At 74.1% G+C, this 55,314-nt stretch carries 54 protein-coding genes and 1 pseudogene (2 of these 55 only partly in view); 27 read left to right on the top strand and 28 right to left on the bottom strand.

The window, feature by feature from the left end:
* The 4 genes from ABZ858_RS14875 to ABZ858_RS14860 all read right to left on the bottom strand — a co-directional run.
* Window positions 1-1,796, bottom strand: the 5' portion of a protein-coding gene (locus tag ABZ858_RS14875; RefSeq protein ID WP_361376915.1) for a DUF4157 domain-containing protein. Its footprint begins 325 nt before the window's first position; 1,796 of the gene's 2,121 nt are visible here — the first part of the coding sequence; its start codon is at window positions 1,794-1,796; its stop codon lies off the left edge, out of view.
* Window positions 1,797-1,961: 165 nt separating this feature from the next.
* The gene (locus tag ABZ858_RS14870; protein ID WP_361376912.1) at window positions 1,962-2,741 is read right to left on the bottom strand and encodes an endonuclease/exonuclease/phosphatase family protein; all 780 of its coding nucleotides are present in this window, start codon (window positions 2,739-2,741) and stop codon (window positions 1,962-1,964) included.
* A gap of 65 nt (window positions 2,742-2,806) precedes the next feature.
* Window positions 2,807-3,142 (bottom strand): family 20 glycosylhydrolase, encoded by a 336-nt coding sequence (locus ABZ858_RS14865; protein ID WP_361376909.1) that lies wholly within the window; start codon window positions 3,140-3,142, stop codon window positions 2,807-2,809.
* Window positions 3,143-3,341: 199 nt separating this feature from the next.
* Window positions 3,342-4,604, bottom strand: a complete 1,263-nt coding sequence (locus ABZ858_RS14860; RefSeq protein WP_361376906.1) for a Gfo/Idh/MocA family oxidoreductase — start codon at window positions 4,602-4,604, stop codon at window positions 3,342-3,344.
* 263 nt (window positions 4,605-4,867) lie between these two features.
* On the opposite strand from ABZ858_RS14860, the gene ABZ858_RS14855 reads away from it, so the two are divergent.
* Window positions 4,868-6,061 (top strand): ROK family transcriptional regulator, encoded by a 1,194-nt coding sequence (locus ABZ858_RS14855; protein ID WP_361376903.1) that lies wholly within the window; start codon window positions 4,868-4,870, stop codon window positions 6,059-6,061.
* A 53-nt stretch (window positions 6,062-6,114) separates the two neighbouring features.
* Here the strand turns inward: ABZ858_RS14855 and ABZ858_RS14850 are convergent, their stop codons facing one another.
* Window positions 6,115-6,780: a maleylpyruvate isomerase N-terminal domain-containing protein gene (locus ABZ858_RS14850; RefSeq protein ID WP_361376900.1), complete on the bottom strand. Its 666-nt coding sequence runs from the start codon at window positions 6,778-6,780 to the stop codon at window positions 6,115-6,117.
* 251 nt (window positions 6,781-7,031) lie between these two features.
* Here ABZ858_RS14850 and ABZ858_RS14845 point away from each other — a divergent pair, with 251 nt between their 5' ends.
* From ABZ858_RS14845 to ABZ858_RS14815, 7 genes are all read left to right on the top strand, one after another.
* On the top strand, window positions 7,032-7,202 hold the full coding sequence (locus ABZ858_RS14845) for a hypothetical protein (RefSeq protein ID WP_361376897.1): 171 nt from the start codon (window positions 7,032-7,034) through the stop codon (window positions 7,200-7,202).
* The gene (locus ABZ858_RS14840) at window positions 7,199-7,474 is read left to right on the top strand and encodes a DUF4190 domain-containing protein (RefSeq protein WP_361376894.1); all 276 of its coding nucleotides are present in this window, start codon (window positions 7,199-7,201) and stop codon (window positions 7,472-7,474) included. The genes ABZ858_RS14845 and ABZ858_RS14840 overlap by 4 nt, the downstream gene beginning before the upstream one ends.
* 1,133 nt (window positions 7,475-8,607) lie before the next feature.
* Complete coding sequence (locus tag ABZ858_RS14835; protein WP_361376891.1) at window positions 8,608-9,585, top strand: ketoacyl-ACP synthase III; 978 nt, start codon at window positions 8,608-8,610, stop codon at window positions 9,583-9,585.
* Window positions 9,586-9,700: 115 nt separating this feature from the next.
* Window positions 9,701-10,978: an aminotransferase class III-fold pyridoxal phosphate-dependent enzyme gene (locus ABZ858_RS14830; protein WP_361376888.1), complete on the top strand. Its 1,278-nt coding sequence runs from the start codon at window positions 9,701-9,703 to the stop codon at window positions 10,976-10,978.
* An 81-nt stretch (window positions 10,979-11,059) separates the two neighbouring features.
* On the top strand, window positions 11,060-12,205 hold the full coding sequence (locus ABZ858_RS14825; RefSeq protein ID WP_361376885.1) for an acyl-CoA dehydrogenase family protein: 1,146 nt from the start codon (window positions 11,060-11,062) through the stop codon (window positions 12,203-12,205).
* 23 nt (window positions 12,206-12,228) lie between these two features.
* Window positions 12,229-12,648, top strand: a complete 420-nt coding sequence (locus tag ABZ858_RS14820) for a hypothetical protein (RefSeq protein ID WP_361376882.1) — start codon at window positions 12,229-12,231, stop codon at window positions 12,646-12,648.
* Between the two features lie 97 nt (window positions 12,649-12,745).
* Window positions 12,746-14,095 (top strand): hypothetical protein, encoded by a 1,350-nt coding sequence (locus tag ABZ858_RS14815; RefSeq protein ID WP_361376879.1) that lies wholly within the window; start codon window positions 12,746-12,748, stop codon window positions 14,093-14,095.
* A gap of 82 nt (window positions 14,096-14,177) precedes the next feature.
* Here the strand turns inward: ABZ858_RS14815 and ABZ858_RS14810 are convergent, their stop codons facing one another.
* Window positions 14,178-14,738, bottom strand: coding sequence for a CGNR zinc finger domain-containing protein (locus tag ABZ858_RS14810; RefSeq protein WP_361376876.1), 561 nt, complete (start codon window positions 14,736-14,738; stop codon window positions 14,178-14,180).
* 62 nt (window positions 14,739-14,800) lie between these two features.
* Here ABZ858_RS14810 and ABZ858_RS14805 point away from each other — a divergent pair, with 62 nt between their 5' ends.
* The gene (locus ABZ858_RS14805; protein ID WP_361376873.1) at window positions 14,801-16,066 is read left to right on the top strand and encodes an MFS transporter; all 1,266 of its coding nucleotides are present in this window, start codon (window positions 14,801-14,803) and stop codon (window positions 16,064-16,066) included.
* A gap of 1 nt (window position 16,067) precedes the next feature.
* Here ABZ858_RS14805 and ABZ858_RS14800 read toward each other — a convergent pair whose 3' ends face one another.
* The gene (locus ABZ858_RS14800) at window positions 16,068-17,282 is read right to left on the bottom strand and encodes an MFS transporter (RefSeq protein ID WP_361376870.1); all 1,215 of its coding nucleotides are present in this window, start codon (window positions 17,280-17,282) and stop codon (window positions 16,068-16,070) included.
* Window positions 17,283-17,517: 235 nt separating this feature from the next.
* Here ABZ858_RS14800 and ABZ858_RS14795 point away from each other — a divergent pair, with 235 nt between their 5' ends.
* Both ABZ858_RS14795 and ABZ858_RS14790 read left to right on the top strand, forming a co-directional pair.
* A complete protein-coding gene (locus ABZ858_RS14795) occupies window positions 17,518-18,102 on the top strand; it encodes a TetR/AcrR family transcriptional regulator (RefSeq protein ID WP_361376867.1) in 585 nt (194 codons plus the stop codon).
* A 174-nt stretch (window positions 18,103-18,276) separates the two neighbouring features.
* Entirely contained in the window at window positions 18,277-18,921 is a 645-nt protein-coding gene (locus ABZ858_RS14790) for a class I SAM-dependent methyltransferase (RefSeq protein WP_361376864.1), read from the top strand.
* A gap of 4 nt (window positions 18,922-18,925) precedes the next feature.
* Here ABZ858_RS14790 and ABZ858_RS14785 read toward each other — a convergent pair whose 3' ends face one another.
* Window positions 18,926-19,318 carry a nuclear transport factor 2 family protein gene (locus tag ABZ858_RS14785; RefSeq protein ID WP_361376861.1) on the bottom strand — a complete coding sequence of 131 codons (393 nt, stop codon included), beginning with the start codon at window positions 19,316-19,318 and terminating at the stop codon, window positions 18,926-18,928.
* Between the two features lie 100 nt (window positions 19,319-19,418).
* Here ABZ858_RS14785 and ABZ858_RS14780 point away from each other — a divergent pair, with 100 nt between their 5' ends.
* The gene (locus ABZ858_RS14780; RefSeq protein ID WP_361376858.1) at window positions 19,419-19,865 is read left to right on the top strand and encodes a MarR family transcriptional regulator; all 447 of its coding nucleotides are present in this window, start codon (window positions 19,419-19,421) and stop codon (window positions 19,863-19,865) included.
* A 6-nt stretch (window positions 19,866-19,871) separates the two neighbouring features.
* Here ABZ858_RS14780 and ABZ858_RS14775 read toward each other — a convergent pair whose 3' ends face one another.
* The gene (locus tag ABZ858_RS14775) at window positions 19,872-21,680 is read right to left on the bottom strand and encodes an acyl-CoA dehydrogenase (RefSeq protein WP_361376855.1); all 1,809 of its coding nucleotides are present in this window, start codon (window positions 21,678-21,680) and stop codon (window positions 19,872-19,874) included.
* A 569-nt stretch (window positions 21,681-22,249) separates the two neighbouring features.
* Between ABZ858_RS14775 and ABZ858_RS14770 the strand changes: the two genes are divergently transcribed.
* Window positions 22,250-22,588, top strand: coding sequence for an SAV_915 family protein (locus ABZ858_RS14770; RefSeq protein ID WP_361376852.1), 339 nt, complete (start codon window positions 22,250-22,252; stop codon window positions 22,586-22,588).
* 13 nt (window positions 22,589-22,601) lie between these two features.
* Window positions 22,602-23,936, top strand: coding sequence for a diaminopimelate decarboxylase (lysA, locus tag ABZ858_RS14765; protein WP_361376849.1), 1,335 nt, complete (start codon window positions 22,602-22,604; stop codon window positions 23,934-23,936).
* Between the two features lie 97 nt (window positions 23,937-24,033).
* Here the strand turns inward: lysA and ABZ858_RS14760 are convergent, their stop codons facing one another.
* The 4 genes from ABZ858_RS14760 to ABZ858_RS14745 all read right to left on the bottom strand — a co-directional run bounded on the left by ABZ858_RS14760 (window position 24,034) and on the right by ABZ858_RS14745 (window position 27,364).
* Window positions 24,034-25,443 (bottom strand): SMI1/KNR4 family protein, encoded by a 1,410-nt coding sequence (locus ABZ858_RS14760; RefSeq protein ID WP_361376846.1) that lies wholly within the window; start codon window positions 25,441-25,443, stop codon window positions 24,034-24,036.
* 76 nt (window positions 25,444-25,519) lie between these two features.
* Entirely contained in the window at window positions 25,520-26,263 is a 744-nt protein-coding gene (locus tag ABZ858_RS14755) for a hypothetical protein (RefSeq protein ID WP_361376843.1), read from the bottom strand.
* 121 nt (window positions 26,264-26,384) lie between these two features.
* Window positions 26,385-26,624 (bottom strand): DUF4287 domain-containing protein, encoded by a 240-nt coding sequence (locus ABZ858_RS14750; protein WP_361376840.1) that lies wholly within the window; start codon window positions 26,622-26,624, stop codon window positions 26,385-26,387.
* Window positions 26,625-26,683: 59 nt separating this feature from the next.
* Entirely contained in the window at window positions 26,684-27,364 is a 681-nt protein-coding gene (locus ABZ858_RS14745) for a DUF998 domain-containing protein (protein WP_361376837.1), read from the bottom strand.
* A 133-nt stretch (window positions 27,365-27,497) separates the two neighbouring features.
* Here ABZ858_RS14745 and ABZ858_RS14740 point away from each other — a divergent pair, with 133 nt between their 5' ends.
* From ABZ858_RS14740 to ABZ858_RS14710, 7 genes are all read left to right on the top strand, one after another.
* Complete coding sequence (locus ABZ858_RS14740) at window positions 27,498-28,133, top strand: TetR/AcrR family transcriptional regulator (protein WP_361377198.1); 636 nt, start codon at window positions 27,498-27,500, stop codon at window positions 28,131-28,133.
* 68 nt (window positions 28,134-28,201) lie between these two features.
* Window positions 28,202-28,759 (top strand): pyridoxamine 5'-phosphate oxidase family protein, encoded by a 558-nt coding sequence (locus ABZ858_RS14735; RefSeq protein ID WP_361376834.1) that lies wholly within the window; start codon window positions 28,202-28,204, stop codon window positions 28,757-28,759.
* A 63-nt stretch (window positions 28,760-28,822) separates the two neighbouring features.
* On the top strand, window positions 28,823-29,770 hold the full coding sequence (locus tag ABZ858_RS14730) for a DUF1648 domain-containing protein (protein WP_361376831.1): 948 nt from the start codon (window positions 28,823-28,825) through the stop codon (window positions 29,768-29,770).
* Window positions 29,771-29,772: 2 nt separating this feature from the next.
* On the top strand, window positions 29,773-30,156 hold the full coding sequence (locus ABZ858_RS14725) for a GntR family transcriptional regulator (protein WP_361376828.1): 384 nt from the start codon (window positions 29,773-29,775) through the stop codon (window positions 30,154-30,156).
* A 54-nt stretch (window positions 30,157-30,210) separates the two neighbouring features.
* A complete protein-coding gene (locus ABZ858_RS14720) occupies window positions 30,211-31,029 on the top strand; it encodes an SAM-dependent methyltransferase (RefSeq protein WP_361376825.1) in 819 nt (272 codons plus the stop codon).
* A gap of 215 nt (window positions 31,030-31,244) precedes the next feature.
* The gene (locus ABZ858_RS14715; protein ID WP_361376822.1) at window positions 31,245-33,077 is read left to right on the top strand and encodes an SDR family oxidoreductase; all 1,833 of its coding nucleotides are present in this window, start codon (window positions 31,245-31,247) and stop codon (window positions 33,075-33,077) included.
* A 4-nt stretch (window positions 33,078-33,081) separates the two neighbouring features.
* A complete protein-coding gene (locus ABZ858_RS14710) occupies window positions 33,082-34,458 on the top strand; it encodes a deoxyribodipyrimidine photo-lyase (protein WP_361376819.1) in 1,377 nt (458 codons plus the stop codon).
* A 72-nt stretch (window positions 34,459-34,530) separates the two neighbouring features.
* On the opposite strand, the gene ABZ858_RS14705 is transcribed toward ABZ858_RS14710, so the two are convergent.
* Window positions 34,531-35,577: a MerR family transcriptional regulator gene (locus tag ABZ858_RS14705; RefSeq protein WP_361376816.1), complete on the bottom strand. Its 1,047-nt coding sequence runs from the start codon at window positions 35,575-35,577 to the stop codon at window positions 34,531-34,533.
* A 113-nt stretch (window positions 35,578-35,690) separates the two neighbouring features.
* Here ABZ858_RS14705 and ABZ858_RS14700 point away from each other — a divergent pair, with 113 nt between their 5' ends.
* Complete coding sequence (locus ABZ858_RS14700) at window positions 35,691-36,218, top strand: sigma-70 family RNA polymerase sigma factor (protein ID WP_361376813.1); 528 nt, start codon at window positions 35,691-35,693, stop codon at window positions 36,216-36,218.
* A gap of 394 nt (window positions 36,219-36,612) precedes the next feature.
* Here ABZ858_RS14700 and ABZ858_RS14695 read toward each other — a convergent pair whose 3' ends face one another.
* The 7 genes from ABZ858_RS14695 to ABZ858_RS14665 form a co-directional block, all read right to left on the bottom strand.
* Window positions 36,613-37,560, bottom strand: coding sequence for an NAD(P)-dependent oxidoreductase (locus tag ABZ858_RS14695; protein ID WP_361376810.1), 948 nt, complete (start codon window positions 37,558-37,560; stop codon window positions 36,613-36,615).
* Entirely contained in the window at window positions 37,557-38,678 is a 1,122-nt protein-coding gene (locus ABZ858_RS14690; RefSeq protein WP_361376807.1) for a cytochrome P450, read from the bottom strand. Before ABZ858_RS14690 ends, ABZ858_RS14695 begins: the two co-directional genes overlap by 4 nt.
* Window positions 38,675-39,457, bottom strand: coding sequence for a glycosyltransferase (locus tag ABZ858_RS14685; RefSeq protein ID WP_361376804.1), 783 nt, complete (start codon window positions 39,455-39,457; stop codon window positions 38,675-38,677). The genes ABZ858_RS14690 and ABZ858_RS14685 overlap by 4 nt, the downstream gene beginning before the upstream one ends.
* Complete coding sequence (locus ABZ858_RS14680) at window positions 39,454-40,932, bottom strand: class I adenylate-forming enzyme family protein (protein WP_361376801.1); 1,479 nt, start codon at window positions 40,930-40,932, stop codon at window positions 39,454-39,456. Before ABZ858_RS14680 ends, ABZ858_RS14685 begins: the two co-directional genes overlap by 4 nt.
* Window positions 40,932-41,672, bottom strand: coding sequence for a glycosyltransferase (locus tag ABZ858_RS14675; RefSeq protein WP_361376798.1), 741 nt, complete (start codon window positions 41,670-41,672; stop codon window positions 40,932-40,934). The genes ABZ858_RS14680 and ABZ858_RS14675 overlap by 1 nt, the downstream gene beginning before the upstream one ends.
* Window positions 41,669-42,697 carry a ketoacyl-ACP synthase III gene (locus ABZ858_RS14670; RefSeq protein WP_361376795.1) on the bottom strand — a complete coding sequence of 343 codons (1,029 nt, stop codon included), beginning with the start codon at window positions 42,695-42,697 and terminating at the stop codon, window positions 41,669-41,671. Before ABZ858_RS14670 ends, ABZ858_RS14675 begins: the two co-directional genes overlap by 4 nt.
* A 132-nt stretch (window positions 42,698-42,829) precedes the next feature.
* A complete protein-coding gene (locus ABZ858_RS14665) occupies window positions 42,830-43,675 on the bottom strand; it encodes an alpha/beta fold hydrolase (RefSeq protein WP_361376792.1) in 846 nt (281 codons plus the stop codon).
* Window positions 43,676-43,775: 100 nt separating this feature from the next.
* On the opposite strand from ABZ858_RS14665, the gene ABZ858_RS14660 reads away from it, so the two are divergent.
* Window positions 43,776-44,720, top strand: a complete 945-nt coding sequence (locus tag ABZ858_RS14660) for a LysR family transcriptional regulator (RefSeq protein ID WP_361376789.1) — start codon at window positions 43,776-43,778, stop codon at window positions 44,718-44,720.
* 102 nt (window positions 44,721-44,822) lie between these two features.
* Here the strand turns inward: ABZ858_RS14660 and ABZ858_RS14655 are convergent, their stop codons facing one another.
* From ABZ858_RS14655 to ABZ858_RS14630, 6 genes are read right to left on the bottom strand one after another with little or no spacing between them, the layout of a single operon-like run.
* Window positions 44,823-46,445 carry a fused response regulator/phosphatase gene (locus ABZ858_RS14655; RefSeq protein WP_361376786.1) on the bottom strand — a complete coding sequence of 541 codons (1,623 nt, stop codon included), beginning with the start codon at window positions 46,443-46,445 and terminating at the stop codon, window positions 44,823-44,825.
* Window positions 46,442-48,331, bottom strand: coding sequence for an ATP-binding protein (locus tag ABZ858_RS14650; protein ID WP_361376783.1), 1,890 nt, complete (start codon window positions 48,329-48,331; stop codon window positions 46,442-46,444). Before ABZ858_RS14650 ends, ABZ858_RS14655 begins: the two co-directional genes overlap by 4 nt.
* Window positions 48,332-48,354: 23 nt before the next feature.
* Entirely contained in the window at window positions 48,355-49,401 is a 1,047-nt protein-coding gene (locus ABZ858_RS14645) for an ATP-binding protein (RefSeq protein WP_361376780.1), read from the bottom strand.
* Window positions 49,389-49,808: an anti-sigma regulatory factor gene (locus tag ABZ858_RS14640; RefSeq protein WP_361376777.1), complete on the bottom strand. Its 420-nt coding sequence runs from the start codon at window positions 49,806-49,808 to the stop codon at window positions 49,389-49,391. Before ABZ858_RS14640 ends, ABZ858_RS14645 begins: the two co-directional genes overlap by 13 nt.
* A complete protein-coding gene (locus tag ABZ858_RS14635) occupies window positions 49,805-50,173 on the bottom strand; it encodes an STAS domain-containing protein (RefSeq protein WP_361376774.1) in 369 nt (122 codons plus the stop codon). The genes ABZ858_RS14640 and ABZ858_RS14635 overlap by 4 nt, the downstream gene beginning before the upstream one ends.
* Window positions 50,170-51,018 carry an STAS domain-containing protein gene (locus ABZ858_RS14630; RefSeq protein WP_361376771.1) on the bottom strand — a complete coding sequence of 283 codons (849 nt, stop codon included), beginning with the start codon at window positions 51,016-51,018 and terminating at the stop codon, window positions 50,170-50,172. The genes ABZ858_RS14635 and ABZ858_RS14630 overlap by 4 nt, the downstream gene beginning before the upstream one ends.
* A gap of 379 nt (window positions 51,019-51,397) precedes the next feature.
* Here ABZ858_RS14630 and ABZ858_RS14625 point away from each other — a divergent pair, with 379 nt between their 5' ends.
* The 4 genes from ABZ858_RS14625 (at window position 51,398) to ABZ858_RS14610 (ending at window position 55,163) form a co-directional block, all read left to right on the top strand.
* The gene (locus tag ABZ858_RS14625) at window positions 51,398-52,981 is read left to right on the top strand and encodes a PP2C family protein-serine/threonine phosphatase (RefSeq protein ID WP_361377195.1); all 1,584 of its coding nucleotides are present in this window, start codon (window positions 51,398-51,400) and stop codon (window positions 52,979-52,981) included.
* A 101-nt stretch (window positions 52,982-53,082) separates the two neighbouring features.
* Entirely contained in the window at window positions 53,083-54,204 is a 1,122-nt protein-coding gene (locus ABZ858_RS14620; RefSeq protein ID WP_361377192.1) for a B12-binding domain-containing protein, read from the top strand.
* Window positions 54,201-54,554: an STAS domain-containing protein gene (locus ABZ858_RS14615; RefSeq protein ID WP_361376768.1), complete on the top strand. Its 354-nt coding sequence runs from the start codon at window positions 54,201-54,203 to the stop codon at window positions 54,552-54,554. The genes ABZ858_RS14620 and ABZ858_RS14615 overlap by 4 nt, the downstream gene beginning before the upstream one ends.
* Window positions 54,555-54,653: 99 nt before the next feature.
* Complete coding sequence (locus ABZ858_RS14610) at window positions 54,654-55,163, top strand: DUF4232 domain-containing protein (RefSeq protein WP_361377189.1); 510 nt, start codon at window positions 54,654-54,656, stop codon at window positions 55,161-55,163.
* 134 nt (window positions 55,164-55,297) lie between these two features.
* Here the strand turns inward: ABZ858_RS14610 and ABZ858_RS14605 are convergent.
* A pseudogene (locus ABZ858_RS14605) lies at window positions 55,298-55,314 on the bottom strand (NAD-binding lipoprotein); its annotated part runs 556 nt beyond the window's last position; the annotation flags it as partial.

Below are 55,314 nucleotides of genomic sequence, written 5' to 3'. Positions count from 1 at the left end.
TGCCGTTCCTCCGTGTTCTCGATGTGGCCGAAGGCGGTGAGCGACTCCATGAGCTGGTCTTCGCTCAGCATGCCCCGCTCGAACTTGCGGGAGACCTCGGAGGCGCCGTCGCTCTGCGCGGAGCCCGTCACCTGATCCGGTTTGTCCTTGGCGGTGAGGATATCGGGGTAGTCACGCTGCACGAAGTCGCTCAGCATGATCCAGCCCCGGGTGAGCAGGCCGGACTCCGCCAGCCCGAGTTCGATACGGGCCTTGCCCTCGCCTTCACCCTCCTTGCCCTCACCGAAGCGGGACTTGCGGCCCTTCAGGCCCGCGGGCTCGATGTAGAAGAACACGAAACCGTCGTTGGCGAGCATGTACGTGTCGACGTTCATGGTGTTGTGCTTGTCGCCGACGCTCTGCCGGTCGAGTTCCGTCTTCGACTTCAGGCTCTTGTCGGCCGACTTCTCGATCGCGTCGAAGCGGGCCCGCGGGGTGTAGTGGGCGACCACACTCTGCTCCAGCGCGTTCGACAGCTTCGCACGGACGCCCCGCACCCAGGCGTCCTCGCTCCGGCCGCCGATCTCCCTGCGCTGGTCGGCCCGGTTCATCTCCGACAGCTCACGGACGTAACTGGCGCCCTCCATACCCAGGTTGAGGGTCCCGTTCCGGAACTCCGGGTCCTTCCACAGCGTGCCGCGATCGGTCATGTCCTTGTACGGGGTGCGGGCGGCGGCGGGCATCTGCTGATCGCGGTCGACCTGACCGCCCAGCACCTCCATCTCGGCCCGGATGACCCGCAGCGCCTCCTCCAGGTAAGCGCGCTCGGCGGCCTTCTGCGCCTCCTCCATGAGGATGTACGCCTGCTGCTGGATGTCGGCCAGTTGCCCCATGCAGTGGTTCGGGTCGCGCTGGGGGGAGTCGTCGTAGGCCTGGATCGCGTCCCGGACCGGCGCCGTGACCCGGCTCTGGGGGTCGGGCTTCTTGATCCAGGACATGAGGGAGCCGCCCGTGGACTGCTGGGGCTTGATCTGCTCCTTGAGCTTCTCGTGGCCCTTGCGCTGCACCGCCACGGCGGGGCCGTGGGCAGCGGCGGGCGCCCGCTGCACGGAGGCGGAGTGCCCGGCGTCGCCGGGCAGCGTGAGGTCGGGGGCCTGGCCCTGGGAGAGCCGGCGGCCGTTGGCGGCGGAGCTCCGCTCGAAGGCGTCGTTCTCGCTGGACACATTGGCGCCCGCACCGTTGGAGGTCCCCGCCACCGGCCCCATGGCCTGCTGGTAGACATGGTCGACCTCATGGAACAGCGTCTCGTCGTCCAGGTTCGGCTCCTGGCTGACGATGTCCGAACCTGTGGTGTAGGCGAGCGCGCCCAGCTCCGCCGCCGACCGCTGCGCGACCGGCCCGGAGTGCATCAGGACATGATCGAAACTCATCCCGTACGCCTGCTTCGCCTTGTTGCGGATACGCGGCTCCAGCGGGGTGCCCGGTGAGGCCAGCGCCTCCCCCAGCGACACCCGGCGCTGAACGGCGGCCTGCCCTCCGGCGGGCGTCTCCGGGTGTTCGCAGCCGGGCCCGTGCGCCTCACCCAGCGACACCCGGCGCTGAACGGCGGCCTGCCCTCCGGCGGGCGCCGTCTCCGGGTGCCCGCAGCCGGGCCCGTGCGCGTGCCGCTCCTCCTCCACGGCCCGCGACACGGCCGCGTTCCCCGCGAGGCGCTGCAGATTCAGCAGCCGTCCGGCCGCCGCGTTCGGCGCGGGCACGGAGCCACGTTTGACCTGCGCACCAGTCTGCTGGGCGTCCTGATTCTCATGTGCGCGCACGGAGCTCCCTTTTCGCGCGAACGGCTGGCCCCCCAGCCTTACCCGAACCACGCGGTACGGTCCAGGGCTACGGGGGCAGTGATGAGGGCACAGCGGGGTGCCCCCACGGCCGCACAGCGAGATGCCGGCGCGTCGACAGACGTGCTGACGGCGACGCCGCCACGCTCAGGGACCGGCAGCAAGCGTGAGCTCGACCCGTACCGGGCGGTGGTCCGAAGCCGTGGTGGGCAGGACCTGGGCGTGGTGGGCGTGGAGGGTGGGGGAGGCCAGGACGTAGTCGATGCGGGCCGTGGGGGTGCGGGCTTCGTGGGTGAAGCCGGAGCCGTGTCCGGCCAGGGGCCAGGTGTCCCGCAAGCGGCGGGTCAGGGTGGTGATCTCCTCGCTGTCCGGGGTGGTGTTGAGGTCGCCCACCAGGACCGTGGGGCGGCGGGAGGCGTCCACGAGGTCATTGATCGCGGCCACCTGCGCCAGCCGCTCGCCCCGGGAGAGGAACTCCAGATGCGTGGTCAGGAAACGCAGCCTGGTGCCGCGTACCGCGATGTCCGCCGCCAGCAGGCCGCGCTGCTCGCCTTCCGGGGAGCGCGGCAGGGGGGTGTTGCGCGGGTCCAGGAGGGGGAAGCGGGACAGGATCGCCGTTCCGTACCGGCGGCGCGGGTCGCCGGGGCGTCGCGGGTCGAGGTCGAGGTTCGCGCCGTAGGCCAGGTGCAGGTCCAGGCGGCCCGCGAGCCATGCCGCCTGGTCGACGTGGCCGCTGCGCGCGGACCAGTGCCGGTCCACCTCCTGAAGGCCGATCACGTCGGCCCCCGCATCCTGGACGACCCGCGCGATCCGCTCCAGGTCCAGGACCTCGTCCGGGTCCGCGCCGTGGTGGATGTTGAAGGTCACCACCGTCAGTTCACGGCCGGGCTCCGCCGCCCGGGACACCGGCGTCACTCCCTTCGCCACCAGAGCCGTCACCACCCTTCACATGCAGCTGCTGCCATGACGCGGGGTACACCGACACCTCCGTATCACACCGGGCGCAGGACACCGGGGAGCACCTCCGAGGGGCGGTCGGGGCGGGTCTGCCACGGCAGGGGGCCGCTCTCGCGCCGGTACTCGGCACCCACCGCGTCCAGCCGCCCCAGCCGGCGCTCCAGCCGGCCGCGGAACTCCTCGTACCGGCGCTCGTCCGTGCTCCACAGCGCCTCGGCCGGCGCGCACAGGCGGGGGAACGCGAAGTAGCCGACGGTCCGCGGCGAGTCCATGTGCTCGGTCCGGATGCCGGCCTGCCCGCCCAGGACGTACGCCCGTTCGGCGCCGGTCAGCTCGGGCGGCACCGGGGCGAAGCCGTACATCGTCTCCACCGTCACCCGCGCGCCGAGCCGCCGTACGAACCAGGAGTCGTACCAGATCGCGGTGGAGAGCAGCGTGTGCGGTACGGCGGTCAGCCGGCCGTCCTTGTCCTTGACGAGTTCGGTACGTTGGCCGGCCGCACGTCCGCCACCGGCTTGCCGCTCTCGGCGAGCGGTACGGGCGGCCGGCCCGGGCGGGGCCGGGGCGCGGTCACAGGGTGACCACCGTCGCGGTGCGCCGGGCCCGTTCGGCGGCCCACACCACCTGATGGGAGACGAAGCTGTCGTGCGCGTCGGTGAGGATGAGGGAGCGGTCCTCGGTGCGGACCGCGTCGAGGAAGGCGTCCATGAGCGCTTCGTCGCCCCCGCCGTGCCCGTCGGCGGCGGTGCCGTCCTCACCGGTCCCGGTGTCGATCACGGTGACGGTGTCGGTGGTGAAGTCGTGCACGCGCAGCCGCACCCCGTCCCCCTCCACCCAGCCGCGGGTGCCGAAGACCCGGGTCTTGCGGTGCTCGGCGGCGGTGAAGGCGGTCATGGTGAACGAGACGGTGGCGCCGGAGGGGAACTCCATCGTCACCACCTGATGGTCGACCACGTCGTTGCCGCCGGAGTACACGCACCTGCCGTACGGGCTGGTGCGCAGCGCGGCGAGCACGCCTTCCTCGGTGTGCTCGGTGGTGACGACCGAGAGCGGCCAGTGCCGGGCGGCCGGGTCGTCGAGGCAGCCGGTGTAGAGGCGCTTGGCCGAGTAGGGGCACTGCGCTTCGACACCGCAGTCGAGGCAGTTGTCCGCCGCCCCGGCCGGCTTGTTCTCCGGGGTGAAGTGGAGCAGCGAGCCGAACGACGCGACGCGGGCCGGGGCCTCGCCCATCACATGGATCAGCCAGTCGATGTCGTGGCACGATTTCTGGAGCAGCATGGGCGACGACTCGGCCTCGTTGCGCCAGTTGCCCCGCACGAAGGAGTGCGCCTGATGCCACCAGCCGACCGGCTCCAGGTGCTCGATGCTCGCGACGGCGCCGATCCGGCCCGAGTCGATGAGGTCCTTCAGCGCCTTGGTGTAGGCGGTGTAGCGCAGCACATGGCAGACCGCGAGCATCACCCCCGCCTTCCGCACCGCCTCGACGATCCGGGCGCTGTCCCGCTCGGTCGGCGCCATCGGCTTCTCCAGCACGAGGTGATAGCCCGACTCGGCGAAGGCGACGGCGGGTTCGGCGTGCATCGAGTCCTGCGTCGCCACGACCGCCGCGTCCGCGACGCGACCCAGGGCGGCGAGCCCACGCCAGTCGTGGAAGACCCGGGCGGGGTCGACACCGAACTCGGCGGCCGCCGCCTCACGCACCTCGGCGCGTGGTTCGGCGAGCCCGACGATCCGCGCGCGTCCCTCCCGTACGGCCCGGCGGGCGTAGATCATTCCCCGCATTCCCGCGCCGGCGACGACGAGCGTCACCGGTCCTGCCGGCCTCTGTGGCACGTCCTGCACCATCCCCCCTGGCGGTGGGCGAATAATTAATGCGGTGATGATTAATAATTGCCGCGAGTGGCGTCAAGGGGATGGACGTGGATATCGACGAGCGGGGTGAGTGAAGTGCCGGTGATTGCGGTCATCTGCCCGGAATATTCCTGGTCGTGGGAGTAAAGGTCCAGTTCGGGGGCGCGGCCGGGACGAGGCCGGCCGCCGGACCGGCGGCACTAATATCGCTTCGCACGATCGAGAATCCGGGCCAGGGGTGTGGGATGAACGAACTCGCGGTGACGATCAAGGGAACCGACCCGGCGCTGCTCCGCCGGATCCGGGCCCTCGCGGTGCTCGGCACCCTGCGCAGGGCCGGACCGCTCGCGCTGACACCGCTCGCCTCGCAGTCCGGCCTCTCCCGCCCCGTGACGCAGACCGTCGTCGACGAACTCGTGGCCACCGGCTGGATCGACACGGCCCCCGACGACACCGCCGCCGACACCGTCCGCTCGGTGGGGCGCCCGGCCCGGCTCTTCCGGTTCCGCAGCGAGGCCGGACATGTCGCGGGCATCGACATCGGCGCGCACAGCGTCTCGGCCGTCGTCTGCGACCTCGACGGCACCCTCCGCGCCCGGTCCAGGGCCACCGTCTCCCCGGGCGACCGCGCCGACGCCCGGCTGAAGGCCGCCCGCGCGGCGATCGCGAAGGCGGCGCAGGACGCCGGTGTCGAGCCCCGCGAGCTGTGGAGCGTCGGGCTCGCCACGACCGGCGTGGTCGACCACTCCGGCCGGGTCGTCAAGTCCGTCGCCCTGCCCGAATGGGCGGGCCTCGATCTCGGCGCCGCGTTCGCCGACACCGTCCCCGGCCCCCTCCGCGTCGAGAACGACTGCCGGGCCGCCGCCCTCGCCGAGCGCTGGCAGGGCGCCGCCCAGGGCACGGACGACCTCGTCTACATCCACGCCGGACTGCGCACCGGCGCCGGAGTCCTGGTCGGCGGCAGGCCCCTGCGCGGATACAGCGGCGCGGCGGGCGAGATCGGGGCGATGAGCGCCCTGGGCTGGGCCGAGGCCCCGATGCACCTCATCGGCCTGCCCGGCCTGGAAGCCGGGATCGCACCGGAGGACGTCGCGGAACGGGTGTTCGCCCGCGCCCGGGCCGGCGATCCCCTCGCCCAGGCGGCGGTCGAGCGGTTCTCCACCGCGCTGGCCCAGGGCATCGTGGCCCTGTGCCTGACCTTCGATCCGCAGCTCGTCGTGCTCGGCGGCGGCATCTCCCGCTCCGCCGACATCGTGCTCGGCCACATCACCCGGGAACTGGCACGCGTCTGCATCCGCGTGCCGGACGTCGTGGCCTCCGCCCTGGACCGCGAGGCCGTCGTGCTCGGAGCGGTGCGGATCGCCCTGGACATGGTCGACGAACGGTTCTTCGACCCCCGCGTGGCCGAGCCGCTCGCCCCGCCTCCGGCACGGAGGTGAGCGGGGCGGCGCCGAGGAACCCCGGGGTCTCTCCTCCGGGGCGGCGGAGCGGCTCAGCCGAAGAGGGGGAAGCGGTCCGCGTCCGCGCCGAGCCGCTCCCGCTCGGCGGCCGTCAGCGCCGCCCGGCCGGTGGCGGCGCGGGCATAGTGCTCGTCACTCCACTCCACGGGCACCGGACGGCCCGACAAGCCGTCCAGGACGGTCCGTACGCAGGCCAGCGCGTCCTCGGCGGGCGGCGCGGCCGACGGAAGGTGCGCCACGAGATCGAGGTGGTGGACGGTCGCCTCGACGGCGAGCGTCGTCACCAGATCGCCGGCGGTGAGCACATGGCCCTGGGTGGCGACGAGCGAGGCGGGATCGGCCCGCCCGGCCGCGGTCACGGCGGCCGCGTTGGTCTCCAGGTAGAGGCCGCGCAACTGATCGAAGACCAGGAACATGCTCGCGCACACCCTGTTGTACCTGCGGCCGTTCGCCGCCCCCACGGTGTCCGGCCGCCAGTCGGCCCAGTAGGTGGTGGCATCGCGGTCCACCGGTCCCTTCGCCGGCGTGTGCAGGGCCACCAGCCCCCGCTGCGCGTCGGCGACGCAGTGGAAGACGAGATCCCGCACGGTCCAGCCGACGCACCCGCTCGGCAGCCAGGACTCCTCCTCGTCGAGCGACGTCACCACGCGCGCGAACGCGCCGTACGCGGACCTCAGCACGCCGACCGGTTCAACCACTGCGCCCTCCCGTCACTTGCCGCCGCCACCGTGCCGTGCAGTGCCGTGCCGTAGCGTCCCGCACTCGGCTCGGCGGCCCGCCGACTCGTCTGCCCGGCGGGGCAATCCTGCCATCGTGCGCGGCGTGAGGAGGCGCCGCGCGGGCACCTGGGTGTCATGAACGCGTTGAGCAAGCGGCCGCAGCAGACACCGGACTCACCACCGACGGGCCCGCAGCCGCCGTGCGGCCACCCCCGCCGGGGGAGGTGAGCATGCTCTTCCTGGTCGTCGCGCTGCTCCTCCTCGGCGCCCTGGTGGGAGCGGCCGCCTACCTCCCCTGGCCCGTCGCCCTGATTCTCGGAGCGGTCATCCTCGTCTGGCTCGCGGTCTTCACCGTGCGCGAGCGCAAGCGCCGGCACGACACGAGGAGGGTCCGGGCATGAGGCTGACCGCACCTCCCTCCCGTGCGACGGGCCGTCGGGACACCGAGGGCATGGCGGTGGCCTCCTTCGTGCTCGGCCTCGTCGGACTGCTCGTCCTCAACATCGTCCTTGGCCCGATCGCGATCGTCCTGGCCCTCGTCGCGCTCCGGCGCGACACACCCCGCCGCTACCGCGCCCTGCTCGGACTGGGCCTGGGCATCGCCGACTTGGTGGTACTGGGCATCCTGGCCTCCGTGCACGGATCGGCGCCCTGGTCGGTGTGGGGCGGCTGAAGATATCGGCTGACGGAAATCGGCTGACCGACAGCGGCTGACCGACAGCGGCTGACCGGAAGCGGGCAAGACGCCATAGGGTACGGCCGCCCGCACCGGCTCAGCCGAGTCCTTCCCCGAGCGCGGATGTCGCGTTCGAGGTCGGGAAGGCAGCCGGGCAGCGCATCCGCCGGGCCGCGGACACGGACGCCGCCCAATGCGGCCGGCAGCAGCAAGGACTGAGCCCGGCCCAGCACCAGCACCCCCCGAACACCCCGGCACCTCCACGGTGACCGGGGTGTCGGCGTTGTGGGCGCGCGCCACCGCTCCAGCACGAAGCAGGGCCCCGCACCGCGCGCAGCACGTGCGCCACTCCCGGGCGGGGATCGGCGCGCCGTCCTCCATCCGGTGACGCAATGGCGTGCTGCCGGATGTCCGAGGCCCGCTCGACGACGCTCAGCCGCAGCGGGTACCAGCCCGCCCCCATTCCCGCCTCCGCCCCCGAGTGGACATGGTGTCTCGCGGACGTTCCCCCGTACGGTCGGCGGAGTACATGAGGGCATTTCAGGCATAAGGCGCGTCTGCCCCGCCCCTGTTCGAGGTCGGCTCCATCGGATGAGGGCGCCTCCGGTCCGACGGGCGTGACAAACCGGGCTACGCAGCGTCGGCATCGGCATACCGCAGAAGACGTAGTCGCCTACGCACCGGCGGAACAGACAGGCCACTAGAGAGCGGTTACCAGCGAAACGCATTGGACGCGAGGCCGAGTTGGCCGGGTACGGCCTCTTGCGCGACGCGCGACGGCTCTGCGGGGCGAGCGCGTCGACGGAGGGCGGGACGCGCCGCGCAACCTCCGTGGCCTGCGCCCTCGGTGGCCGCCGACGGGCCGCTCCGTGGCGCGCGGACCGGCGTACCACCGCCGCGCGGCGGATCCGAAAGTACGCGGGAGTTGCTGAAAATCGTCCCTGGACGGGGCCTGAGCCGAGGATTCCGGGGGTCCGGGGTGGCCGAAATGTCACCCGGTGACGCCCATCACGTGCACCGGGGTCCTGTTTACCGCCGTAAGCCTGCGGTAGTCGCTCTTCCAGGCGATGCTCGGTCAATCTTGATCAATCGCGAACGAACCCAACCATTCACCAAACAAGGGTGATTTCATGCCCAACGGCATACTCTGCACAGCTGGTTACGTACCGCCGAAAGTGGTGGCCAACGAGAAGATCGGTGCCTGGACCGGAGCGAGCGAGCGGTGGATCGAGGAGCGCACCGGGATCCTGGAGCGGCGCTACGCACCCGACGGCATGTCCACCTCCGACCTCGCGGTGGGCGCCGCGGCCCGGTTGCTGGAGGAGACGCCCGCCGCCGGTGAGGTCGACGCGCTGGTGGTGGCCACCACCACCCCGGACCAACCGCAGCCCGCGACGGCCGTGTTCGTGCAGGCCCGGCTCGGACTCGCCGGCATCCCGGCGTTCGACGTGAACGCGGTCTGCTCGGGTTTCCTGTACGGCCTGGACCTGGCCGACGCGCTGCTGTGCGCGCACCGCAACTGGCGCAGCGTCCTCGTGATCGGCTCCGACACCTACTCGACCATCATGGACCGGGCGGACCGCAGGACCGTCAGCCTCTTCGGCGACGGCGCGGGCGCCGCTCTGGTCGGGCGCGTCCCGGACGGCTACGGCATCCACGCCACCGCGCTCATCGCGGACGGCACTACCAGTGACTTCGTCCGCGTCGAGGGCGGGGGATCGCGCCGCCCGGCGACCACCCTGGACGACCCGGACGAGCTCTTCTTCCGGATGAACGGGCGGGCCGTCAAGGAATGGGCGCTCCAGCACGTGCCCAAGGCCGTGCACCAGGCGCTCGACGAGGCCGGCCTGTCGGTCGACGACATCGACCGGGCCGTCTTCCACCAGGGCAACCTGCGGCTGGTGCACGCCCTCGGCGACGCCCTCGGCATCGACCGCGGCAAGCTCGCCTGCACCGCGCAGCGGTACGGCAACACCGCGGCCGCCTCCATCCCGCTGACGCTCAGCGAGAGCCACCACAACCAGCCGCTCACCCGCGGCGAGCACGTCCTGATGGCCTCCGTGGGCGGCGGGATGACAGCCGGCGCGTCCGTCATGACCTGGTACTGAGCGCCTCGCCGAGCGACTGGACCCCCGCTCGACGAGCCCCGACCACAACGAACAAATCCGCCCGACCGACAAATCCGCCCGACCCACGAAACCCCCACGCGAGGAGAGAGAAGACATGCTTCCCACCGTCAGCCACGGCGACGGCGTCTGGCTCCACGACACCGACGGGCGCGCCTACCTGGACGGCTGCTCCGGAGCCATCAACACCAACCTCGGCCACGGCGTACGGGAGATCACCTCCCGGATGCACGAACAGCTCGACGCGGTGTGCTTCGCCTACCGCACCCAGTTCACCTCGCAGCCGCTGACCGAACTGTCCCGGCTGCTGACCGACCTCGCGCCCGGCTCGCTCGGCCATGTGCAGTACGCCAACTCCGGTTCGGAGGCCGTCGAGACGGCACTGCGGCTGGCGACCCTCTACCACGCCGAGGCGTTCCGCCCCTTCCAGTGCGCCATCCTGACCGAGGAGCCGAGCTACCACGGCATGACGGCCGGCGCGCTCGCCGCCTCCGGGCACCCGGTCCGCAAGCACGGCCTGAACCCGCTGCTCGCCAACCAGTCCACGGTCGCCAAGGTCCGCCCCCGCGACGGCGAACTGCGCGCCGACGTCGAGCAGTGGGAACGCGCCATCGAGGAGATCCAGCCGCACAACCTGGGAGCCGTCATCATCGAACCGGTGGGCGGCGCCTCCTCCGGGGCGGTCCCGGCCGATCCGGCGGTGCTCCGGCGGCTGCGTGAACTCGCCGACCGGCACGGCTTCCTGCTCGTGGCCGACGAGGTGATGAGCGGCCTGGGCCGTACCGGCACCTGGTTCGGCTGCGACCACGCCGGAGTGGTGCCCGACGTCATGGTGCTCGGCAAGGGCATCGCCGCCGGGTACGCGCCGCTGTCCGCCGTACTGGTACGCGACGAGATCGCCACCGCGTTCGACCGGCCGCTCAGCCGCGTCCTGTTCGGGCACACCATGGCGGGCGCGCCGCTGGCCGCCGCGGCCGGACTGGCCACCGTGGAGTACCTGATCGCCCACGACATCCCCGCCCGGGCCGACCGCTCCGGCCGCCACCTGCGCGCCCTGCTGGAAGGGCTCGCCGCCCGCCACCCGGTGGTGCGCGACGTGCGCGGCCTCGGCCTGCAGCTCGCGCTCGGCCTGCACGCCGACCCCGACCGCACCCCCGGCACCTCGCTCGACCTCGTGGCCGCCGCCCGCGCCGAGGGACTGCTGCTGTACCCCACCGGCATCGACGCCCGCACCGAGTCCGTCATGGTCGCCCCGCCGCTGACCAGCACCGACGCGGAGCTGGAGGAACTGGCGCTGCGCCTGGACCGCAGCCTGAGCAGGCTCACCCCGGCCCCCGCCACCCAGGCCGACCGACTGGTCGCCGCCACCCACTGACAGCCCCGCCCGGAAGACCCGGAAGACCCGGAAGCCCCAAGACCCAGAGACCCACACGGACACGAACCGAAAGGAACACTGATGCTGCACCACTTCACCGATCCCGAGCTGCGCGGGCGCTACGCCGACCTCGCCGCCCGTACGGTCGCCGAGCGGGCCGAGAACTGCCGCACCAAGGGCGTACTGGACCGCGAGTCCTGGCAGGAGATCAGCGACGCGGGGATCTGGCGGCTGGCCGTGGACCGGCGCTGGGGCGGTGACGGCGGCTCGTGGTGGGACTTCACCGCGGCCTTCGAGGGAGTCGCCGCGGGCGGCCGCGACCTCGGCTTCTCGCTGTCCATGGTGGCGCAGGCGGGCCTCATCCGCTCCCTGCTGACCTACGGCAGCGACGAGCAGAAGGAGTACTGGGTGCCCCGGCTGATGGCGGGCGAGGTCGGCGCGACGGCCCTCACCGAGACCACCGGAGGCTCCGACGTCACCCGCGGCCGGACCTCGGCCGTGCGCGACGGCGACGTGTACCGGCTCACCGGGCACAAGGACCACATCACCAACGGACCGGCGGCCGACATGGCCCTGGTGCTGGGCCGCATACCCGAGGTCGGCGACCGCGACATCACCCTGTTCATGATCGACCTGCACGACGAGGGCGTCACCCAGGGCGAGCCGGAGAACATGATCGGCAACCGGACCAGCCCGACCGGGCCGATCGCCTTCGACGACGTGCGGGTCGAGGCGCGCAACATCGTCGGCACCATCGGCCGCGGTGTCGAGGCCATCTACAACACCATCGCCCTGGACCGCCTGCTCTACGGCGTGCTGGCCGCCGCCTACCTGGACCCGCACCTGGACGAGGTCCTCGACTACGCCCGCAAGCGGCACGCGTTCAAGGTGCCGATCGCCGACCACCAGTACGTCCAGGGCCGGATCACCGACGCCAAGTTCGCCATCGAGGCCACCCGGTACGTCTCCTACGGCGCGCTGGACTCCCTGCTGCGCGGCGAGGAGCAGGCATCCCTGCTGTGCTCCGTGGCCAAGTACCACGCCGGCGAGACGTTGCGGCTGGGCACCGAGACGGCCCTGCGGGTGTACGGCCACCTCGGCTACATGGAGGGCCCGGCCGCGCGCGCCCTGCAGGACGCGCTGGGCACCCTCATCGCCGGCGGCACCGCCGAGATGCAGCGCAAGAACGTCTTCAACCAGATGCGGCGGCTGGCCCCGGCCGCCTGACGCCCGACCGACGAGAGGCAGTCATGTCCGAGATGCTCACCGCGCCCCGACCCGTGTTCGACTCCCTGGTCGGCACCTGTGCCACCCGCCGGCACGTCGTCGGTCCCCGCGACCTGGCGACCGCCTGGGACAACGACGTCGAGGTGCTGGCCACCCCGGTCCTGCTGTGGCTCAGTGAGGTCACCGCCATGGACGTGCTGGGCGACCACCTCGGCGCGGCCTGGATGACCGTGGGACTCAACCACGACTCCGCGCACGTGGCGCCCACGCCGGCCGGTGAGGAGATCACCGTCACCGCCACGCTGACCGAGGCCGACGGCAAGCTGCTCACCTTCGCGGTGGAGGCCCGGGACAGCGAGGCCGTCATCCTGCGCGGGATGCACGGCCGGGCCGTGATCAACCGGGAGAAGTTCCTGACCAAGCTCGCCGAACGCGGCGCGTGACCCGACCGCCGGGGCCGTGGGTCGTGGGGCGTCCGCCGGGGGCACCCCACCCCCGGCCGGCCCCCGGCCCGCCCTCCCCGCACGAAAGGACCCTTCCGTGCCCCGACTCGTCCTGGGCAACGTGACGAGCGAGTACATGTTCGCCTGCCCGCTCTCCGACTTCAGCTCTCAGGGAGCCCACAAGCAGCACGCCATCTCCACCCGTACCGCGTGGCTGCTGGAGAACGGCGACGCGATGCTCTCCCACCGCCGCCCCACCCCGGACTTCCTCGCCTACCTCACCGACCACCTCGGCCTCGACGCCGCCACCCTGACCCTGCTCGCCCCGGCCGGCCCGCCCGAGGGAACGTTTCTCGACGCCCGCACCGCCCTGGCCGAGCCCCTGGTCACCCGCCTCGCGGAGATCGTCGGCCCCGACTGGACGCTGACGCCGTACCTGTACGACCGGACCGTCGCCGCCCTGGCCGGCCGGCTCGGGCTGGACGGCGCCCCCGGCGGGGCGTTCTTCGCGCAGGGCGGCAGCGACTTCTTCAACAGCAAGTCGTTCTTCCGGGCCTGGGCGACCGGCACCGGGGTCCCGGTCGCGCACGGACAGGTGTGCCGCAGCCGCACCGCCACCGCCGAGGCCGTCCTCGCCCTGCTGCACCGCACCGGCTCCGTCATCGTCAAACAGGACTTCAGCGCCAGCGGGTACGGCAACGTGCTGTTCACCACCGATCCTGACGTGGCCCCGATCGGCGCGAGCGTCAAGCACGTGACGCCCCGGCGCCCCGCGCGCGTCGACATCGAACAGGCCCTGACGGCGCACTTCCCCGTCGTCGGGCACATCCGCGACTTCCCTGCCGGACTGCGCCCCGGCGAAGCGGTCGTCGAGGTCTACCACCCGCACAGCCGCACCCTGTACAGCGAGCTGTACGTGCCCGAGCCGCCGGAGGCACCGGCCCTGCTCGACCACGGCGACATGCGCATGGAACCGATCTGGAACGGCTTCGCCGTACCGCCCGTCGACCTGGACGCCGGGGCGGAGCGGACGATGACCGACTGGTCCCTCACCATGGCCGGCACCCTCCAGCTGCTCGGCTACCGGGGCTACCTGAACTGCGACTCCATCGTCACCCCGTCCGGCGAAGTGCTGTTCAGCGAGGTCAACGCCCGGATCGGCGGCTGCACCCATGTGCACGCGGCGGCCCGGCGGCTGCTCGGGGACGACTACCAGAGCCGGTTCACCCTGCTGACCCGCAACGACCTGCCCGTCCTGGACTTCGCCAAGCTGGCGCTGACCATCGAACACGATCCCCGGCTGCGCCCCGACGGGGAGACCGGCGCCGTCGTCCTCGTGGACGACAGCCCGTACACCGGGACCGTCGAGTACCTCGTCCACGGACCTGACCCGCGGACCGCGGCGGCCACGGAAGACCTGCTGCGCCGCACCGCGGAGACTCTCTGACGGCCCACGGCCCGTATCACCGACCGCTCGCCGCGCCGCCGTCGCGCGCGTGCCCACCGGGCCGCGCGCGGCGGCGGCGCGCTCACTGGGTGCCGGGGGCCGCCGCCCGCTCCCGCTGCGCCTGCCGCATGCGCCGCACCTTGGCGATGCTGCCGCAGGCCCGCCCGGTCTCGTTGGCGTACATGCTGCACCAGGCGCGGGTGTTGTTGCGGGACTGGTCGTAGAAGACCCAGCGGCAGTCCGGGCATGCCTTGAGCCGGTTCCAGCGTCCGGCGAGCACCAGCTGGACGGCATCGCGCAGGACGACGTCGACCGGCCCGGAGGGTCCTTCCAGCCGCAGCTCGTCCTCGCCGACGCGCACGGTCTGCGGGCGGCGGGCGAGCCAGTCGTCCAGCCGCCCGCTGGCGTGGTCGGTCACGTCCGCGCGCAGATCGTCACGCAGCCGCCGCAGGTCCGGCAGCTCGTCCGGGCGCGGCCGGGGGACATGGGCCAGCGCCTGCGACCACGCCTGTGCCGAGCCCGCGAGGTCCGGCAGCGTCTCGGTCTCCTCCCGCGTGTCGTTCGGGATCAGCCAGGTGTTCAGGAACGCCCGCATCTCCTCCACCTGCGGACCCACCACGGTCGCCCCAGCTTGTTTACCCATCCGTACAGCTTAGCCGGTAACAGTGGTTTGCCACCCCCTGGTCCCGGTTACCGTTAAAAACTATGAGTGGTAACGCAACGATGGCCGCGGCGTCAGCGCCGGCCCCCACCTACCGAGACGTCCTGCGCCGCGACGGCGCCACCGCCTGGTACAGCGCGATGGCGCTCATTCGCCTGCCCGTCGCCATGGCCCCACTGGCACTGGTGTTCCTCGGGCACAGCACCGGATCGTTCTCGGCCGGCGGTGTGCTGGCCGCGGCCCATGCCATCGGGGAAGCGGCCGGCGCCCCGGTGATGGGCCGCAGGTTCGACAAGAAGCCCTTCCTCGGCCAGCTGCGCGTGGCGCTGGCCGCCGAGGCGGCCGCCTTCACCGGGCTCGCCGTCCTCGCCGGCCATGTCCCGCTGCTGCTGCTCATCGCCCTCGCGTTCACCGCCGGGGGCATCGCGGCCGGGGTGCCCGGCGGGATGCGGGCCCAGCTCTCCAGCACCACGCCCGAGCCGCTGCGCCCGGCCGCGCTGAGCCTGGAGAGCGCCCTGAACCAGGCGGTGTGGGCCAGCGGCCCGGTGCTCGCCTCGCTGCTGTCCACCCAGGCGTCCCCGCGGATCGCGCTGCTGGTGATGACGGTCGCCTCCGCGGCCCCCCTCGCGTTCGCCACGCGCATCCGGCACACTCCGGTGGGCGGCGAGGACGGCGACGACGCGCCCGCCTCCACCCTCACCGCGGTCCGCCTCGCCTGGCCGACCGTGGTCCTGGCCGCCGCCATCATGTTCCTGGTCGGCGCCATGGACGTGGCCCTGCCCCCGCGCCTGCAGGAGACCGGCCACCCGCTCGCCCTGACCGGCATCGTCACCGGCGCCTTCGCCCTGGCCAGCATCGCGGCCGGACTCGCCTACGGCCGCCGCACCTGGCCCGGCTCCGCGGCCGCCCAGACCCTGCTCCTGCTGCCCGCCATGACCGTCGCGCTCACCGTCAGCGCCGCCACCGGCCACCTGACGGGCATCTTCGGCGCCTTCCTGCTCGGCGGCCTGTTCTACAGCCCGCTGATGATCATCCGGAACCTCGCCATGCAGCGCCGGCTCCCGCAGAACGTCTGGGCCACCGGCTTCTCCCTGCTGTACGCCGCCGGCGGCCTCGGCTACGGCGCCGCCGCACTCCTGACGGCCGCCCTGATCCGGGCCACCACCCCGACCGTCACCATCGTCACCTGTACAGTGGTGACCACCCTCATCGGCCTGATCGCCGGCCTCGGCGAACGCGAACGCCACCCCGGCGCGGAGGACCCCGCCCCCCGGTCGGAGTCCGTGGAGCCGCACGCCTCGCGCCAGTGACTCAGCGCACCGGCACGGCGGGAAGCCCGGCCGCCTCCCCGCGCCGGCCGGCGGCCGCCCACCGCGCCGCCGGCCCCATCGCGTACGACGCCCCCAGGGTGAGTGCTGCCAGCAGGAACCACCCGGCGACACCCCACTCCACGATCACCGCGGTGAGCACCAGCGGGCCCAGGGTGCGGGCGACGGTGGTGCCCGTACCGAAGAAGCCCTGGTACTCACCGATCCGGCCGGCCGGGGCCAGTGCGAAGGACAGCTGCCACGCACCCGCCGACTGCCCCATCTCCGCCGCCACCTGGCACACCGCGCCCAGGACCAGGAGGCCCGCCGCCGCTCCCGGGGAGGCCCCCGCGGACAGCGCGAACACGGCACATCCGGCGCCCATCACCCAGCCCGAGCGGCGTATCGCGGACGTGGCGCCGCCCAGCCCGGTGACGCCGCGTGCCGCGCGCACCTGGAACACGGTCACCGCGGCGGTGTTCAGGACGAACAGCGCCGACACCAGCCAGGCGGGGGCCGAGGTCCGTTCGGTGATCCACAGCGGCAGGACCAGGCTGAGCAGCGGCAGCCGGAGCAGGAGCACGGTGTTCAGCAGCGCCACCACCGCGTAGGGCCGGTCCCGCAGCACCGCGAGCCGGCCGTGCGGCACCGGCACGGGCACCGGTCGTGGCAACCGCAGCAGGAGCGCCGCGCAGCCCAGGAAACTCACGGCGTCGGCCGCGAACACGGCGAGGTACGCCTGCCGGGTCCCGGCGTGCAGGGCGAGCCCGCCGAGCCCGGCGCCGGCCGCCAGACCGGCGTTGAGCGTGGCCTGCAACCCGGCCAGGAGCCCGGTGCGTCGCCCCGCGGGCACCAGTCCCGCCAGCAGCGCCTGACGGGCCGCCGCGAACCCCGACTGCGCGGACGCGTACACGCAGGCGGCCGCCATAAAGGCGAGGAGACCGTGCACCACGGTGAAGGCGGCGACGGCCAGCGCGGCCGCCACCGCGAGGGCCGCCGCGGTGCCGCGCGGCCCGTGCCGGTCGGCCAGCCGGCCCAGCGGCACCCCGGCCACCGACCCGACGGCCCATCCGACGGTCAGCCCGAGGCCCACGCGGAACGGGGAGAGACCGAGAGCCTGGGTGAAGTAGAGGGCCGAGGTGGTGTAGAAGGCGCCGTCCCCGACCGCGCTGGTCAACTGCGCCAGCGCGAGGTGGCGTCGCACGTGTGGTTCTGCCATGACCGTGACGCTAGAGGGCCGGTGGGCCACTCGACAGCGCCAATCACACACCTTCTCCCAGGCCCAATCCGGCCCAGTCCGGCGCCTCCCGGGATGGCCGTTGCCGTCCCCTCGGTCTACGACTGAGCCCCCGCCTCCTGGCTGGTGGGCCCTGGACACCGGCCCGGTCGCCTTCGCCCGCGCACCGGTACACCGCACCGGGCCGCCCCGAGCACCGCACGTTAGGCTGGCCCGCATGGCGAAACGGGGTCCCTACGAAAAGGGTGAGGCCAAGCGCAAGGAGATCCTTCAGGCCGCACTGGAGATCTTCGCGGCCGAGGGGTACCGCGGCACCTCGCTGCGGAAGGTGGCCGCCAGGTGCAACATCAGCCTGCCCGGCCTGATGCACTACTTCGACTCCAAGGAGGACCTGCTCACCCAGGTCCTGCGGATGCGCGACGAGACGGCACGCGTACGCCAGGAGCAGCGGCCCACCGGCCCGGACGTCTACCGCGAGATCATCCGGGAGGGCAGGGCCACCCCCGGCCTCGTGGAACTCTTCGTCTCCCTGGCCGCCGCGGCGAGCGACACCGAGCACCCCGCCCACGAGTACTTCGCCGAGCGTTACCCCCGGCTGCGCGAACAGGTGGCCGCCTGGCTGCGCGGCCGCACGGAAGCCGGGCAACTCCGGTCCGGCATCCCGCCGGAGCGGCTGGCGACGCTGCTCATCGCCCTCGTCGACGGCATCCAGTTGCAGTGGCTCATCGACCGCTCGGTGGACATGGAACAGCCGATCGCGGATGTGATGGCGCTGCTCGCACCGGGGGATGCGGAGCGCTGAACAGGTAGCTGGGCAGGGGGCACTGACAGCCGCCGCCCGCCGCCCGGCGCCGTTCGCATCGTGACGCGCGGGGAGCCGACAGCCCGGCCGTGCCCGGTCACCGACGTCACCGAGCAACGCCGGTGCCGCGCACGACGCGCCACCGTACGGCCGTACGGCGGTTAGCCTTCGGCCATGAGTGATCAGGTCATGGAACGTGCGGGGAACAGCGGCCCGGTCAGGGGGACCGCCGGATACGCGGAGGCGGCGGACGCGCTCGCCGTCCAGTACGAGGAAGTCACCTTCGAGGCGGTGCACGGCGCGGTGCTGGAACTGGTGCCCGCCCGCCCCGGCCGGATCCTGGACGTGGGGGCGGGTACCGGGCGCGACGCCGCCGCCCTGGCGGCCCGTGGGCACCGTGTCGTGGCCGTCGAGCCGACGGCGGAACTGCGGGCCCACGGACAGCGGATACATCCCGACAGTGCCATCGAGTGGGTCGACGACGCGCTTCCGGACCTGCCGCTGAGCCGGGGCGGGTTCGACGCGGTCTTCGCCACCGCCGTGTGGATGCACCTGGACGCCGGGGAACGCGAGCGGGCGATGGCCAGGATCGCCGCGCTCCTCGTGCCCGGCGGCCGGTTCTTCGTGAACCTGCGCCACGGCCCCGTGCCCGACGGCCGGCGCATGTTCGACGTCCCCGCCGCGGAAACGGCCGAGTCGGGCGCCGCGCACGGGCTGCGCACGGTCCACCTCGGCGAACGTCCCGACCTCCACGGCCGCGACAGCGTGCGATGGAGCTGCCTGGTGCTGGAGTCGCGGGGCGCCGCCGACCCGGCCTAGCGGGCTAACGGGCGCTGCCCAGGTCGCGGTCGCCGGCGGAGCCCTCGATCAGCAGTGTGGTCTCCTCGATCCGGCTGAACCGGCCGTCCGCGGTGAGGTCGGCGAACACGTACACCTCCATGCTCACGGCCGAGCCGTCCTTCTTCGTGATGTGGACGGTGTGCCGGTCGGCGTACTTGCCGCCGTCGTACAGCTCGTCATGGACTTCGACACGCCCGTCGGCGACGAGGGCGCGCAGGTGGGCGATGTGGTCCAGGAACTCGGCGCGGTCGGCCCACTCCCCGTCGGTGCGCTGGCGGTACTCCGGCGCGAAGTGGCGGTCGGCGGCCTCCTGGAGGCTGAGGTCGGGGTTGAAGAGCAGGTCGCAGAGAGCGGTCTCGATGCCGGTGCGGGTCATGGGGAGTCCTCCGTACGAGAGACGGTAATGCGTGCGCTGCGCACGCTTCGCCTTGACTGTAGCAGGGATCGCGTGCGCAGCGCACGCTATTCTTCTGGTCATGGAGAACGACGAGGTAGGACACGAGATCGCGGACGCGCTGGGCGTCCTGCTGCGGCGCACCACGCGTGCGCAGCTGCACAAGAAGCTCACCGAGGGCATGGGGGAGGCGGTGGACGAGCTGACGTACCCGGTGCTCAGCGCGCTCGCCCGGACCGGGCCCCGCAGCGCGGCCGACCTGGCCCCGGACGCCGGAGTGGACCGCTCCGGCGTCACCCGCCGCGCCTCCCGGCTGGAGGAGGCCGGCCTGGTGCGCCGGGAGATGGACCCCGCCGACCGGCGCGCGCACCTGCTCATCCTCACCGAGCGGGGGCGGCGGGCGGTGGCGGAACTGCGCACCCGGCTGGCCGCCCACATCATGGCGAGCCTGTCCTCGTGGCCGCCCGGCGAGGCCGAGGCGTTCGCCCGACGGCTGCGGAGCTTCGTCGACGAAGGACCGTTCGCGTAGCCGGCGTCAGAAGTGGTCGGGCCGCATGTCGAGAGTCGTGCGGTCGAGGCTCTCCAGCAAGTCGAACTGGGCTTGGGTGCGGGGGAGTTCGTACCGGAAGAAGTACCGTCCCGCCTGGCGCTTGCCCTCGTAGAAGTCGCCGTCGCGCCCGTCCGCGGCGAGCAGCTGCTCCAGCCAGATCCAGGCCAGCACGGTGTGGCCCACCGCTTCGAGATAGACCGAGGCGTTGGCGAGGGCGGCCGCGGGATCGCCGCCCGCCCACACGCGCCGGGTCACGGTCATGACCCGCTCCAGAGCGGCATCGAGCCGCCGGCCGAACGCGCCCAGCTCGGCGGCGAGTTCGCCCCGCGCGGCCGCCGCACGGGCCGTCGTCGCGGAGACGGCCGCCGCCAGCGCGCGCAGACCGGCGCCGCCGTCCGCGACGACCTTGCGGCCCAGCAGATCGAGGCCCTGGATGCCGTGCGTGCCCTCGTGGATCGGGTTGAGGCGGTTGTCGCGGTAGAACTGCTCGACGTCGTACTCGCGGGTGTAGCCGTAACCGCCGTGCACCTGGATGGCCAGGCTGTTGGCCTCCAGGCACCACTGGGAGGGCCAGCTCTTCGCGATCGGGGTGAGCACGTCCAGGAGCAGCCCGGCCCGTTCGCGCTCCGCTGCCGTCGGGGCCGTGCGCTGCTCGTCGAGCAGCCGCCCGCAGTACAGGATCAGCGCCAACGCGCCCTCCACGTACGACTTCTGCGCCAGCAGCATGCGCCGTACGTCCGCGTGCTCGATGATCGGCACCTGGGGAGCGGTGGCGTCCTTGGCGGCGACCGGGCGGCCCTGGGGGCGGGTGCGCGCGTAGTCCAGGGCGTGCAGGTAGCCGGTGTAGCCGAGCGCCGTGGCGCCGAGTCCGACGCCGATGCGGGCCTCGTTCATCATGTGGAACATGTACGACAGCCCGCGGTGCGGCTCGCCGACCAGCCGGCCGACGGCTCCGGGTGCCCCGCCGGGCCGGAAGCCGCCCTCGCCGAAGTTGAGCAGGGTGTTCGTCGTGCCCCGGTAGCCCATCTTGTGGTTGAGGCCGGCCAGCACGACGTCGTTGCGCTCCCCGAGCGTCCCGTCGGCGCCGACGAGGCGCTTGGGCACGATGAACAGCGACAGGCCCTTCACGCCGGGTGGTCCGCCGGGAATCCTGGCCAGGACCAGATGGACGATGTTCTCGGTCAGTTCGTGGTCCCCGCCCGAGATCCACATCTTGCTGCCGAACAGGCGGTAGGTGCCGTCGCCTGCCGGTTCGGCGCGGGTGCGCACATCGGCCAGCGAGGACCCGGCCTGCGGCTCCGACAGGCACATGGTGCCGGTGAAGCGGCCCTCGACCATCGGGCGCACATAGGTGTCGATCTGCTGCGCGCTGCCGTGCGCCAGCAGCAGGTTGGCGTTGCCTATGGTGAGGAAGGGATAGGCGGCCGTGCCCACGTTGGCGGCCTGGAACCAGGCGAAGCAGGCGTCGGCCACGACGCCGGGCAGTTGCAGGCCGCCGACCTCGCCGTCCATGGCGCTGCCGATCAGCCCGGCCTCGGCGAAGACCCGCAGCGCCTGCCCGACCTCGGGGATCATGTGCACCCGCGTCCCGTCGAAGCGCGGCTCCTCGGCGTCGTTCTTCTTGTTGTGCGGCGCGAAGTGCCGGGTGGCGATCGTCTCGCTCAGGTCCAGCACCGCGTCGAAGGTCTCCCGCGAGTGCTCGGCGAAACGCGGGCGCGCGGTGAGGGATTCCACGTCGAGCCACTCGTACAGCAGGAAGTCGAGATCCCGACGGGAGAGCAGGAGGGAGGCCATGGGTTCTCTTCTCGGTGTGGGGTCGTGCGGTGACCGGCGCCGATGCCGTACCTCCTCATACTAAGCAGTCGCTTATGGGCGCTGTCCAGAGGCGGCCCCCGGCGCCGGCCAGGACCCCGCGGCCGCTCAGCCGGTGCTCCGCGCAACGCCCGTACGGCGGCGGCGCCGCGCCCGTACTCGCGGTGCAGGTCCTGTGCCCGTGCGGCGGTCCCGGCCCCTGTGCCCGGGCGGCGGTCCCGCCCCGATGTCCATCACCTTCTCAGTCATGTCCTCATCCTCGGCGGGCGGCGCGCGGTGAGCGATCAGGCCGCCCGGCTCCGTGGTGCGGGGAACCGAACCCCGGTCGCGGCCCCCTCGCCTCACCGCGGCGGACGCCCCCGGCAACCCCGCCCCGCCACCGGGCGCGTCAGCGTCCCGTCAAGGCCGGACCACTCGTCGTCAGCGTCCCGTCAGGGCCTCCGCGACACCGGGCGTCGCCGGGCATACCGTCGGGTGCGAGCCCCGGCGCACCTCCCCGCGCCCGGGGCTCGCCACACCACTCGCGCCCCGCCCTCTCCGGGAGGCACCCCATGGCAGCACCCCTGTACGCGGACGATCCCGAACCCTCCGATCGGTTCCCGGCCGGACCCCTCTACGTCCCGGTCCGGCCGGGCCCCCACGGACACGCGGCCCGGCTCTTCCGCACGCCGCTCGGCGACCGTACGGCCGTCGCCTTCACCACCGTGCGCCGGCTGACCGCCACCCTCGGCCCCCAGCAGCCCTGGGTCCGCCTGGCCGAACCCGTCCTGCGCGCGCTGACCGCCCCGCTCGGCATCACCACCGTCACGGTGGACCCCCAGTTCACCGCCCCGGCCCCCATGGCGCTCACCCCCCGCGTGCCGGCGACACCCGCGCTGCGCACCGTCTGAGAGGGCCGACCCCATGACCACACTGCACGAACCCGCCCGCCTCGCCGCGCCCGCCGCCCGGTCGGTGTGGCCCGCCTCCACCACGCACTCCCCGCACGGCGACCTCGTCGTGGGCGGCGTCCCGCTCTCCGACGTCGCCGAGCGCTTCGGCACCCCCGTCTACGTCCTCGACGAGTCCGAGGTCCGCAACCGCTGCCGCGCCTACCGGGGCGCCTTCCCCGACGCCGACGTCCTGTACGCGGCCAAGGCGTTCCTGTGCCGGGCCATGGCCCACTGGACGCGCGAAGAGGGCCTCGGCCTGGACGTCTGCTCGGCCGGCGAACTCGAACTCGCCGTCGCCGCCGGCTTCCCGCCCGAGCGGATCGTGCTGCACGGCAACGCCAAGTCACCGCACGACCTGGACACCGCCCTGCGGCTGGGCGTGGGACGCGTCGTCATCGACAGCCCCTCGGAGATCGCCCGGCTGGCGGCCGCCGTCGGCCCGGGCGGGCACCAGAAGGTGATGGTCCGGGTGGTGCCCGGCATCGGCGCGGGCGGCCACGAGAAGATCCGCACCGGCACGGACGACCAGAAGTTCGGCCTGTCGATCAGCGACGGCTACGCGCAGCATGCCATCGCCCGCATACTCGGTCAGCCGCAGCTCGAACTGACCGGCCTGCACTGCCACCTGGGCTCCCAGATCACCAGCGTCCGGCCCTACCTCGTCGCCGTCCGCCGCATGACCGGTCTGATGGCCCGCCTGTCCGAGCAGTACGGCCTGACCCTGCCCGAACTGGATCTGGGCGGCGGCCACGGCATCGCCTACCGCCCCGGCGAACCGGCCCTGGACCTGGCCGAACTCGCCCGCAGGGTGCGCGCGGAACTCGCCGACGCCTGCGCCACGGCCGGACTGCCGGTACCCCGCCTGATCATCGAACCGGGCCGGGCGATCGCGGGCCCGGCGGGTATCGCGCTGTACCGCGTGCTGTCCGTCAAGCACACGGCCGGCCATGTCTTCGTCGCGGTCGACGGCGGCATGAGCGACAACCCGCGCCCGGCCCTGTACGGCGTGCGGTACGCGCCGCGCCTGATCGGCCGTCGCGGCGCGGCGGAACCGGCCCGGGTGACCGTGGTGGGACGGCACTGCGAGGCGGGCGACATCCTGGCCGCCGAGGTGGACCTGCCCGCCGACGTACGCCCCGGCGACCTGCTGGCCGTCCCCGTGGCGGGCGCGTACCACCTGTCCATGGCCTCCGGCTACAACCTGGTCGGCCGCCCGCCGGTGGTCGCCGTACGGGACGGCCGCGCCCGCCTGCTGGTGCGCCGCGAGTCCCTGGAGGACATGCGCGGCCGCGATGTGGGCCTGTGACCCACCCCGCCCTGTCGACTGCCTCCTGCCGACCTCCCGACCTCCCCTGTCGGCTGGCGACGCGCCGCGTCCGCCGTCCGCCACGGCAGGCCGCCCGCTACGGCAGGGGCCCGAGGTCGCCCTCCAGGACGGTCTGGACGATCTGGGGGCGGTCCCAGAGGGTCAGGAGTTCGTTGGCGAGGGCGACGACCGGCAGGGGGTCCTGGTCGCCGCGCGCGCTGATGGCGGCGGCCGACAGACCGCGCGGGACGGCACCCGCGTCCAGCAGGGCACGCCAGTCCTGCGGGCCCAGCTCCAGATACTCCAGGCCGGTGAGCCCGGCGATCTCCAGAGGGTCGGCGAGGGTGCCGGGATACGCGGACAGGGACCGCAGACGGGGGAGTCCCGTGACCGGGGCCAGGCCGAGCGGCTCGGCGTCCCACACACCGATGGACAGGACCTCCAGACCCGGGTGCGCGGCGGCCTCGACGCTCGGTATGCCGTGGACGTTGACGTACGCCACGGCCGGCGGCCGGTGACCGCGAGGGGCGCCGTTTCGCTCGCCGCGCCGGCCCAGCACCAGATCGGTCAGCGAGTCGGCGACCGGATCGGCGCCGATGATCTCCTCGTGGCTGAGGACGACGACCTGTCCCAGGTGGCCGCGCGGGCCGGGGGTCAGGTCGATCGCCAGCCGGTCGCCGCCGCCGTTGTCCCCGAACGCGATCCAGCCGGGCGAACCGACCAGCCCCTGCACCGCGGCGTCGGGCGGCGTCACCACCGCCGTCATCGCCGCGGACTCCCAGGGGCACTCGCGGGACGCCGCGTCGGCGATGTACAGGCCGTCCAGGTCGAGGAGTTCGCAGCCGACCGCCGTGTGCAGGCGTTCCGCGGCCCGGTGGTCGCCGGTCCGGTCCAGCCGGCTCGACCGTGTCACCCGGTGGAGCGCCTTGAGTTCCTCGGGCAGGGCGACACCGAGCCGCGCTTCCGCGGCGGCGATCTCCGCCTCCGTCGCGCCGATGGCGTGGGGCAGCCGCTCCCGCAGTGTCCGCTCCAGCAGTTCCGGGTCCGCCGAAGGGGCCGGCGCGGCTGCGGGCGTGGGCTCCGGCAGGCGGCGCAAGGGCTCGGGCAGGGCGCCCTCGACCAGGAGGAGCGTCCCCGGGTGCGAGGTGCCGCTGCCGGAGTCCACCACCGCCGGGCTCGGCCCCCGCAGGCGCAGGGTGGTCCTCCCGGCGGCCGTGATCCGCGCGTTGAACGCGACGTCGTCGACACCGGCTTCCACGAGCCCGTCCCGCACCCGCCGCACCGCGTCGGACTCGCGTTGCGTGTCCTCGGCTCGGACGGCCGCGCCGGCGGATGACGGGAGCCGTAGCCGCGGCAGACTCCGACCGTGCCGTCCTATACGCCCCCCGACGCGCAGGGGGGTCGCGCCGTCCTCTTCCCTCACGCGGCCTTCCCGCAGCAGGCGCAGCAAGGGCTCCCAGGTGGCGAAGTCGTGCACCGAGGGCAGCGGAGGACTCTGATCGACCATGCACCGACCGTACGCGGGACCACTGACAACGAGGGCCACGGGTCCTGCCCCGGAGCTGAGGACGGGCGGCCGTCTCTCAGGCGCCGGCCCCGCCCGGCTTGGTGCGGTCGATCACCTGGCCCGGGGGCGGCGGGGTCGCGCTCACCGGCTTCTCGTAGTCGGAGAAGGCCATGGTGCTGGGGGCCTTGCCGCCCGACTGGTCCACCTTCAGGATGTACGGCTTGCCCTCGGTGGCGACATACATGGTGATCGTCTCGCCGCCGCCCTTGTTCTTCTTCAGGGCGATCGCCTGATGCCCGTCGACCGTACTGGTCTCGCCCTTCGTCATTCCCTGGCGTTCGGACTTGTCGCTGTCCATTTCGGCGAGGAATCCCTGCTTGTCGCAGAGACCGGTGGTGCCGGCGTCACCCATCGGGACTTTCACCCACCGTCGGCTCAGCGTCTGCGTTTCCTTTTGCGTGCCGCCCGAGTTCTTGGCGGTGTTCTGCCAGAAAGCCTCGTTGCCCTTGATATACGTGGCCTGATCGGCGTGGATGACGTCCGCCGTGGCTTGTTCGGAGGTCATCCTGCCCTTGCATGTCTTCTTGTTGTCGACGTGGAAATCGACGGTGAGCGGCCGGCTGTTCGCGTAGACCTTGCCCGTCATGTGCAGGGAGGAGGCGTTTCGCGTGGCGCTCACCGCACGGGAAGCCACCTGGTCCGCGCTCTGCCCGGCGAAGGGCCGGTCGTCCGACGACCCTTTCGCACATCCGGCGACGCCTATCGCGGCGGTGACGGTGACACAGACGGCGGACGCGGCGAGTATCCGATTGACAGGCACACAATCCTCCTTGAGGTAGACGCCTTTGAGGGCTGCCGTGAAAGCCGTGTACCCCCGTCGAGTGGAATAGTCGGCTCCTCTTGGTGCGTGCCTCTCGTCGGGCATACGGAACACCCGGCGCCTACGGATGTGTCACTTCCCCTTGTCCTCGGCTTCCTTTGTCCTCGGCGAGCGTGTGCGCGACGAGCGCGTTCGCGTGGCCGTGGCCGAGCCCGTGTTCGGTCTTGAGCCAGCCCACTAGTTCCATGTGCTTGGTCAGCGCAGAGGCACGGATGAGGTCCTTCCATTCCTGGACGGGACGGCCGTACTTCTGCTCGATCGAGGGGAAGTAGCTCGCGGGTCCCTTGGCGGGTGTGGTCATGAAACTCTCCTGTTCGGGTGCTGCGGTGAGGGTGTCCGGGTGTCCGGGTGTCTTGGTGTTCAGCTGTCCGAAGCCGAGGCGCCGAGGCGGGCGGTGGCCGCGGTCAGCCAGAGCAGGCCGAGGCCGGCGCCGAGGGTGAAGGCGAGGACGGTGGCCGAGGAACCGGCGAAGCCGGCGAGGACGCCCGCCGGGGCGAGGCGGGAACCGACGGCCCAGCCGCGACGCCGCTCGGCGGCGAAACGGCGGCCCAGCAGGAGGAAGGCCGCGCACAGGGCGAGGTATCCGACCATGCCGCCCAGCATGTGCAGGGTGCCGTGCGGGCTCAGCGCGCCGGACCCGGCGGCGGGGTCGCCCACCGGGAAGCCGCCGCCGGGGTCGGCGGTGAAGAACGCGCAGAAGAGGAACGACGCCCCGAAGACGCCGACCAGCCGCGGCACCCACGTCCCGCCGTACCCGCCCCGCAGGACCCGGTGCAGACCGACCGCGCCGGCGATGAGCAGCGCGCCGGTCAGCAGGAAGGCGGTCACCTGGATCCAGCCGAGATCACCGAGGCTGAGCCGGCTGATGGCGTTGCGGCTGAAGTCGAAGCCGTGGCGCGTCAGCCCCTGGACCAGGCCGGTCCCCAGGAACAGCGGGCCCGCCACGGCGCCGGCGGCCGGCAGGAGCCGGGTGCTCGGCGGCCGGTGGGACGCCGGTACGGCGGCGGTGTCCGCGAGTAGGGGCGCGATGGTGTCGGTCATGGTGTGGTCCGCCAGAAAGTGAACTGGACGGTGTGGTACCCGCCGCGATCCGAGAGTCACGGTAGACACTCAGGAACTAGACTGTCCAGTACTAACCGACTGATCGCCACCGATGGAGGTCCGCGTGGAAGCGATGGAAGCGATGGAAGCGAACGACGAGAGCCGGTCGGCCCGCAAGCACCGGGCGATCATGGACGCCGCGACCCGGGCGTTCATGGCCAAGGGCTACTCGGGCACCAGCATGGACGACATCGCCAAGCTGGCCTCGGTCTCCAAGCAGACCGTCTACAAGCACTTCGCAGACAAGGAGAAACTCTTCGCCGAGATCGTCCTGGCCACCACCGACCGGGTGGACGCCATGATCGACCTGGTGGCCGGCATCCCGGCCGACGCCGATCGGCTGGAGGAGAACCTCACCGGGCTGGCCCGCCGGTTCCTCGGCGCCCTCACCCGGCCCGAGGTGCTCCAGCTGCGCCGCCTGATCATCGCCAACGCCGACACCTTCCCCGAACTCGGCGCCGCCTGGTACCGGCAGGGCTTCGAGCGGGTCCTCGCCACCCTGGCCGACACCTTCCGGAACCTGGCGGACCAAGGGCTGCTCGTGATCGCGGACCCGCTGCTGGCCGCCGACCACTTCGCCGGGCTGCTGCTCTGGATCCCCGTGAACAAGGCCATGTTCCACGGCGGCCCCCAGCACACCCAGGACGACCTGGACCGCTATGCCACCGCCGGCGCCCGGGCCTTCCTCGCCGCCTACCGCAGGAGCTGAGCCGGACGGGGAGATGATTCCGGCGCGGGCGATCGGTCTACACGGAGAGGAGCGGAAGGAGACCCGTCATGCCCTCGCACGGATCACAGAAGCACCCCACGACCGAATTCGACCCCCGTTACAGCTCAGCGCTCCACCCCCGCCCGGGTGCCGCCGACGCCACCGCCACCGCGTGGCCGGAGGCCCAGCGGCAACTGGCGGCCGCCGAGATCTTCTGGGTCTCCACGGTACGGCCGGACGGCAGGCCGCACATCACCCCCGTGATCGCCGCCTGGCACGACGGAGTCCTGTACTTCTCCACCGGCCCCGCCGAGCAGAAGGCAAAGAACCTCGCCCGGCACGCCCACTGCGCGCTGACCACCGGGAACAACTCCCTCACCGAAGGACTCGACCTGGTGGTCGAAGGGAGCGCCGAGCCGGTCACCGACCCGGCGGTGCTGGAGGAGGTGATCACGGCCTACGAGACGAAGTACGGCCCCCACATCACCTCGGCCGAGGGCACCTTCCACGGCATCGGCGACGCCTTCCGCAACGGGGATGTGCTGGTGTACGCCGTCGCCCCGGCCACCGCGTACGGGTTCGGCCGGAACGACGGGGTGTTCAGCCATACGCGGTGGACGTTCTGATCTCCAGGCGTAAGGTGGCATTGTTCTACTTCAATTAGAACAATGATGTGAGGGGGGAGCTGGATGACCGCCATCCGCAGATGCGTCCTGACGGCCGTTCCGTTCGGGGGCGCCGCCGTTGCCTACGTCGGTGTCTTCCTGGCACGTTACGACCGGCTGCCGGGGCGGATCGCCACCCACTTCTCGGGCGGCGGCGGGGCGGACGACTTCATGAGCCGGACCGCGGCGCTGTGGTCGGGGGCCGGACTGATCCTCGGTCTCGGGGCGCTCTTCAGCGTCCTGAGCCTGGTCTCCAAGGAATCCACCGGTGCGCGACTGCTCGCCGCGGCCGGTGCCGCTACGGCCGTCATGCTCGGCTATCCCCTGGTCATCACGGTCCTGATCAACACGGACGTCCAGGACCCCGCCGCGGTGCGACTGCCGTTGTGGCACCTGGCGGTGCTGCTGCTCGCGGGCGCGGTCACCGGCGTACTGGCCTGGTGGCTGGTGGGTGCCGGACCGCGCCCCGCGCCCGTGCCGCCGGCACTCGCGCTGCCGCTGGCCGAGGGCGAGGCCGCGGCCTGGAGCCGCACCATGATCTCCCGCGCCCTGCTGTTCCCGGCCGCCGCCACCACGCTCGGCGGGCTGGCCGCCCTGGTGTCCGGACTCCGGCAGGCCGGAGTGCCCCTGCTCGTCGCCGGCCTGTGCGCACTCCCGCTCGCCGGTGTCCGGGTGGCCGTCGACCGGCGCGGCCTCACGGTCGCCTCGATGATCCTGCCCCGCCCCCGCCTGGCCGTGCCGCTCGCCCGCGTCTCCGCGGCCGGCAGCCTCCGGATCAGCGCCATGGCGGACTTCGGCGGCTGGGGCTACCGGATCCTCCCGAACCGGCGGGGCGTGGTGCTGCGTTCGGGTGAGGCACTGTCGGTCCGCACGGTGGCGGGACGTGAGTACGTCGTCACCGTCGACGACGCCACCACCGCGGCCGCCCTCCTCAACGGCCTGGTGGAACGTCATGCGCGGGAGCGTGGGTAGGGATGCTGTTCCGGGTGCTTCCCGGCTCCCCCGTGCCCTTGGGGGAGCAGATCGCCGCCTGCGTGCGAGGGGCGATCGCCGACGGTACGGCGGCGCCGGGGGAGCGGCTGCCCCCTGCCCGCGAGGTCGCCGAGTCGCTGGGTGTCAACGTGCACACGGTGCTGCGCGGCTACCAGCGCCTGCGCGACGAGGGCTTGATCGAACTGCGCCGCGGCCGGGGCGCGATGATCACCGCCGCGCCCGGCGTCGCGGACCAGGCCCGGCTCGGCGAGGCCGTGCACCGCCTCATCGCCCAGGCACGCGAACTCGGTCTCGCGGACGGCGAGTTCCTGGCCATGGTGCGCAACGGCCTGGCCGACGCCCCCGTTCACCCCCGTGCCGACTGATCGGTGCGCCGAAGTGATGGTCAGCAGGCCGCGTTCCAGGGAAGGATGGCCGCCATGACGGACGAAGGCATCTCCATCGACCCCACCAGGCCCAGCATCGCCCGGGTCTACGACTACCTGCTCGGCGGCAAGGACAACTACGCCGTGGACCGGGAGATCGGTGATGTGTTCAAACGTGACCTTCCCGGGTCGGTCGCGATCGCCTTCGCCAACCGCGCCGCCCTGACCCGCGCGGTCGGGCAGATCGCGACGACCACCGGTATACGGCAGTTCATCGACCTGGGCAGCGGCCTCCCGACCGCCGACAACGTCCACCAGGTCGCCCAGCGCCACGCTCCGGAGACCCGGGTCGTGTACGTCGACACCGACCCCCAGGTGCTGGTCCACGGCCGTGCGCTGCTGGAGCAGAACGAGCGGACCCGGGTCGTCCGGGCCGATGTGCGCGACCCCGAGAACGTCCGCACCCACCCGGACACCGTGGAACTGATCGACTTCGAGCGTCCCGTCGCGGTCATGTTCAGCGCCATCCTGCACCACGTCAACGACGAGGAGGACCCGGCCGCCATCGTCCGCTACTGGCGCGACCACGTGCCCTCCGGGAGCCACTTCTTCGTCAGCCACTTCCGTTCCGGCAACAACCCGGAGACGGTCGAGGCCGAGGGAGTCCTCCAGCAGACCTTCGGCCGCGGCCGCTGGCGCACCGACGAGGAGATCGCCGCCCTGCTGGAGGGCCTGGAGATCCTCGACCCCGGGATCGTTCCCGCCCCTCTGTGGCGGCCCGAGACGGTCGACAACCCGTGGCAGGGCGACGGCGAACGGGAACTCACCGTCTGGGAACGCCTCATCGCCGCCGGACTGGCCCGCAAGGCATAGCCGTCCTGTACCGTCCCGCCGCCGACTGGCCGACTGGCCGACTGGCCGACTGGCCGACTGGCCGACTGGCCGGTCGAGCCGCCCGGGCCCGGGGCCGTCGTCCCCGTCACCCGTCCCCGTCACCCGACCGCCGCACGCATCAGGCGCATCCGGCCCCGACCCCCGCACGGTAAAGACCCGGGAGGAACACGACGGCGGGCGGCAGAGGCGGGATCATGGACGACGGACAGACCACCCCGAGGACAGGGGACGGGCCGGTGGCCGACCCGCCCCCGACCTGCCTGGTGACCGGCGCGAGCGGATACATCGGCGGCCGGCTGGTACCGGAGCTGCTGGCCGCCGGCCACCGGGTGCGCTGCCTGGTCCGCACCCCGCGCAAGCTGCGCGACCACCCGTGGGCCGACCAGGTGGAGATCGTCCAGGGAGACGTCACCGACGCCGACTCGGTGGCACGGGCCATGACCGGCATGGACGTCGCCTACTACCTGGTGCACGCCCTCGGCACCGGCGGCGACTTCGAACGCACCGACCGCGAGGCGGCCCGGACCTTCGGCGAGCAGGCCCACCGCGCAGGCGTCCGGCGGATCGTCTACCTGGGCGGCCTCACTCCCGCCGGTGTGCCCGAGTCCCGCCTCTCCCCGCACCTGCGCTCCCGCGCCGAGGTCGGCCGCATCCTGCTCGGCTCGGGCGTACCGACCGCGGTACTGCGCGCCGCCGTCATCATCGGCTCCGGCTCCGCCAGCTTCGAGATGCTCCGCTACCTCACCGAACGCCTGCCGGTCATGGTCACCCCCCGCTGGGTCGGCACCCGCATCCAGCCGATCGCCGTACGCGACGTGCTGCGCACCCTCGTGGGCTGCGCCACCCTCCCCGCCGACGTCAGCCGCGCCTTCGACCTCGGCGGCCCGGAGGTCCTCACCTACCTGGACATGATGCGCCGCTACGCCGCCGTCGCCGGACTGCCCGCACGGCTCATCCTGCCCGTGCCCGTCCTCACCCCCGGCCTGTCCAGCCACTGGGTCGGCCTGGTGACCCCGGTCCCGGCCTCGATCGCCCGCCCGCTCACGGAGTCCCTGCGCCACGAGGTGGTCTGCCACGACCGGGACATCGAACGGTACCTGCCCAGCCCGCCCGGCCACCCCCTCGGTTTCGACCGCGCCGTCGCCCTCGCGCTGCAACGCGTCCAGGACGCCCAGGTCAGCACCCGCTGGTCGTCCGCCTCCGTACCGGGCGCCCCCAGCGACCCGCTCCCCACCGACCCGGACTGGGCCGGCGGCAGCCTCTACACCGACGTACGGGAACGCGACGCGGACGTGGCCCCCGAGGCGCTGTGGCAGGTCATCGAGGGCATCGGAGGGGAGAACGGCTGGTACTCCTTCCCGCTGGCCTGGGCCGTGCGCGGCTGGCTGGACCGCCTCGCCGGCGGGGTCGGCCTGCGCCGGGGCCGACGCGACGCCCGCCGGCTGCGCGTCGGCGACTCGCTGGACTTCTGGCGGGTGGAGGAGATCGAGCCGGGACGGCTGCTGCGGCTGCGCGCCGAGATGCGGCTGCCCGGCCTGGCCTGGCTGGAGATGCGGGTGGACGGCCCTGGGCAGGGGGAGCAGCCGGGAGGCGGTCCCGGGCACGGTGACGGGCACGGTGGCGCGGCTGGAAACAGTGATGGGGTCAGTGCCGGTGCCGGTGCCGGTGCCGGTGCTGGGTCCGGGGCTGGAGATCGTAACGGGGCCCGCGACGGAGGCAGAGCCGAGGCCGATGCCAGGGCCCGTGCCGGGTCCGGGCCCGTCCGCTACCGGCAGCGCGCCCTCTTCCACCCCCGCGGCCTGCTCGGCCAGCTGTACTGGTGGAGCGTCTCGCCCTTCCACGCCCTCGTCTTCGGCGGCATGGCCCGCAACATCGTCCGCGCCGCCGCCCGCGCCCAGGCGGAGCGCGAGGACCCCGCGGGGGCGGCCGGCACCCACTCCTTGCCCGGCACCGCATCCGGAACCGCCGCGCCGCCGGAAGACACCGCGGCCCGTACCGGCCGCCGCCGTCCTCCGGAGAGAAGCTGAAGCCATGCACGTCTCGGTCGTCCTGTTCACCTCGGACCTGCGCCTGCACGACCATCCGCCGCTGCGCGCCGCCCTGGACTCCGCCGACGCGGTCGTCCCGCTCTTCGTGCGCGACCGCGCCGTGGCGGCGGCCGGATTCGCCACCCCCAACCGCAGCGCCTTCCTCGCCGACTGCCTGGCCGACCTCGACGCCGCGCTGCGCGAGCGCGGCGGCCGGCTCGTGGTGCGCTCCGGCGATCTGGTCGAGCAGGTGTGCCGGACGGCGGCCGAGGCGGACGCCGACGAGGTGCACATGGCGGCCGCGCACAGCCGCTTCGCGACCCGCCGCGAGGAGCGGCTGCGCACCGCGCTGGAGGCGGACGGCCGCCGCCTGTTCGTGCACGAGTCGGTCACCGTGGCCGTGCCGCCCGGCGAGGTCACCCCGGCCTCCTCCGACCACTTCGCGGTCTTCACGCCGTACCACCGGCAGTGGACGCGGGTCCGGCTGCGCGGTGTCGTCGCGGCCCCGCGCCGCGTGCCCGTCCCCGACCACGTCCAGGGCGAGCCGCTCCCCGGGCGCGGCCAGGTCACCGGCGTCTCGCCCGCCCTGCCGCCCGGCGGCGAACGCGAGGGACGCAAGCGGGTGACCGCGTACTGGCGGCGCGGCCTGGACGCCTACGCCGACACCCACGACGACCTGGCAGGCGACGCCACCTCCCGGCTCTCCGCGCACCTGCACTTCGGCACCCTCTCCCCGGTGGAACTCGTCCACCGCGCCCGCCGCCGCGGCGGACCCGGCGCCGCGGCGTTCGAACGCCAGCTCGCCTGGCGCGACTTCCACCGCCAGGTCCTCGCCGCCCGCCCCGAGGCCGCCCACGCCGACTACCGCACCAAACGCGACCGCTGGCGCACCGAGCGCACCGCGTGCGCCGACATCGAGGCCTGGCGCGAGGGCCGCACCGGCTATCCGGTGATCGACGCGGCGATGCGCCAACTGCGCCACGAAGGCTGGATGCACAACCGCGCCCGGCTGCTGACCGCGAGCTTCCTCACCAAGACCCTGTACGTCGACTGGCGGATCGGCGCCGCGCACTTCCTGCACTGGCTGGTCGACGGCGACGTGGCCAACAACCAGCTCAACTGGCAGTGGACGGCCGGCACCGGCACCGACACCCGCCCCAACCGGGTCCTCAACCCCGTCGTCCAGGCCAGGCGCTACGACCCCGAAGGCGCCTACGTACGCCGCTGGGTGCCCGAACTCGAAGGTCTCGACCGCCGGTCGGTGCACGAGCCGTGGAAGCTGCCGGACGCGGACCGGGCCGCCCTCGACTACCCCGATCCGGTGGTGGACCTGTCCGCGGGCCTCGACCGGTTCCGGCAGGCCCGCGACCGGCAGCGCTGAGGACGACTCGGCAGCCGCGGGGACGACTCGGCATCCGTGGAGGCGGCTCACCGTCCCTGGACTGGAGGCGGCTCACCGGCCGTAGAGACGGCTCAGCGTCCGCGTCGCGTCCCGCAGCCCGGTGCAGCGGTGCAGGCCGGTGGCCGGCCGGCGGTCCCAGCCCGGGCCGGCGGGCAGGACGAGGGGGCGCCGGCGCGCACCCGCCGCGCCCCACTCCAGGGCGGCGACATGCCGGGCCAGCGACAGCGACGCCGTGGCGCGGCTCTGCGCCCACAGGACGACCGCGGCCGGCCCGGTGCGCCGCACGCACGCCAGCAGCGCGTCCACCGGCACCGCCGCGCCGAGCGTCCGGGTCGGCACCCCCCGCTCGCCCAGCGCGGCCGTCAACGCCTCCAGGGGGAGCGTGTGCTGCTCGTCCGGCGTGCAGGCCAGCACCACGGGCGGGGCACCGGCGGGCGGTTCGGCGCGCGGCAGCAGCAGCGGCGCGCTGCGCAGCGCGCCGGAGACGTGCCAGGACAGGAGGTGCTCGACCTCCACATAGCGGTCGCCGGACGACTCCCACTTGCGGCCCACCGCCCGCAGCGTCGGCACCATCACCTCCTCCCACGCCACCGTCAGCCCGTGCTGCCTGACGGCCTCCAGCAGGCGTGCCTCCAGCTCCGGCGCGTCCAGTCGCACCGCCGCCCGGGCCAGACCCCGGCACTCCTGCCGTACGTCCCCGAGCGGAAGCCCGCTGCCGGCACCGCCGGGCCTGACCCCCACCGCACTGCCCACGCCGGTGGTGGCGTCGTCCGCCTCCGGGCCGGGCGGCGCGGCGGACCGCAGCCGGGCCACCCTCGCCGCCTCCGCCGGTGGCGCGCCCGCCGCCGTCAGCCGGCACATCTCCTCCACCATCGCGATGTCCTCGGGGGACCAGCGGCGATGGCGGCCCTCGGAGCGCAGGGCGGGCCCGATGCCGTAGCGGCGGTCCCAGGAACGCAGGGTCGTCGGGGAGACGCCGAGCCGCCGGGCGAGCACGCCGGTCGGCACGCCCGCGACGGTGTTCGGGCCGGGCGCGACGGCGTTCGGGTCGGGCTCGGGGTGTCCGGCGTTCGGGTCGGGCTCGGGGTGTCCGGACATCCGCAAGGGGCCATTTCGACGCGGTATCGATGCGAGTTGTCCCCAGCCTCCCACGATCGCAGCCTGGATCACACGAGCCCGGTGCCACCGCGCCGGTCAGGAGGAGGCCCGGCATGCGCGACCGCGACGACATCGGTGACTGGGCGGGCCTGCACCGACGGTGGTCCGGGCTCGTCCACGGTCTGGCCCGGCAGGCACTCGGGGACACGTGCGAGGCGCAGGACGTGACCCAGCAGGTGTTCACCGCGGCCTGGCGCGGACGCGGGGGGTACGCCGCCGAGCGGGGACCGTTCCCCGCCTGGCTGGTCGGCATCACCCGGCGCAAGGTGGCGGACGCCCTCGCCGCCCGTACCCGGCGCGCCGAACTGACCGCGGCGGCGGCCGGACTCCTCCCGCCACCGGGGCAGGGGGCCGGCGGGGACCCGGAGGCCGCGCTGGACCGCCTCGTCGTCGGAGAGGCGCTGCGGGGGCTGAGCGAGCCGCAGCGCCGGGTGCTGCGGCTCGCCTTCTACCAGGACCTGACCCAGACGCAGATCGCCCACGTCACGGGCTGGCCACTGGGCACCGTCAAGAGCCACACCCGCCGCGGCCTGGACCGCCTGCGCCGCTCCCTGGAGGAGACCGGGCTGCCCGCCGCGTAACCGGCTCTGCCGGGAGGGGGCTGGGCGGCCGCGGTATGACCGGGTCCGCCGGTAGGGGACCGACCGGGCTGCCGCCGATGTCCGGTTCTGCCGGGAGAGGGCCGGTCCGCCCGCCGTATGACCGACTCCGCCGGGAGCGGGTCGGCTGCCGCCGACGACCGGTTCTGCCCGGAGAGAGCCGGTCCGCCCGCCACATGACCCGCTCTGCCTGGTGGCGACCGGACTACCGCCCACGCCCGGTTCCGCCCGGAGGAGGCCAGGCTGCCGCCGCCTGATCGGCTCTGCCCGGTGAGGCCGGGGCTGCCCGTCACCCGCGCTGCCCGGTGGAGGCCGGGGCTGCCCGTCACCCGCGCTGCCCGGTGGAGGCCGGGGCTGCCCGCCGCATGACCTCCCGTCAGCGGCGGCCCGTCCTGGCCATCACCCCTCCCTCCGCCTCACCCCCGAGTTCCGCCGTGTAGTCCGCCAGGACGCGCCGCCCTGTCCACCCCAGGGACTCGGCCCTGGTCACGTCCAGGACGACCGGGTCGGCCAGTTGGTCGACGGCGTAGGGCGTGAGGAACGGTTCCGTGTCCGGGCGCAGTCGGGCCAGGGTCAGGGCGGCCCGTGCCGCCGAGCGGGCGAGAGCCGGCGGGACGTGCCGGACCCTGGCCCGGACGCCGTGGGCCCGCAGGACGGCCTGGACCGCGCGGTCCCGGTCGTAGGGCACCGGGTCGGCGATGTTGTAGGCGGCCGGCGGCCAGCCGGCGGCGGCCAGGCAGGCGTCGGTGAGGTTCTCCACGGCCGTCAGGCTCAGACGGACGCTGGGCCCCGGCAGCAGGAGCAGGCCGCGCCGGACCCGGGAGAGCAGCCGGGGCACCAGATGCGGGTCCCCGCGGCCGTAGACCGCCCGGGGCCGCAGCACGACGGCGCCGCCGGCCAGCGCGAGGGCCTCTCCGGCGGCCTTGGTACGGCCGTACGCGTTCGACTGGCCGCGCACCGGATGGTCCTCGGTGATCCGGGAGCGGCCGGGGCCCGGCGCGTAGACGCTGGCGCTGCTCACCCACACCACCGGCCGGCCCCCGGCCGCCGCCAGCAGCCGGGCCGTGCCGTGCACGTTGACGGCCCGCATCGCGGCCTCGGCGCGGGAGCCGGGCACCGGGTCGCCGACCGCCGCCGCGCAGTGCACGACGAGGTCGGCGCCGGACAGGTCGGGCACCTCGCGGGCGGCGTCCCACGGGACGTGCCGGCCCACCGGCCCGGGCCGCCGGCCCACGCACAGCACCTCGTCGCCCCGGGCCGCGGCGGCGACGGCGACGTGAGCGCCGCAGAAGCCGCTCGCGCCGGTGACGGCGATCCTGGTCACCGGTCCTCCTGCGCCGTGCTCGTGGCGCGGACGGTGAGCGTGCGCCAGCCGGGCAGCGCGGCGCGCCGGTCCACGCGGGCGCGCCGGACGGCGGGACGGTACGGGGCCAGCGCGGCGAGGGTGTCGTCGAGCTGGGCGCGGGCCAGCCGGGCGCCCGGGCAGGCGTGCGGCCCGGCGCCGAAGACGAGCTGGGCCACGGCGGGCGGGGCCGGGTGGTGGGCGTCCGGCGCGAGGTCGTGGGCCCGCGCCGCGTGCCGGGCCACCAGGATCAGCCGGTCCCCGGCCCGTACCGGGCACCCGCCGAGGTCCGCGTCGGCCGCCGCCACGCGCGGCAGCAGCGGGGAGGGCGCGATCACCCGCAGCAGTTCGCCCACCAGCGCCGGGCGCAGCCGGTCGTCGGCGGCCTGGTCCCACAGCGCCGCGTCCGCGCACCAGGCGGCGGCGCGCGGCAGGGCCGCCACGGTGGTGTTGACGGCGGCGACCGCGAGCATCGCCCGCAGGGCCGCGTCCGCGCCGGACCCGGCCGGGCGCAGCAGGGCCTCCAGCCGGGCCGTCGCCGCGACGGCCGCCCGGGCGGCGCCGGGCGGGCGCGGTCCGGGCAGGTGGTCGCGCACGGCGGCAGCGGCGGCGCGGCCGGCCGCCCCGGCGATGCGCTCGGGGTCCCCGGGGACGTCGAGGAGCGCTGAGACCGTGGCCCCGGCCAGCTCCCGGGCCAGCGGTACGAGGTCCACGGACCGGCCCGCGCCGAGCGGGGCGAGGCGCCGGTCGAGGACCTCCCGCCACACCGGGCGCAGCAGCTCCACACCGGCCGCGCCCAGCGGGTCGGCGACCGCGCGCCGGGCGGCCCGGTGCCCGGCGCCCGCCTCGTCGAACAGCGCCCCGCCCGAGGACAGCGCGCGGACGGCGCCGCCGGTGGTGCCGGCCGCGGCGCGGTCCAGCGGGACACGGGTCAGGGCGTGCCGGCAGGCGTCGGTGCCGTGCACCAGTACCGCGCGGCCCAGCCGCGTCACGGGGCGGCGGCGGGTGAGGGCGAGCAGCGCGAACAGCGCGGGGTGCGAGCGGGTGTAGACCCGCCGGTCCCGGCCGCGCGCCGCCCGCACTCCGGTCGTGGCGGTCATCGGATGTGCACCTCTCGCGGGTCGGCGGGGAGATAGCGGCGGTCCCAGTTCCACAACAGGGTGCGGCGGGCGCCCCAGGCCCGCAGCCGCCGCAGGCTGGTGTGCACCACCATCCGCTCGGCCCGCGCGATCCGGTCGCTGTGCTCGCGTGCCCGGTTGAGCAGGCCGACGTCCTCCGGCGGTCCCTCCAGCGGCACCCGCGGCGTGCCCCCGCAGCGCAGGTACAGGTCGGCGGTGACGGCGAGGTTGTGGCCGTGGCACAGGACGTAGGGCGCGCGGTGGCGCGGGCGGCGGTGCGCCGGGCGGTAGCGGCCGTACAGGGCGGTCGTGCGGATTACCGCGGGCAGCAGGTACCGCTCGGCGAACGAGGGGTGCTCGTCGCGGCGCGGGAGGCTGCGCCCGCAGGCCAGTTCGGTCCCGCGCCCGAACTCGGCGCGCGCCGCGGCGATCCAGTCGGCGGCGGGCAGGCAGTCGGCGTCCGTGCGCACCAGCAGGGTCGCGCCGCGCCCGATGGCGTACCGGAAGCCGGTGTCGGCGGCGGCGCCCGTGCCGCGCTCGTCCTCGCGGACGAGGTGCACGGGGAACGGCGCGGTGGCGGCGAAGCCGCGCACCACGGCGGCGGTCGCGTCGGTGGAGGCGTTGTCGACGACGACCAGCGCGAAGCCGGTGTCGGTCTGGGCGGCCAGCGCGGCCAGCGTGGCGCCGATCGAGGCCGCCTCGTCGTAGGCGGGCACCACCACCCACAGCGGCCCGGCCGCCGCCGGCGGCGCGGCGTTCATCGCCGGCCCCCTTCCGCGAGGCGCCGGGCGGCCAGCCGGGCGGCGGCCGCCCGGTCGGGTTTGCGGGAACGCCCGGACAGCGGGACCTCGGCCAGCAGCACCGCGTCCGGCCGGGCGGACCCCATCCGCTCCAGCGGCCCGGCCAGCGCGGCCCGCAGCTCCCGGCGGCCGACGCCCCGTTCCGGCTGCACGACGGCGACCAGCCGCTCGTCGCCGTCCCCGGCCGGTACGCCGACCAGTACGGCCAGTTCGACACCGGGCACCTGCAAGGACGGCTCGTACAGCCCCGGATAGATGTTCTCCGCCCGCCTGAGCACCATGTCCTTGACGCGGCCCTCCAGCACGATCCGGCCCTCCTCCAGCCGGGCCCGGTCGCCGGTGGCGACCCAGCGGTCCGGCTCCTCGCCCAGGTAACGGTCCCGGGCCGCAGGACCGGACACCAGCAGCTCGCCCGTTCCGTCCACCTTCGCCTCCACCCCGGGCAGCGCGGCGCCGGCCAGATCGCCGCCGCCGGTGTGGGCGGCCTTCTCGGCCTGCTCCACCGCCGCTGCCGGGAACAGCTCGGTCAGCGCGTACACCCCCCACGCCTCCTGGGCGCCCGCCTGCTTGACCCGGGTGAGCAGCGAGGCGCTCGCCGGGGCGGAACCCGTCCACACCCGGCCCGTGAACCGGGCCCCCCGCGCCAGCGCCGACCGCAACTGAGGAGGCGTCAGGTAAGTCGCCTGCGGGCTGAGTTCGCGCAGTTGGCGGGCCAGGACGCGCGGTGAGCGGGCGGGCAGCGCGACCGGCGCGCCGCTCGCCAGGGACGGGACGAGGACGAAGAACGTCCCGCCCAGGACCGGCCGCCCCGCCCGCGGCCGGACCAGCTCGGTCACGGTGGCCATACCGGCGGCGAGCGAGGACCGGGTGTGCACCACCGCGCGCGGCCGGGACGTGGTGCCGGAGGTGAAGACCACGACCGCGTCGGCGTCCTCGTCCACCGGGCGCGGCGGCACCGCGGCCCGCGCCCCGTCGTCCAGGGCGGGCGCGCAGCCGGGCAGCCGCGGTCCGACGGTGACCACCGGCCCGAGTCCGGCCAGGTCCGGCAGCGCGAGGTGGGCGCGGCGGGCGAGCGGGCGGGCCCACCCGGCGACCGCCTGCGCGGTCGCGTCGGCGAGGACGAGGCCGGGCTCGGCGAGGGCCAGCCGGGCGCGCAGCACGTCCGGCCCGGCGCCGGGGTCGAGCACCGCGGCCCGCGCGCCCAGCCGGTGCACGGCCAGCAGCACGGCCAGCGCCCGGGGCCCGGGCCGCACCGCGACCCCGACGGTCCCGCCCCGGCCGATGCCGCGGGCGTGCAGGGCGGCGGCGTACCGGTCGCCGAGGTCGGCCAGGTCTGCGCAGGTGGCCCTGACCCGTACGGCACCGGTGCGGGTGGTGCCGAGGAGGGCGGGCCGGTCGGGCCGGGCCCGCAGGGTGTGGGCGAGGGAGTCGATCATCAGCGCGGGTCCTCTCCGTGCCGGCCAGGCCCCTTGCCGAGGTACCAGCGGGCGGTGCCGGCCAGGCCGTAGGCGCGCAGTCGCCGTGTGGAGTTCTCCACGACCATGGCGCGGGCGTGCACGACGGCGGTGGTGTGGCGGCGCACCCGGTTCAGGAAGAGCCGGTCGGTGGGGGAGGGGCGGCGCGGCATGCCGCCCACGGCCTCGTACAGCGCGGCGGTGACGGCCATGTTGTTCCCGGCGTGCATCCGGTACGGGGCGAGGTAGCCGTGCCGGCGCCGGTGGGCCGGGCGGACCCGCCCGAACAGCGCGGCCAGGCGCACCAGGGCGCGGAACGCGGCCCGCCCGAGCGGCCCGTGCTCGTCGCGGCGCGCGTCGATCCGGCCGCACACCAGGCCGGCGCCGCCCCGCAGGGCGTCGCGGGCGGCGCCCGTCCAGCCGGGGTGCGGCAGGCAGTCGGCGTCGGTGCGGGCCAGCAGGGTCGCGCCGCGCCCGATGGCGTACCGGAATCCGGTGTCCACCGCGCAGCCCACCCCCTTCTCTTCCTCGCGCAGCACGTGCACCGGGAACGGCGCCCGGCGGGCGAAGTCGCGGGCCAGGCCGGCGGTGGCGTCGGTGGAGGCGTTGTCGACGACGACGAGCGTGAAGTCGCGGTCCCGCTGGCCGGCCAGCGCCTGAAGGGTCGCGCCGATCCGTGCGGCCTCCTGATGGGCGGGCACCACCACCCACAGCGCGCTCACGCCTTCTCCCAGACCGTCGTCATGATGCTCACGCCGCCGCCCAGGCCCACGAACAGCACCCGGTCGCCGGGGCGCAGCCCCGCGTGCACGCGGTCGAGCTGCACACCCAGCGTGGCGCTGGCCATGTTGCCCAGCTCGGGCACCGTGAGCACGAGCCGGTCCCGGGGGACGCCGGTCAGCTCCACGAACCGCTCCAGGTACGGCACCGTCACCTGATGCACGAGGACGTGCCGGAAGTCCTCCCAGGCCAGCCCGGTGCGCTGCCGCATCCGGTCGAGGACCGAGGTGCCGACCTTCTCGAACACCTCGCGCAGTTCGGCGCCGTCGCCCCGGAAGTACGTGTGATCGTCCCCGCGCGGATGGCGCGACCCGCCGCCGAAGATCCCGCCGACCCGCCAGTGCTCGGAGTGCGTCTCGGTGTCCACGTCGAGGATGCCGCCCCGGTCCACCGCCGCCAGCACCACCGCGGCCCCCGCGTCCCCGAAGGTGTAGCCCGCGAAGCCGTCCCGCAGCTGCTCGGGACCGGACGGCGCGCGCCGCACCGCCCGGCTCGGCGTCTCCCCGGTGACCACGAGCGCCCGGCGGGCCCGCCCGGCCAGGATCATCGCCCGGGCCGTGTCGATGCCGTTGAGGAAGCTGTTGCACGCGTTCGTCACGTCCAGCGCGTGCGCCCGCGAGCCCAGTTCGGCCTGCACGGCGTGGGCGGTGGCCGGTTCGGCCATGTCCCGCGTGGCCGAGGCGAACACCAGCAGGTCGACGTCGTACGGCGCGAGCCCGGCCCGGTCAAGGGCGGTGCGCGCCGCCCGCACCGCGAGCGTCGAGGCGTACTCGCCGTCCGCCGCGACCCGGCGCGAGCGGATCCCGGTGACCCGTTCCAGCATCCGGGGCGGCATCCGCAGCCCGGACGCCGCGGCGAGCTGCTCCTGCAGCCGCTCGGACGTCACCTCGCGGGCCGGCAGGCAGGAGGCCGCCGACATGATGCCCACCCGCGGGACAGCGCCCCGGGCAGCGTGGTCTGTGTGCATGACAGGGACACTACGAGCGGGCCCGGACAGCCTGCCTGAGCACGCGTACTCAGACCGGCATGGGTAGACGGCCCGGGGGGAGCCGCGTCTCGCCGGGTGGCTCCGGCGGCTTTGCTCCTGTCCGCCGGCCGCTCACGGCAGCAGCGCCGCCGCGAGTGCGCCGGGCCGGGCGGCGAACGGGTTGTGGCCGCCCGGCAGGGTGCGGACGGTGAACGGGGCGCCGGGCATCGCCCGGTCGGCCTCCGCGATCATCAGGTCCTGCACGGCCGGCGGCAGCGCCCGGTCGTCCGCGCAGCGCAGGAACGTCCGCGGTATCCGCCCCCAGCGCGCCGCGGTCACGGTGACCGGGGCGGACGGGAACGCCAGGGGCAGGTCGGTGCTCAGCACGGAGCGCAGGCGGTCGAAGCGCTCCGGCGGGACGTCGTGGTAGTGGGTCTGCCGCAGTTCCTCGACGTAACCGGCGTCCGGGGAGAGCGGGTTGATCCGTACGGCGCCCAGCGCCTCGGGGTCGCCGAGGGTCAGGTGCTGCCCCCGTGCCGTGGCGTTCTCGGGCCCGCCGAGATAGTCGAGGAACCGCGCCCGTCCGGCGGGGACGAAGGCCGACAAGTAGACGATCTCGTCGACGAGTTCGGGTGCGCGCTCGGCGGCCAGCGACGCCGGGCCGCCGCCCGCGCTGTGGGCGACGAGCACGACCCGGCGGGCGCTGCGGACCTGGCGCAGTGTGTCGAGGACGGCGTCCGCGCCGTCCTCCATCGTCACGGACGCCAGCGGCGACTTCTCGGTGGACAGGCCGGGCTGGCCCGGCAGGAGGTAGCCGCTGGGGAGCGGCGCGTCCAAGCCGTGCCCCGGCAGGTCGACGGCCACGCTCGCGGCACCGAGTCCGGCGAGCGCGCGCTGCGTCGCCGCCCAGTGCCCGGAGCCGTGCCAGGCGCCGTGCACGAGGACGAGGACGGTACCGGTGGGGGAGTGAGGTGTCATGAGCGCATTCCACGCGATCCGGGCTCGGTCATCCAGCGGAAGATCTGGCAAGCTGGCCGGTGATACCTGTGGGATATCGCCGGGGAAGGGAGGGGCGGACATGGAAGCACGGCACCTGCGGTACGCGCTGGCCCTGGCCGAGCACGAGCACTTCGGCCGGGCGGCCCGGGCGCTGGGCATCGCGCAGCCGCCGCTGTCCAAGCAGATCGCCGACCTCGAACGGGAGGTCGGGGCCCGGCTGTTCGACCGCACCCGCCGGGGGGTGTTCCCGACCGCCGCCGGGCAGGCGTTCCTCGTCCGGGCCCGTAAGGCGCTCGACGAGATGGCGGCGGCCTCGGCCGACGCGGGCCGCGCCGCGCGCGGTGAGACGGGCCGGCTGCGGCTCGGGTTCATCGCCTCGGCGCTGCTGGAACCGCTGCCCGGTGTGCTGCGCCGCTTCGGCCGCGTCCGGCCCGGCGTCCGCCTGGAACTGCACGAGATGGCGACCAGCCGCAGCACCGCCGCGCTCGCCGCCGGCGAACTGGACGTCGCCGTCACGCTGGGCAGGCCGCGCGGCGCCGGAGCCGAACACCTGGTGTCCGTGCCGGTCGGCCACGACCACCTGATCGCGGTGGTGAGCACCGCCCACCCCTACGCGGGGCGGCCGTCGGTGAGCGTGGACCAGTTGCGCCGCCAGCCGCTGATCCTGGCGGCCGGCGAGGACGAACCCGCCCTGCTGACCGGGCTGCGCGCCCTGCTGGGCGAGGACGGCCCCGCGCTGTCCGGCGCGGCCTTCGCCCGGGACATCCACACGATCATCGGCCTCGCCGCCTGCGGCGTCGGCGTCGGTCTGGGGCCCTCGCGCATGCTGGCGGCCCCGCGCCCGGGCACGTGGTTCTGCGAGGTGACCCCGCGCACACCCCTGCCCGACCTCGTCCTCTCCTTCACCGCCCGGGACCGCTCCCCGGTGCTGGACGCCTTCCTCGACGTCATCCGCGACGACTGCCCCACGGTCGGGGCCGCGCTCGACCAGCGCCTCGGCCCTCGCGCCGAGGGGGTCGTCTGATACGTCCGGAGCCCCTGCCGCCGTACGTCTGGAAACCCTGCGGCAGTACGCCCGTACGCCCGTACGCCCGTACGCCCGTACGCCCGTACGCCCGTACGCCGGTCAGCCGTCGACGCGGGCGGCGTTGAGGCGTACGGCCATCAGTGCCACGTCGTCGCTGCCGTCCGGGCGCAGCCGGTCGAGCAGGTGTGCGCAGACGTCCTCCGGGTCCGTGCCGGTCTCCCCGGCCACGGCGGCCAGGGTGTCCAGCGAGTGCTGGAGGTCCACATGGCGGCGCTCGACCAGGCCGTCCGTGACCAGGAGGATCAGCGAGCCGGGCGGCGCCTCGACCTTGTGGGCGGGCGGGTGCGGCAGGCCGAGCCCGAGCAGCGGACCGTGTTCGTGCACGTAGGAGGTCGTGCCGCCGGGGCCGCGCAGCAGGGGCGGCAGATGACCGGCGTTCGCGATGTGGAGGGTGTCCGAGCCGGACTCGATCAGGACGACGCAGAGGGTGACCGTGGCGCCGGGTTCCACGGACGTCAGCAGGTGGTCCAGGCGGGACAGGATCACCTCGGGCGGATGCCCCTCGACGGCGTAGGCGCGCAGCGCGTGCCGTACCTGGCCCATGACCATGGCCGCGTCCAGCGAGTGCCCGGCGACGTCGCCGACGGCCACGACCAGGCCGGCGGGCGTGTTGATCGCCTCGTAGAAGTCCCCGCCTATCTCGGTGCGTTCGCTGGCGGGCAGGTAGCGCACGGCCAGATCGGCACGTGCCGTCTCCGGCAGCGACTCGGGCAGGAAGCCGCGTTGCAGGGTGAGGGCCAGGGCGTGTTCCTCGCTGTAGCTGCGCAGCGCCTCCAGTGCCAGGGCGGTGGCCTGGGTGAGCTGGGTCAGCAACTGCTCGTCGTCCGCCGTCGTGACGGCGTCCGCGGCGGCGACGATGACCACCGGCGGCCGCTCGGCCTTGGCCCGGCCGACGACGGTACGGCGTCGCTCGGCGGCCTTGAGGCCGGGCGGCAGGCAGGGCAGGTCGGGCCCCGGCGCCGGCCCGTCCGGTACGCCGGTGTGCTCGCGCCGCTGCGGCCAGGGCGCGCTGGAGTGCACCTGCGCGACCGCGGGCCGGTCCGGGCCGTCGTGGCCGTCGAGCCAGGTGTGGGCGACCAGCGGGCCGCCCTGGGGCGTGGTGAGGAACGCGGCCACCTCGCACCGGAAGACGGCCGCCGCTCCCTCGGCCGTGACGCGGGCCAGTTCATGGGCGTCCGAGGCGCTGTACAGCGCCAGGGTGAGCTGGTTGAGCAGGCGCAGCCGGTCGGCGAGGAGTTCGGCGCGGCGCCGGGCACGGGCGTAGCGCAGCGTCGCGGTGACCGTGGCGAGCAGTTCGCCGGGGGCGATGGGCTCGACGAGGTAGGCGTCGGCGCCCCGGTAGAGGCCCTGCGTCCGGTCGTCGGCGCTGATGGCGGAGGCGGAGATGTTGATGACGGGCACCGCGGCGGTGGCCGGGTCGTTCTTGATGTGCTCGCACACCTCGAACCCGGTCATGTCGGGCAGCCGTACGTCGACGATGGCGATCTCCGGCAACGGGCCCGGCCCGGCGAGCAGTTCCAGGGCCCGCGTGCCGTCCTCGGCCTCGGTGACCCGGTGCCCGGCCCGGCGCAGGGTGGTGCTCAGGACGTACCGGTTGGTGGGGGCGTCGTCCACCACCAGGATGTGCGCGGGACTGGTGTCCGTGTCGGGTCGGTGCGTCATCGGGGTTCCTCGGCCCTGGGCGGTGTCGTGGGTGCGGCGGGAGGAGCCTGCCGCGCGGGCGGCCCGGACCGCGGCCGGTGCAGGGCGGCGGCGAGATTGGCCGCGGTCAGGCGTGACTTGTTCAGCACCGCGCGGACCGGGGCCAGCCGGGCGCGGTCCACGGCGGAGTCCTCCAGCGCGGTCAGGACGATCACGGGGATGCCCGCCGTGGCCGGCCGCGCGGCCAGCAGCCGGCGCACCTCGTAGCCGTCCGTGCCGGGCATGGTCAGGTCGAGGAGCACGGCGTCCGGCCGTTCGCGCTCCACGGTGGCGGCGGCCCGGCCGCTGTCGGTGAGGACGGTGACGGACTCGACGAGGCCGTCGAGCAGCGGCCGGAAGCCGGCCAGGAACGCCACGTCGTCGTCGACGACCACCACGGACCGCACCGGCTCTCCCACGGCGGGCGGCGGGCGTCGCCCATGGTCCGGCCCGGCTGCCGCCGGCCCTTCGGCTGCCTCCGGTCCCCCCTCGGCCCCTGCGGGGTCCGCCTCCTGCGGCGGCACCGTGCGGACGGGGCGGGCCGGGATCTCGACGGTCACCCGGGTGCCCAGGCCCACCTCGCTGTCGAGCGTCAGCCTGCCGCCCAGCAGCTCGGTGAGCCTGCGCGCGTAGGGCAGGCCGAGGCCGGTGCCGTGCCGGCCGCGCTGATGCGGCCCCCGCACCTGGTAGAACTCCTCGAATACGCGCTCAAGTTCGTCGGCCGGGATGCCGACGCCGGTGTCCTGGACGCGGAAGACGAAGCGTGCGCCCCGGGGATGCTCGTCCTCGCTGACGTCCAGCGTCACCGAGCCGCCGGCCGTGAACTTCAGGGCGTTGGACAGCACGTTGCGCAGGACCCTGGTCAGCATGACCTCGTCGGTGACCAGGGGCCCGCGCTGTCCGTGGTCCGGGATGCGCAGGGCGACCCCGGGCCGCGCGGTGCCCTGGAGCGTGCCGCGCAACTGGTGCAGCAGGGCCCGCAGATCGGTGTCGGCGGGGTGCGGCTCCAGCCGGCCGGACTCCGCCTTGGCCACGTCCAGGAGTTCGTCGACGAGGGCCAGCAGGGTGCTGCCCGAGGCCTGGACGAGCGCGACCTGCTGGCGCTGCTCGTCGGTCAGCGGGTCCGCGCCGGTGTCCAGCAGCAGCCGGGACAGGGCGATGACGGAATTCACCGGTGAGCGCAGCTCGTGGCTGACGTTCGCCCAGAACCGGGTCTTGTCGGCGTGCGCGATCTCCAGCTGGCGGGTCTTGTCCTCCAGTTCGGCGTAGAGGGCGACGACCCCGCTGTTCGTCTCCTCCAGCTCGCTCGCCAGTTCGGAGTAGAGGGCGACCACTCCGGCGTTGGTCTCCTCCAGTTCCGCGTTCAGCCGCTGGAGTTCGTCCTGCTGGCTCTGCGACTCCTCCAGCGCGGCCAGCAGTTGGCGGTTCTGGGTGCGCAGCGCTTCGACCAGATCGGACGCCGTGTCGGCGCCGGCGAGCCGGCCGCGCAGGTCATCGGCGAGAGCGCGCGCGGCCGCCGCCGGCGCGGGGGTGTGCTGCGTGAGGACGAGACCGTGGCCGCCGCCGTCGGCCGGGGACGACAGGCGGCTGCCGTCGAGCAGGCGGTTCGCCGCGCCCAGCAGGGTGGTGGACGGACGGCGCTCCCCGCGCCAGCCGAAACACACGGTCAGCGCGACGGTCTCGGACTCCTCAAGACAGAGCCGCGCCCGCAGGCCCGTGGCCCCCAGCAGGTGCTCGCCGGCCTCGCTCACCACGGTGGTCAGCCGGACCAGCGAACTGCCCGTCAGGCCGAGGGCCCGGCACACCGCCTGGGTGCACCGGCGCAGCGCGACCACGTCGCCCTCCTCCCGCAGGGCGAGCGTGATCACTTCATGGACGGACGGCCCCGGCGTCACGGCTGCCTGCGCACGGCCACGACGACCCCGGCGTCGTCCCTGCGCACCGCGGCCTGGTTGAGGATCTGCGCGGCGACCAGGGACGGGTCCTGCCCGAACAGGCCGGGGAAGTCGGCCGGGCGCCAGCGGTCGCTGAGGCCGTCGGAGTGCATGACCAGGGCGGCACCGGCCGGGAACGCCGCCTCGAAGGTGCGCGAGCGGGGCAGCTGCACCCCGGCGATGCCCGGCATGGACAGCAGGCCGCTGCGCGTCTCGCCGTCGGTGACCAGCGCCGTGATGTTGCCGGCGCCGCTCACCTGGACGCGTTCCGCGGCCGGATCGACCAGGGCGATCGCCACGGCCGCGCCGCGGGTGCCGCGCAGCCCCCGGTGGACGTCCTCCAGCACCGCCGCCGGAGTCGTCCGGCGGCTGTCGCGGAACGCCTCCCTGGCCCGGTCGGCGACCCGGGCCGCCAGCGGACCGTGCCCGAGCCCGTCGCACATCATCATCAGCAGCGCGTTGGAGCCGTCCCCGCTCACCGCGCTCACCGCCCAGGTGTCGCCGCACACCTGCTCGCCGCTGATCGGACGGGTCAGGCCACCGGTCCGCACCGGGCCGGGCGCCGGGGGCGGGCCGTCCGCCCAGAAGCGCGCGTGGACCACCGTGCCCCGGCCGCGCAGGGAGTGCACACCGGCCGTGTCGGCCAGCCGGACGATGGCCCCCAGGCCGATGCCCAGGCTGCCGGCCCCGGACGTGCCGTCGTGCAGCGCACGGCCGACGTCCGCGATGCCGGGGCCGCTGTCCAGGGACAGGCACTCCACGGCCGCGCGGCCGCGCACCCGCACCACCCGCACGGCCAGGGAGCCGTCCTCGGCGTGCTTGAGGAGATTGGTCGCCATCTCCGTCACGCACAGCTCGACGCGTGCCACCAGCTCCTCGGGAAAGCAGATGTCGCGGGCCAGCCGGCCCGCCTCGCGGCGGGCCGCCGCCGCCAGCGCGATGTCGGCGCGCAGCCAGCACACGTCTCCGGCCTCGGAGACGAGCGTGCCGTTCACCGGCCCCACTTGAGGATGCGCACCGTGGTGCCGTCCGCACCGGAGACGATGTCGAACTCGTCGACGAGCCGCTTGGCGCCGCTCAGTCCCAGTCCCATGCCGTTGCCCGAGGTCCAGCCGTCCGTCAGCGCCAGCTCGATGTCCGCGATGCCCGGGCCCTCGTCCCGGAACTCCACGAAGACGCCGGAGCGGCCCCCGTCGGCCACCGACGCCGCGCTCACCACGCCACCGCCCCCGTAGATCAGCATGTTGCGGCCGAGTTCGCTGGCCGCCGTCACCAGCTTCGTCTGGTGGACCAGGGACAGACCGCTGCGCTGAGCGAGGACGCGCACCATCTGCCGGGCGGAGACGACATCCCCGCTGCCCGCGACCGGGACGGTCTCGACCGAGGCGCTCGCCGCGCCGTAGTCCTTCATCCTCGGTCCGCGCTGAGACGCCGTAGCAGCTTCAGCCCGCGCTCCAGGTTCAGCGCGGTCCGCACGCCCTTCAGGGACAGGCCCAGCTCGACCAGGGTCATCGCCACGGCGGGCCGCATGCCGGCGACGATCGTCTCCGCGCCGAGGATGCGGGAGATGGAGGCGTTGGTGGCCAGCATGCGCCCGACGAAGGAGTCGACGATCTCCAGCGCCGAGATGTCGATGACGACACCCTTGGCACCGGTCGCGACGATCCGGTTCGACAGGTCCTCCTGGAGGTCCATCACCATCTGGTCCTCCAGGTCCGTCTGGATGGACACCAGCAGGACCTCGCCGATCTTGAGGACGGGGATGCGGTCGGTCACAGCAGGCCCCGCACGTCGTCCTCGGCGTCACGGGCGACTTCCTGGACCGCCTGGCGCAGCGCGTCGGACAGCGAGGCGTTGGTGGCGATGTCACCGAACTCGATGCCCAGCCCGACGATGGTCTGCGCGATCTGCGGCCGGATGCCCGAGATGGTGCACTGCGCGCCCATCATGCGCGCGGCCAGCACGGTCTTCAGGAGGTGCTGCGCCACCTGCGTGTCCACCGTCGGGACACCCGTGATGTCGATGATGGCGTGCGTGGAGTCGCTGTCGACCAGGGTCTGCAGCAGCTTCTCCATCACCACCTGGGTGCGCGCCGAGTCCAGCGTGCCCACCAGCGGCACCCCGACGACCCCGTCCCACAGCTTGACCACGGGCGTGGAGAGTTCGAGCAGCTGCTCGGCCTGCGAGGAGATGATCTCCTCACGGGTGCGGACGTACGCCTCGGTCGTCAGCAGCCCGAGGTCGTCGAGCAGCCGGGCGAACTGCAGGTAGACGCGCGCGCCCTCCTCGTCGTCGGTCAGGGACGGCTCCAGCACCTCCTTGAGGGCGAAGACGCTCCTGGCGGTCTCGGTCGAGGTGAAACCCTGCCGGGCGCGACTGCGGGAAAGCTCGATCAGCAGACTGCGGACCTCACTGAAATGCTCCCCGCGGCCGTCCAGCCCGCGGATGGTGATGCCACGGACGATGGCGTCGTACAACTCGCCCAGCTCGCGCCCCAGTTCGGCGGTGCTGAGCCGGCCCTGCAACTCGTCACCGACCGTCCTGGTCCAGCGCGAGAGGAACGAGTCACGCTGTGTGGTCAGTGTTTCGACCAGAAGCTGCGTGTTGCTCTCTGTCGCCACGTCTTCTCCAGCAAACACTTGATTGAGTAGGTCGGGTAGACGATACGTGAACCGGGCATCGTGTGATCGCGGCCCCTTCGGGGCCCCGGGCAGGGGCGCGGCCGGCCGCCCCGGGGGCCTGTCGCCGCTGGTGGACGGGGTTTTCGGGCAGCCGCCCGGCCCCCCGGGCAGGAGGCCGGGCGGGGGCCGGGGGTGGCTTGCTTCTTGCCCGGGGATACGGAACTCTTCCCAGGAGGAAGCTGTTTCCCAGAGCAGGAAGGTGGTGAGGTGCGCGGCACGCGTGCCTCTGCTTGTGTGCGCTCTTCGCGGCTCTCCGGCCGGCCCGCGCGACCCCGCCGCCGGTGTCGGTGCGACGTGGGACGACGCCCCCTGCCCCGTCCTGGTCGTCGACCGCGACGGCACCCTCGTCCGGATCAACCGCGCGGCCCGGCCGCTGCTGCCCGGGGCCCGCGCCGGTGACCGGCTCCGCGACACCGCGCCCGCCTGGCTCTGCGCCGCCCACCGGCACGTCGTCGAGGGCGGGGACGCCACCGTCGGCGGCCCGCCGAGCGGCATCGTCGCCGAACGCCACGTCGAGGCCCACCCCTCCCCGTCCGCCGACGGCGACGTGGTGTGGTGGCTCGTCGACGACACCGACCGGCGCGAGGCGCGGCAGGCGCTGGACAGCGCCCGGGAGCGGTCGAGCATCCTGGCCGAGGCGTCGAGCACCCTGCTGTCCACCCTGAACGTGCCGCGCTGCATGGCGCTGGCCGCGACCATGGCCGCCGAGCACCTCGCCGAGGCGGCCGTGCTCGTCGCCCCGCCGCAGGGGCGCCGCCACTGCCTGACCTACGCGCGGCGCGGCGAGCCCGCCACGCGGGCGACCCGGCAGATCGACGCCGGTGACGTGCCCGGCCTCAGCGAGGCCCTGCAGGGCTTCCCGCCCGTCCCGGCGCGCTGGATCAACCCCGACGACCTTCCCCACTGGCTGCTCCCGGAGGGCTTCTCGGGCCCGGTCGGCTCGGTCATCGTCGCTCCGCTGCCCGGCCACGGGGTGCCCGCCGGGGCCCTGGTCCTGCTGCGCTCCGGCACCGAGCGGTCGTTCTCGCAGGGCGAGGAGGCCTTCGCCCGGCTGTTCGCCGCCCGGGCCGGCGCCGCCCTGTCCGCCGCGCGGCTCTACACCGAACAGGCTTCCATCACGGCCACGTTGATGCGCGACCTCCTGCCGCCCGTGCTGCGCCGGGTGGACGGCGTGGAGTACGCGGCGGGCTACCGCCCCGCCAAGGACCACGAACGGGTCGGCGGGGACTTCTACGACTTCCACCCCGCCGCCGGACCCGGCCAGGAGACCTTCGCCGTGCTCGGGGACGTCGCGGGCAAGGGACTGGACGCGGCCGTGCTGACCGGCAAGATCCGCAACACCCTGCACGCCCTGCTGCCCCTGGCCGCGGACCACCAGCAGATCCTGACCCTCCTCAACGGGGCCCTGCTCACCTCGCACCACACCCGCTTCGCCACTCTCGTCCTGGCCTCCGTGAGCCGCCGGGACGGACACGCCCATCTGCGGCTCACCAGCGCCGGGCACCTCCCGCCCCTGATCGTCCGCCGTGACGGCGAGGTGGAGGAGGCCCCCACCCGCGGCACCCTGGTCGGCGCGCTGCCCGAGGTCACCGCCCACACCGCCGATACGGTCCTCGCCCCCGGCGAGACATGCCTGCTGTACACCGACGGCATCACCGAGGCCCGCGGCGGCCCGCTGGGCGACGAGATGTTCGGCGAGTCACGGCTGCGCCGGGCGCTGGCGGAGTGCGCGGGGATGCCCGCGGAGGCCGTCGTGGAACGCGTCCGGATGCTCGCCGCCCAGTGGCTGGGCACGGGCAACCACGACGACATCGCCGTACTGGCCATCAGCGCCCCCAGGACCGGCCCGCAGCCGGACACCGGCGGCGGCGCACCGGACCCGGACCGCAGGAGGCACAGGTGACCCACCCCGCGAGGCCCGCCCTCCGGACGCACGACGGGCAGGCCACGGCCGGGCCCGCGGTGGCCAGACCCGCAGTGGCCGGACCTGCGACGGCCGGGTCCATGGTGGCCGGGTCCGCGACGGCCGGACCCGCGGGGGCCGGGCCGGAGACGGCCGGGCCCCGCAAGCGGCTGTGGGACGCCGTCGCCGCGGGCGACGAGTACGACGCGGTGGCCATCGTCCGCGAGGCGCTGGCCGACGGCGTCGGCCACGAGGCGCTGCTGCTGGACGTGATCGCCCCCGTGCAGGCGAAGATCGGCACCGAATGGGCCGCCGACCGCCTCACCGTCGCCCAGGAGCACGCCGCCACCGCCATCAACGAACGCGTGGTCGCCGCCCTCGCCCACCAGGGCGGGACCGGCGGGAGCGGCGACCGCGGCCGGCGGGGCCGGGTGACGGTCAGCTGCGTGGACGGCGAGTGGCACGCCTTCCCCGCCCGCCTGGTGGCCGAGGTGCTGCGGCTGCGCGGCTGGCAGGTCGACTACCTCGGCGCCCAGACGCCCACCCCGCATCTCATCGCCCATCTGCACCACACCGATCCGCAGGCCGTCCTGCTGTCCGGCTCCCTGCCCACCCACCTGCCGACCGCGCACACGGCCATCACCGCCTGCCAGGCCGTCGGCGTCCCGGTGCTGGCCGGCGGCCGCGCCTTCGGCCCCGACGGCCGCTACGCCCACGCGCTCGGAGCCGACCGGTGGGCCGCCGACGCCCGCGGCGCCGCGGACGCGCTGGACGGCGGCCTGCCGCGGCCCGCCCCGACAGCGGTCCGCCAGGTGGTCGACGACCTGCCCCACCTGACCGACCAGGAGTACACGATGGTCGTGCACTCGCGCGGGCGGCTGGTGCGGCAGACCCTCCTCGACCTGGAGGACCGCTTCCCCGCCCTGCGGGACTACAGCGAGGTGCAGCGGGAGCGCACCGCGGAGGACATCGCCCACATCGTGGACTTCCTGGCCACCGCCCTGTACGTCGACGACCCCCGGGTCTTCACCGCGTTCCTGACCTGGACCGCGGACATCCTGGAGGCCCGGCGGGTCCCGGCGCGCTCCCTGTCGGCGGCGCTGTCCGCCCTGGCCGTACGGCTGCGGGACTTCCCCCGGTCCCTGATCCTCCTGGAGCACGGGAGCACCGCCCTGGCCGCCCGCCCTGCCCCCCGCGTCCCCGAAGCCCGTACGGACGGATGAACGCGCACCCGCCCGGTGAGTTCAGCCTCACGGTGACCCGCGAGGCGAGCGCGCTCACCGTCCGCCTGGCGGGCGAACTCGACTACGACACCGGCGACGAGCTGGTGGCCACCGTCGTCGCCCACCTCGGCGGCCGCCCGCACCCGCGCGAGGTACGCCTCGACTTCGGCGGCCTGACCTGGATCGACTCCTCGGGCCTGGCCGCGCTGCTGATGGCGCACCGTCACATCAGCGCCGCCGGCGCCGATCTGCACCTGGACCACCGCCCCGACTTCCTGGACCGCCGGCTCCGCCGCACCGACATCCTCGGCCACCTCACCGAGCCCGCCGCGCGGCCGTGGCAGAACTGAGACATTCCGGTTGCCGATCGCGGGGCACTCATGGTGGTGACCATGGCACTGACGGAGAACATCCGCGGGGCCAGTGAGCAAGGCAAGGAGTGTCCAGCAATGCGCAAGAACTGGAAGACCGCCGCCACCGCCGTCGCCGCCGCGGCCGCGCTCACCGGCGCCGCCGGCGCGGGAGTCGCGCAGGCCGCGCCCGCGACGGGCGGCGCCGCGCCCTCGGCCTGCCGGCCGGCCAACCACATCGCGAAGATCCACCAGGGGCCCGCGTCCTCGGGGCACAGCCACTACCGCGTGACCCTGACCGCGCCGCGCGGCTACGCGTCGTGCCGGCTGGCCGGTTCGCCCACCGACGTGCGGTTCTCGGACCACGGCAAGCAGCTCCGCCTCGCCGTCGGCCGCTACGGCGACCAGCGCACCGCGGTCACCTTCGGCCCGGGTCACCCGGTCCACTTCGACATCCAGGTGCCCAACAGCGGCCACGGCCTGACCGCTGACGGGGCGTCGTTCACGCTCCGGGCACCGGGCGGGCAGATCCCCGGCACGTCCGTCGCCCAGGGCACCCTGAAGGTGGCCGCCGGCACCGTCGTCGGCCCGGTCCAGCGGGGCGCCTGACCTTCCCTGCCCCACCCGGGTGCGGCGCGCGGCCACCACGCCGCGGGCCGCACCGGCGCGTCAGCCGCGCCGCAGCACGACGACCCGGTCGGCGGCGCTCCAGCGACGCCGCCCGGTCTTGACCGGATTGATCCGGATGGCCCACTGCGGC

Origin of the sequence: Streptomyces sp. NPDC047017, from assembly GCF_040644175.1 — a bacterium.
Classification (GTDB): Bacteria; Actinomycetota; Actinomycetes; order Streptomycetales; family Streptomycetaceae; genus Streptomyces.
The sequence above is the reverse complement of the archived record's forward strand: the minus strand, read 5'-3'. Positions and strand labels throughout refer to the sequence as shown.

Excerpts from the sequence above, each read along its gene's own strand:
- ABZ858_RS14725 (WP_361376828.1), top strand. The coding sequence starts at position 29,773 with ATGCTGTTCCGGGTGCTTCCCGGCTCCCCCGTGCCCTTGGGGGAGCAG.
- ABZ858_RS14740 (WP_361377198.1), top strand. The coding sequence starts at position 27,498 with ATGGAAGCGATGGAAGCGAACGACGAGAGCCGGTCGGCCCGCAAGCAC.
- ABZ858_RS14780 (WP_361376858.1), top strand. The coding sequence starts at position 19,419 with ATGGAGAACGACGAGGTAGGACACGAGATCGCGGACGCGCTGGGCGTC.
- ABZ858_RS14790 (WP_361376864.1), top strand. The coding sequence starts at position 18,277 with ATGAGTGATCAGGTCATGGAACGTGCGGGGAACAGCGGCCCGGTCAGG.
- ABZ858_RS14810 (WP_361376876.1), bottom strand. The coding sequence starts at position 14,738 with ATGGGTAAACAAGCTGGGGCGACCGTGGTGGGTCCGCAGGTGGAGGAG.
- ABZ858_RS14820 (WP_361376882.1), top strand. The coding sequence starts at position 12,229 with ATGTCCGAGATGCTCACCGCGCCCCGACCCGTGTTCGACTCCCTGGTC.
- ABZ858_RS14795 (WP_361376867.1), top strand. The coding sequence starts at position 17,518 with ATGGCGAAACGGGGTCCCTACGAAAAGGGTGAGGCCAAGCGCAAGGAG.
- ABZ858_RS14750 (WP_361376840.1), bottom strand. The coding sequence starts at position 26,624 with ATGACCACACCCGCCAAGGGACCCGCGAGCTACTTCCCCTCGATCGAG.
- ABZ858_RS14665 (WP_361376792.1), bottom strand. The coding sequence starts at position 43,675 with ATGACACCTCACTCCCCCACCGGTACCGTCCTCGTCCTCGTGCACGGC.
- ABZ858_RS14615 (WP_361376768.1), top strand. The coding sequence starts at position 54,201 with ATGAACGCGCACCCGCCCGGTGAGTTCAGCCTCACGGTGACCCGCGAG.
- ABZ858_RS14845 (WP_361376897.1), top strand. The coding sequence starts at position 7,032 with ATGCTCTTCCTGGTCGTCGCGCTGCTCCTCCTCGGCGCCCTGGTGGGA.
- ABZ858_RS14805 (WP_361376873.1), top strand. The coding sequence starts at position 14,801 with ATGAGTGGTAACGCAACGATGGCCGCGGCGTCAGCGCCGGCCCCCACC.
- ABZ858_RS14745 (WP_361376837.1), bottom strand. The coding sequence starts at position 27,364 with ATGACCGACACCATCGCGCCCCTACTCGCGGACACCGCCGCCGTACCG.
- ABZ858_RS14825 (WP_361376885.1), top strand. The coding sequence starts at position 11,060 with ATGCTGCACCACTTCACCGATCCCGAGCTGCGCGGGCGCTACGCCGAC.
- ABZ858_RS14720 (WP_361376825.1), top strand. The coding sequence starts at position 30,211 with ATGACGGACGAAGGCATCTCCATCGACCCCACCAGGCCCAGCATCGCC.
- ABZ858_RS14705 (WP_361376816.1), bottom strand. The coding sequence starts at position 35,577 with ATGTCCGGACACCCCGAGCCCGACCCGAACGCCGGACACCCCGAGCCC.
- ABZ858_RS14680 (WP_361376801.1), bottom strand. The coding sequence starts at position 40,932 with ATGATCGACTCCCTCGCCCACACCCTGCGGGCCCGGCCCGACCGGCCC.
- ABZ858_RS14660 (WP_361376789.1), top strand. The coding sequence starts at position 43,776 with ATGGAAGCACGGCACCTGCGGTACGCGCTGGCCCTGGCCGAGCACGAG.
- ABZ858_RS14840 (WP_361376894.1), top strand. The coding sequence starts at position 7,199 with ATGAGGCTGACCGCACCTCCCTCCCGTGCGACGGGCCGTCGGGACACC.
- ABZ858_RS14735 (WP_361376834.1), top strand. The coding sequence starts at position 28,202 with ATGCCCTCGCACGGATCACAGAAGCACCCCACGACCGAATTCGACCCC.
- ABZ858_RS14760 (WP_361376846.1), bottom strand. The coding sequence starts at position 25,443 with ATGGTCGATCAGAGTCCTCCGCTGCCCTCGGTGCACGACTTCGCCACC.
- ABZ858_RS14610 (WP_361377189.1), top strand. The coding sequence starts at position 54,654 with ATGCGCAAGAACTGGAAGACCGCCGCCACCGCCGTCGCCGCCGCGGCC.
- ABZ858_RS14710 (WP_361376819.1), top strand. The coding sequence starts at position 33,082 with ATGCACGTCTCGGTCGTCCTGTTCACCTCGGACCTGCGCCTGCACGAC.
- ABZ858_RS14730 (WP_361376831.1), top strand. The coding sequence starts at position 28,823 with ATGACCGCCATCCGCAGATGCGTCCTGACGGCCGTTCCGTTCGGGGGC.
- ABZ858_RS14640 (WP_361376777.1), bottom strand. The coding sequence starts at position 49,808 with ATGAAGGACTACGGCGCGGCGAGCGCCTCGGTCGAGACCGTCCCGGTC.
- ABZ858_RS14715 (WP_361376822.1), top strand. The coding sequence starts at position 31,245 with ATGGACGACGGACAGACCACCCCGAGGACAGGGGACGGGCCGGTGGCC.
- ABZ858_RS14670 (WP_361376795.1), bottom strand. The coding sequence starts at position 42,697 with ATGCACACAGACCACGCTGCCCGGGGCGCTGTCCCGCGGGTGGGCATC.
- ABZ858_RS14775 (WP_361376855.1), bottom strand. The coding sequence starts at position 21,680 with ATGGCCTCCCTCCTGCTCTCCCGTCGGGATCTCGACTTCCTGCTGTAC.
- ABZ858_RS14835 (WP_361376891.1), top strand. The coding sequence starts at position 8,608 with ATGCCCAACGGCATACTCTGCACAGCTGGTTACGTACCGCCGAAAGTG.
- ABZ858_RS14830 (WP_361376888.1), top strand. The coding sequence starts at position 9,701 with ATGCTTCCCACCGTCAGCCACGGCGACGGCGTCTGGCTCCACGACACC.
- ABZ858_RS14690 (WP_361376807.1), bottom strand. The coding sequence starts at position 38,678 with ATGACCGCCACGACCGGAGTGCGGGCGGCGCGCGGCCGGGACCGGCGG.
- ABZ858_RS14655 (WP_361376786.1), bottom strand. The coding sequence starts at position 46,445 with ATGACGCACCGACCCGACACGGACACCAGTCCCGCGCACATCCTGGTG.
- ABZ858_RS14785 (WP_361376861.1), bottom strand. The coding sequence starts at position 19,318 with ATGACCCGCACCGGCATCGAGACCGCTCTCTGCGACCTGCTCTTCAAC.
- ABZ858_RS14685 (WP_361376804.1), bottom strand. The coding sequence starts at position 39,457 with ATGAACGCCGCGCCGCCGGCGGCGGCCGGGCCGCTGTGGGTGGTGGTG.
- ABZ858_RS14620 (WP_361377192.1), top strand. The coding sequence starts at position 53,083 with ATGGTGGCCGGGTCCGCGACGGCCGGACCCGCGGGGGCCGGGCCGGAG.
- ABZ858_RS14770 (WP_361376852.1), top strand. The coding sequence starts at position 22,250 with ATGGCAGCACCCCTGTACGCGGACGATCCCGAACCCTCCGATCGGTTC.
- ABZ858_RS14855 (WP_361376903.1), top strand. The coding sequence starts at position 4,868 with ATGAACGAACTCGCGGTGACGATCAAGGGAACCGACCCGGCGCTGCTC.
- lysA (WP_361376849.1), top strand. The coding sequence starts at position 22,602 with ATGACCACACTGCACGAACCCGCCCGCCTCGCCGCGCCCGCCGCCCGG.
- ABZ858_RS14800 (WP_361376870.1), bottom strand. The coding sequence starts at position 17,282 with ATGGCAGAACCACACGTGCGACGCCACCTCGCGCTGGCGCAGTTGACC.
- ABZ858_RS14700 (WP_361376813.1), top strand. The coding sequence starts at position 35,691 with ATGCGCGACCGCGACGACATCGGTGACTGGGCGGGCCTGCACCGACGG.